The 57,294-nt window shown below is 71.0% G+C and carries 50 protein-coding genes (2 of these 50 cut by a window edge); 35 read left to right on the forward strand and 15 right to left on the reverse strand.

Annotation, left to right across the window (positions count from 1 at the left end; genetic code table 11):
* The 9 genes in view from ABZS61_RS12155 to ABZS61_RS12195 are tightly spaced (at most 41 nt apart) and all read left to right on the forward strand, a layout consistent with a single transcriptional unit that may run on beyond the window.
* Positions 1-79, forward strand: the end of a protein-coding gene (locus ABZS61_RS12155; RefSeq protein ID WP_356418260.1) for an MCE family protein. Its footprint begins 938 nt before the window's first position; only the last 79 of its 1,017 coding nucleotides appear in the window; its start codon lies off the left edge, out of view; its stop codon occupies positions 77-79.
* A 1-nt stretch (position 80) separates the two neighbouring features.
* Complete coding sequence (locus ABZS61_RS12160) at positions 81-1,202, forward strand: MCE family protein (protein WP_356418262.1); 1,122 nt, start codon at positions 81-83, stop codon at positions 1,200-1,202.
* Complete coding sequence (locus ABZS61_RS12165; protein WP_356418264.1) at positions 1,199-2,338, forward strand: MCE family protein; 1,140 nt, start codon at positions 1,199-1,201, stop codon at positions 2,336-2,338. Before ABZS61_RS12160 ends, ABZS61_RS12165 begins: the two co-directional genes overlap by 4 nt.
* Entirely contained in the window at positions 2,335-3,594 is a 1,260-nt protein-coding gene (locus ABZS61_RS12170; protein WP_356418266.1) for an MlaD family protein, read from the forward strand. Before ABZS61_RS12165 ends, ABZS61_RS12170 begins: the two co-directional genes overlap by 4 nt.
* A complete protein-coding gene (locus tag ABZS61_RS12175; RefSeq protein WP_356418268.1) occupies positions 3,591-4,112 on the forward strand; it encodes a hypothetical protein in 522 nt (173 codons plus the stop codon). The genes ABZS61_RS12170 and ABZS61_RS12175 overlap by 4 nt, the downstream gene beginning before the upstream one ends.
* On the forward strand, positions 4,109-4,711 hold the full coding sequence (locus ABZS61_RS12180) for a hypothetical protein (RefSeq protein WP_356418270.1): 603 nt from the start codon (positions 4,109-4,111) through the stop codon (positions 4,709-4,711). Before ABZS61_RS12175 ends, ABZS61_RS12180 begins: the two co-directional genes overlap by 4 nt.
* Before the next feature lie 14 nt (positions 4,712-4,725).
* On the forward strand, positions 4,726-5,256 hold the full coding sequence (locus ABZS61_RS12185) for a hypothetical protein (protein WP_356418272.1): 531 nt from the start codon (positions 4,726-4,728) through the stop codon (positions 5,254-5,256).
* Between the two features lie 41 nt (positions 5,257-5,297).
* The gene (locus ABZS61_RS12190; RefSeq protein ID WP_356418274.1) at positions 5,298-6,059 is read left to right on the forward strand and encodes a hypothetical protein; all 762 of its coding nucleotides are present in this window, start codon (positions 5,298-5,300) and stop codon (positions 6,057-6,059) included.
* 23 nt (positions 6,060-6,082) lie between these two features.
* Positions 6,083-7,294, forward strand: coding sequence for a lytic murein transglycosylase (locus tag ABZS61_RS12195; protein WP_356418276.1), 1,212 nt, complete (start codon positions 6,083-6,085; stop codon positions 7,292-7,294).
* A gap of 3 nt (positions 7,295-7,297) precedes the next feature.
* Here the strand turns inward: ABZS61_RS12195 and ABZS61_RS12200 are convergent, their stop codons facing one another.
* Complete coding sequence (locus ABZS61_RS12200; protein WP_356418278.1) at positions 7,298-8,359, reverse strand: ATP-dependent DNA ligase; 1,062 nt, start codon at positions 8,357-8,359, stop codon at positions 7,298-7,300.
* An 88-nt stretch (positions 8,360-8,447) separates the two neighbouring features.
* Here ABZS61_RS12200 and ligD point away from each other — a divergent pair, with 88 nt between their 5' ends.
* The 3 genes from ligD to ABZS61_RS12215 all read left to right on the forward strand — a co-directional run bounded on the left by ligD (position 8,448) and on the right by ABZS61_RS12215 (position 12,034).
* Positions 8,448-9,458 carry a non-homologous end-joining DNA ligase gene (gene ligD / locus ABZS61_RS12205; protein ID WP_356418463.1) on the forward strand — a complete coding sequence of 337 codons (1,011 nt, stop codon included), beginning with the start codon at positions 8,448-8,450 and terminating at the stop codon, positions 9,456-9,458.
* Positions 9,455-10,525 (forward strand): ABC transporter permease, encoded by a 1,071-nt coding sequence (locus ABZS61_RS12210; protein WP_356418280.1) that lies wholly within the window; start codon positions 9,455-9,457, stop codon positions 10,523-10,525. Before ligD ends, ABZS61_RS12210 begins: the two co-directional genes overlap by 4 nt.
* A gap of 192 nt (positions 10,526-10,717) precedes the next feature.
* Positions 10,718-12,034, forward strand: coding sequence for an RNA-guided endonuclease TnpB family protein (locus tag ABZS61_RS12215; RefSeq protein WP_356418282.1), 1,317 nt, complete (start codon positions 10,718-10,720; stop codon positions 12,032-12,034).
* On the opposite strand, the gene ABZS61_RS12220 is transcribed toward ABZS61_RS12215, so the two are convergent.
* Both ABZS61_RS12220 and ABZS61_RS12225 read right to left on the reverse strand, forming a co-directional pair.
* Positions 12,004-14,241, reverse strand: coding sequence for a family 16 glycoside hydrolase (locus tag ABZS61_RS12220; protein WP_356418284.1), 2,238 nt, complete (start codon positions 14,239-14,241; stop codon positions 12,004-12,006). The two genes, ABZS61_RS12215 and ABZS61_RS12220, sit on opposite strands and share 31 nt — an antisense overlap.
* Complete coding sequence (locus tag ABZS61_RS12225; RefSeq protein ID WP_356418286.1) at positions 14,238-16,736, reverse strand: ThuA domain-containing protein; 2,499 nt, start codon at positions 16,734-16,736, stop codon at positions 14,238-14,240. Before ABZS61_RS12225 ends, ABZS61_RS12220 begins: the two co-directional genes overlap by 4 nt.
* A 221-nt stretch (positions 16,737-16,957) precedes the next feature.
* Between ABZS61_RS12225 and ABZS61_RS12230 the strand changes: the two genes are divergently transcribed.
* Positions 16,958-17,947: a multicopper oxidase domain-containing protein gene (locus tag ABZS61_RS12230; protein WP_356418288.1), complete on the forward strand. Its 990-nt coding sequence runs from the start codon at positions 16,958-16,960 to the stop codon at positions 17,945-17,947.
* 4 nt (positions 17,948-17,951) lie between these two features.
* On the opposite strand, the gene ABZS61_RS12235 is transcribed toward ABZS61_RS12230, so the two are convergent.
* Both ABZS61_RS12235 and ABZS61_RS12240 read right to left on the reverse strand, forming a co-directional pair.
* The gene (locus ABZS61_RS12235) at positions 17,952-20,129 is read right to left on the reverse strand and encodes a DEAD/DEAH box helicase (protein WP_356418290.1); all 2,178 of its coding nucleotides are present in this window, start codon (positions 20,127-20,129) and stop codon (positions 17,952-17,954) included.
* A gap of 97 nt (positions 20,130-20,226) precedes the next feature.
* The gene (locus tag ABZS61_RS12240) at positions 20,227-21,009 is read right to left on the reverse strand and encodes an IclR family transcriptional regulator (protein ID WP_356418292.1); all 783 of its coding nucleotides are present in this window, start codon (positions 21,007-21,009) and stop codon (positions 20,227-20,229) included.
* A 493-nt stretch (positions 21,010-21,502) separates the two neighbouring features.
* Between ABZS61_RS12240 and ABZS61_RS12245 the strand changes: the two genes are divergently transcribed.
* The 8 genes from ABZS61_RS12245 to ABZS61_RS12280 all read left to right on the forward strand — a co-directional run bounded on the left by ABZS61_RS12245 (position 21,503) and on the right by ABZS61_RS12280 (position 28,531).
* Positions 21,503-22,546, forward strand: coding sequence for an ABC transporter substrate-binding protein (locus tag ABZS61_RS12245; RefSeq protein WP_356418294.1), 1,044 nt, complete (start codon positions 21,503-21,505; stop codon positions 22,544-22,546).
* Positions 22,543-23,556 carry an NrtA/SsuA/CpmA family ABC transporter substrate-binding protein gene (locus ABZS61_RS12250; protein WP_356418296.1) on the forward strand — a complete coding sequence of 338 codons (1,014 nt, stop codon included), beginning with the start codon at positions 22,543-22,545 and terminating at the stop codon, positions 23,554-23,556. Before ABZS61_RS12245 ends, ABZS61_RS12250 begins: the two co-directional genes overlap by 4 nt.
* Positions 23,553-24,392 carry an ABC transporter permease gene (locus ABZS61_RS12255; protein ID WP_356418298.1) on the forward strand — a complete coding sequence of 280 codons (840 nt, stop codon included), beginning with the start codon at positions 23,553-23,555 and terminating at the stop codon, positions 24,390-24,392. The genes ABZS61_RS12250 and ABZS61_RS12255 overlap by 4 nt, the downstream gene beginning before the upstream one ends.
* Positions 24,389-25,159, forward strand: a complete 771-nt coding sequence (locus ABZS61_RS12260) for an ABC transporter ATP-binding protein (RefSeq protein WP_356418300.1) — start codon at positions 24,389-24,391, stop codon at positions 25,157-25,159. Before ABZS61_RS12255 ends, ABZS61_RS12260 begins: the two co-directional genes overlap by 4 nt.
* A complete protein-coding gene (locus ABZS61_RS12265; RefSeq protein WP_356418302.1) occupies positions 25,160-26,077 on the forward strand; it encodes an ABC transporter substrate-binding protein in 918 nt (305 codons plus the stop codon).
* Between the two features lie 5 nt (positions 26,078-26,082).
* Positions 26,083-27,156: an LLM class flavin-dependent oxidoreductase gene (locus ABZS61_RS12270; RefSeq protein WP_356418304.1), complete on the forward strand. Its 1,074-nt coding sequence runs from the start codon at positions 26,083-26,085 to the stop codon at positions 27,154-27,156.
* A gap of 207 nt (positions 27,157-27,363) precedes the next feature.
* Entirely contained in the window at positions 27,364-28,161 is a 798-nt protein-coding gene (locus tag ABZS61_RS12275; protein WP_356418306.1) for a VOC family protein, read from the forward strand.
* Between the two features lie 112 nt (positions 28,162-28,273).
* Positions 28,274-28,531, forward strand: coding sequence for a WhiB family transcriptional regulator (locus tag ABZS61_RS12280; RefSeq protein WP_356418308.1), 258 nt, complete (start codon positions 28,274-28,276; stop codon positions 28,529-28,531).
* A gap of 76 nt (positions 28,532-28,607) precedes the next feature.
* Here ABZS61_RS12280 and ABZS61_RS12285 read toward each other — a convergent pair whose 3' ends face one another.
* Complete coding sequence (locus tag ABZS61_RS12285; protein ID WP_356418466.1) at positions 28,608-29,495, reverse strand: chitosanase; 888 nt, start codon at positions 29,493-29,495, stop codon at positions 28,608-28,610.
* 73 nt (positions 29,496-29,568) lie between these two features.
* Here ABZS61_RS12285 and ABZS61_RS12290 point away from each other — a divergent pair, with 73 nt between their 5' ends.
* Positions 29,569-32,958 (forward strand): hypothetical protein, encoded by a 3,390-nt coding sequence (locus ABZS61_RS12290; RefSeq protein WP_356418310.1) that lies wholly within the window; start codon positions 29,569-29,571, stop codon positions 32,956-32,958.
* Positions 32,959-32,982: 24 nt separating this feature from the next.
* On the opposite strand, the gene ABZS61_RS12295 is transcribed toward ABZS61_RS12290, so the two are convergent.
* The 3 genes from ABZS61_RS12295 to ABZS61_RS12305 all read right to left on the reverse strand — a co-directional run bounded on the left by ABZS61_RS12295 (position 32,983) and on the right by ABZS61_RS12305 (position 36,418).
* Positions 32,983-33,957 carry an acyl-ACP desaturase gene (locus ABZS61_RS12295; protein ID WP_356418312.1) on the reverse strand — a complete coding sequence of 325 codons (975 nt, stop codon included), beginning with the start codon at positions 33,955-33,957 and terminating at the stop codon, positions 32,983-32,985.
* Between the two features lie 154 nt (positions 33,958-34,111).
* Entirely contained in the window at positions 34,112-35,758 is a 1,647-nt protein-coding gene (locus tag ABZS61_RS12300; RefSeq protein WP_356418315.1) for an ATP-binding cassette domain-containing protein, read from the reverse strand.
* A 246-nt stretch (positions 35,759-36,004) separates the two neighbouring features.
* Positions 36,005-36,418, reverse strand: coding sequence for an SsgA family sporulation/cell division regulator (locus tag ABZS61_RS12305; RefSeq protein WP_356418317.1), 414 nt, complete (start codon positions 36,416-36,418; stop codon positions 36,005-36,007).
* A gap of 182 nt (positions 36,419-36,600) precedes the next feature.
* Between ABZS61_RS12305 and ABZS61_RS12310 the strand changes: the two genes are divergently transcribed.
* Positions 36,601-37,692 (forward strand): oxidoreductase, encoded by a 1,092-nt coding sequence (locus ABZS61_RS12310; RefSeq protein WP_356418319.1) that lies wholly within the window; start codon positions 36,601-36,603, stop codon positions 37,690-37,692.
* 87 nt (positions 37,693-37,779) lie between these two features.
* On the opposite strand, the gene ABZS61_RS12315 is transcribed toward ABZS61_RS12310, so the two are convergent.
* On the reverse strand, positions 37,780-38,079 hold the full coding sequence (locus tag ABZS61_RS12315; protein ID WP_356418321.1) for a YciI family protein: 300 nt from the start codon (positions 38,077-38,079) through the stop codon (positions 37,780-37,782).
* Between the two features lie 72 nt (positions 38,080-38,151).
* Here ABZS61_RS12315 and ABZS61_RS12320 point away from each other — a divergent pair, with 72 nt between their 5' ends.
* Together ABZS61_RS12320 and ABZS61_RS12325 are read left to right on the forward strand one after the other, a co-directional pair.
* Positions 38,152-38,814, forward strand: a complete 663-nt coding sequence (locus ABZS61_RS12320) for an endonuclease V (protein WP_356418469.1) — start codon at positions 38,152-38,154, stop codon at positions 38,812-38,814.
* Positions 38,815-38,943: 129 nt separating this feature from the next.
* Positions 38,944-39,090, forward strand: coding sequence for a hypothetical protein (locus ABZS61_RS12325; protein WP_356418323.1), 147 nt, complete (start codon positions 38,944-38,946; stop codon positions 39,088-39,090).
* Between the two features lie 44 nt (positions 39,091-39,134).
* Here the strand turns inward: ABZS61_RS12325 and ABZS61_RS12330 are convergent, their stop codons facing one another.
* On the reverse strand, positions 39,135-40,325 hold the full coding sequence (locus tag ABZS61_RS12330) for a saccharopine dehydrogenase NADP-binding domain-containing protein (protein ID WP_356418325.1): 1,191 nt from the start codon (positions 40,323-40,325) through the stop codon (positions 39,135-39,137).
* Positions 40,326-40,530: 205 nt separating this feature from the next.
* On the opposite strand from ABZS61_RS12330, the gene ABZS61_RS12335 reads away from it, so the two are divergent.
* From ABZS61_RS12335 to ABZS61_RS12355, 5 genes are read left to right on the forward strand one after another with little or no spacing between them, the layout of a single operon-like run.
* On the forward strand, positions 40,531-41,676 hold the full coding sequence (locus ABZS61_RS12335; protein ID WP_356418327.1) for a CaiB/BaiF CoA-transferase family protein: 1,146 nt from the start codon (positions 40,531-40,533) through the stop codon (positions 41,674-41,676).
* Complete coding sequence (locus tag ABZS61_RS12340) at positions 41,676-42,710, forward strand: LLM class F420-dependent oxidoreductase (RefSeq protein ID WP_356418329.1); 1,035 nt, start codon at positions 41,676-41,678, stop codon at positions 42,708-42,710. Before ABZS61_RS12335 ends, ABZS61_RS12340 begins: the two co-directional genes overlap by 1 nt.
* A gap of 1 nt (position 42,711) precedes the next feature.
* Positions 42,712-43,854, forward strand: coding sequence for an acyl-CoA dehydrogenase family protein (locus tag ABZS61_RS12345; protein ID WP_356418331.1), 1,143 nt, complete (start codon positions 42,712-42,714; stop codon positions 43,852-43,854).
* Between the two features lie 50 nt (positions 43,855-43,904).
* Positions 43,905-45,119 (forward strand): acetyl-CoA C-acetyltransferase, encoded by a 1,215-nt coding sequence (locus tag ABZS61_RS12350; RefSeq protein WP_351169796.1) that lies wholly within the window; start codon positions 43,905-43,907, stop codon positions 45,117-45,119.
* A gap of 39 nt (positions 45,120-45,158) precedes the next feature.
* On the forward strand, positions 45,159-47,330 hold the full coding sequence (locus ABZS61_RS12355; protein WP_356418334.1) for a 3-hydroxyacyl-CoA dehydrogenase NAD-binding domain-containing protein: 2,172 nt from the start codon (positions 45,159-45,161) through the stop codon (positions 47,328-47,330).
* 19 nt (positions 47,331-47,349) lie between these two features.
* Here ABZS61_RS12355 and ABZS61_RS12360 read toward each other — a convergent pair whose 3' ends face one another.
* Positions 47,350-48,084: a MerR family transcriptional regulator gene (locus ABZS61_RS12360; RefSeq protein ID WP_356418336.1), complete on the reverse strand. Its 735-nt coding sequence runs from the start codon at positions 48,082-48,084 to the stop codon at positions 47,350-47,352.
* Between the two features lie 165 nt (positions 48,085-48,249).
* On the opposite strand from ABZS61_RS12360, the gene ABZS61_RS12365 reads away from it, so the two are divergent.
* Entirely contained in the window at positions 48,250-50,082 is a 1,833-nt protein-coding gene (locus ABZS61_RS12365; RefSeq protein ID WP_356418338.1) for a long-chain fatty acid--CoA ligase, read from the forward strand.
* A gap of 135 nt (positions 50,083-50,217) precedes the next feature.
* Entirely contained in the window at positions 50,218-50,850 is a 633-nt protein-coding gene (locus tag ABZS61_RS12370; protein ID WP_356418340.1) for a TetR family transcriptional regulator, read from the forward strand.
* A gap of 6 nt (positions 50,851-50,856) precedes the next feature.
* Here ABZS61_RS12370 and ABZS61_RS12375 read toward each other — a convergent pair whose 3' ends face one another.
* Complete coding sequence (locus ABZS61_RS12375) at positions 50,857-52,296, reverse strand: aldehyde dehydrogenase family protein (protein ID WP_356418343.1); 1,440 nt, start codon at positions 52,294-52,296, stop codon at positions 50,857-50,859.
* The gene (locus ABZS61_RS12380) at positions 52,293-53,171 is read right to left on the reverse strand and encodes an oxygenase MpaB family protein (protein ID WP_356418345.1); all 879 of its coding nucleotides are present in this window, start codon (positions 53,169-53,171) and stop codon (positions 52,293-52,295) included. Before ABZS61_RS12380 ends, ABZS61_RS12375 begins: the two co-directional genes overlap by 4 nt.
* Positions 53,172-53,657: 486 nt before the next feature.
* Between ABZS61_RS12380 and ABZS61_RS12385 the strand changes: the two genes are divergently transcribed.
* Entirely contained in the window at positions 53,658-54,560 is a 903-nt protein-coding gene (locus tag ABZS61_RS12385; protein WP_356418347.1) for an oxygenase MpaB family protein, read from the forward strand.
* Here ABZS61_RS12385 and ABZS61_RS12390 read toward each other — a convergent pair.
* Entirely contained in the window at positions 54,523-55,578 is a 1,056-nt protein-coding gene (locus ABZS61_RS12390; RefSeq protein ID WP_356418349.1) for a LacI family DNA-binding transcriptional regulator, read from the reverse strand. The two genes, ABZS61_RS12385 and ABZS61_RS12390, sit on opposite strands and share 38 nt — an antisense overlap.
* Before the next feature lie 265 nt (positions 55,579-55,843).
* On the opposite strand from ABZS61_RS12390, the gene ABZS61_RS12395 reads away from it, so the two are divergent.
* Both ABZS61_RS12395 and ABZS61_RS12400 read left to right on the forward strand, forming a co-directional pair.
* A complete protein-coding gene (locus ABZS61_RS12395; protein ID WP_356418351.1) occupies positions 55,844-57,121 on the forward strand; it encodes a M14 family metallocarboxypeptidase in 1,278 nt (425 codons plus the stop codon).
* Positions 57,122-57,195: 74 nt separating this feature from the next.
* On the forward strand, positions 57,196-57,294 hold the beginning of the coding sequence (locus ABZS61_RS12400; RefSeq protein WP_356418353.1) for a BCCT family transporter. The gene runs 1,638 nt beyond the window's last position; only the first 99 of its 1,737 coding nucleotides appear in the window; its start codon is at positions 57,196-57,198; its stop codon lies off the right edge, out of view.

Here is a 57,294-nt window from a genome sequence, read left to right on the forward strand (position 1 = left end):
AGTCGTCCCGAAGGACTACCTGCCCGTCGGAACCCTTCCCGAGGACGACTGCATGCCGCCGAAGCAGGGGGGCCGCTGACATGAGACCCGCACGCATCATCGGCATCGGCGCCGGACTCGCCGTCGTCGCCGTGGCCGCCACCTCCGGTGTGATGGCCATGGACGACGCCGGTAGGACGACGGTCACCGCCTACTTCGACCAGGCCACCGGGGTGTACGCCGGCTCGGACCTGCGGATCCTGGGCGTGAAGGTCGGCACCGTCGAATCCGTGGAACCGAGGGGCAAGGAGGTCGCGGTCACCCTGCGGCTCGACGAGGGCGTCAAGGTCCCCGAGGAGGCCCACGCCGTCGTCGTCGCCCCCAGCCTGGTCGCCGACCGCTACGTCCAGCTCGCGCCCGCGTACAGCGGAGGGGCGCAGATCGAGGACCACGCCGTACTGCCCGCCGCGAACAACGCGACGCCGATCGAGGTCGACCAGCTGTACGAGTCGATCACGGAGCTCTCCACGGCGCTCGGCCCGGACGGAGCCAACGCGGACGGAGCCCTGGCCGGACTGCTGGAGACCGGCGCGAAGAACCTCGACGGCAACGGAAAGGCCATCGGGGACTCCATCGAGCAGTTCGGCAAAGCGACGAAGACGCTCGACAGGAGCAGCGGGAACCTCTTCGACACCCTCACCTACCTGCAGACCTTCACCACGATGCTGAAGGAGAACGACGGCAACGTGCGTGCCGCCGAGCAGCAGCTCAACTCCGTCACCGGATTCCTCGCCGACGACAAGAAGAACCTGAGCGCGGCCCTGAAGGAGCTCGGTAAGGCGCTCGGCCAGGTCAAGGGCTTCATCCAGAAGCACCGCGGTGCCCTCAAGGAGAACGTCGACCTCCTGGTGCCGCTCACCCAGACCCTGGTCGACCAGCGCGCCTCGCTCGCGGAGTCCCTCGACACGCTGCCGCTCGCGGCAACCAACGTCCTGAACGCCTACGACCCGGCGAACCGCACCCTCAACGGCCGCACGAACCTCAACGAGCTGTCCATGGGCGGACCGCTCACCGAGGCAGAGGCAGCGGGTCTGGAAGGTCTGGCCCCGGTGGACGCCACCCGGCAGAAGGCGCTGCCCGTGCTGCCTCTGCCCGCGATCGGCACCGTCTACGGCACCCCGGGGAAGACCCGGACTCAGGAGAAGAAGGAGGCGAACCGATGAGCCGTGCCCTGCGCAGACCCGGAGCCCGCACGACCACGGGCCTCGCCGCCCTGCTCGCCGCCGGTGTCGGCCTCGCCCTCGTCGTCACCAGCGTCGACATGCCTTCCTTCACCGGCATCGACCAGGTGCCGCTGCCCGGCGGCGCCGACCTCGGAGACCACCCGTACGAGATCACCGCCGAGTTCGGGGACGTCCTCAGCCTCGCGCCGCAGTCCTCGGTCAAGGTCAACGACGTGGCGGTCGGCAGGGTCACCAAGATCTCGCTCACCCCCGGCGGCTGGACCGCGAAGGTCACCATGCGGGTCAACGGGAAGATCAAGATGCCCGCCAACGCGTACGCCCACCTCGAACAGTCCAGCCTCCTCGGCGAGAAGTACATCCAGCTCTCACCGCCCGCCGCCGGCACGGCCGAGGGCGCCCTCGCGGACGGCGACCGGATCCCGCTCACGCGCACCAACCGCAACCCCGAGGTCGAAGAGGTCTTCGGCGCCCTGTCGATGCTCCTCAACGGCGGGGGCATCAACCAGCTCAAGACCATCACCACCGAACTCAACAAGGCACTGGCCGGGCAGGAACCCCAGATCCGTTCGATGCTCAGCCGCGTCGACACGCTCGTCACCAACCTGGACGACCACAAGGAAGACATCACCGAGGCGCTCGACGGCGTCAACCGCCTCGCCGCCACCCTCGCCACCCGCAAACAGGACGTCGGCACCGTCCTCACCGGGCTGAGCCCCGGAATGAAGGTCCTGGAGAAGCAACGCGGTTCGCTCCTGACCATGTTGCGCTCGCTCGACACGCTCTCCACCGTCGCCGTCGAGACGATCAACCGGAGCAAGGCCGACACGATCGCGGACCTCAAGGCGATCGCCCCCACCCTCCGGGCCCTCGCCGACTCGGGCCAGGACCTGCCCGACTCCCTCCAGGTGCTGCTCACCTACCCGTTCACCGACGAGGTGCTGCGCGGAGTGAAGGGCGACTACCTCAACGTCTACCTGGATGTGACGGCCATACCCGGAACCCAGATCATCCCGGCACTCACCCCGGCCACCACGCCACCTGCCCGGCAGAAGGCGGCACTGCCCCTGCCCCTTCCCTCGATCACGACACCGGGAACGGAGGGCACCAGCCGATGATCACGCTCGCCATCCGGCTCAAGAACATCGCCTTTCTCGTCATCGCGGTGCTCGTACTGGGCTACCTCGGTGTGCGGTACGCCGACCTCGGCCACTACGTAGGCCTGCGCAGCTACTACACGGTGACGGTGCAACTGCCGCAGACCGGCGGCCTGTACACCCACTCCAACGTCTCCTACCGGGGCGTGTCCGTCGGCAGGGTCGGCCCGATCGAACTCACCGACGACGGTGTCGAGGCCGAACTGCGCATCGAGAACGACGCACCGCGCATCCCGGACAGCCTGGAGGCAGTCGTCGCCAACCTCTCCGCCGTCGGCGAGCAGTACATCGACCTGCGGCCCACCCGTGCGGACGGTCCCTTCCTGGAGAACGGCTCGGTCATCGACCAGGCCGACACCACGATCCCCGCCCCCGTCACCAACGTCCTCACCAGCGTCAACGACCTGACGGCGTCCGTCGACGCGGAAGCGCTGCGCACCGTCGTCGAGGAATTCGGTGCGGCTTTCGACGGGCGCGGTGACGACCTCCAGGTCCTGCTGGACACCGGCAGCGAGTTCGTCGAAGCGGCGGACGAGGCACTGCCGACCACCACGAAGCTCATGGCCGACGGCGAGACCGTGCTGCGTACCCAGGTCGAACAGGGCGACGCCCTCAAGGGCTTCGCGTCCGGTGCCGAGGAACTCGCCGCCGAACTCAAGGGATCGGACAGCGACCTGCGCCGGCTGATCGCCACCGCGCCCGACGCGACCGCGCAGATCAGCGGGCTGCTGCGTGACGTGGAACCCGGCTTCGGCGTCGTCGTCGCCAACCTCCTCACCACCTCCGAGGTCGCCGTCACCCGGCAGCGCGGACTGGAGGAACTCCTGGTGAGAGTCCCCGCGGTCGCCGCAGCGGGAGCGAGCGCGGTCGACGAGGACGGGGCCCGCTTCGGTATGTCCGTCACCTTCTTCGAGCCACTGCCCTGCACCGCCGGATACGGTTCCACGACCTACCGCAGGGGCACCGACCTCTCACCCGCCCCCGCCGTCAACACCAAGGCCCGCTGCGCCTCATCGCCCGGCACCGGGATCAACGTCCGCGGCAGCGCGAACGCCCCCAGGGGCGGGCCCGTGCCCGAACCGGCCGTGCCCGGCCCGCTCCTCACCGGCACCGGCACCGACGGGGACCGGCTCCCGGGTGCGTTCGGCACCACCGGCGGTACATCGTCGGCGCCCCAGGGCATGGCCGGCCTGCTGGGCCTCGGAGGTGGGCTGTGAACGCCCGGACGAAGAGCCTGAGCGGCTGGGCCGTGCTCATCGCCGCCGTACTGATCTGCGCGCTCGGCGGCTGGTCGTACGCGCAGGCGCGGGGCGACGACACCCTGTCGTACGCGAAGAGCCGTGACGCCGCCCTCGACGACGGGAAGCGGCACCTCGCCCGGCTGAACACCATGGACGGCAAGGACGGTACGTCCGTCGCGTCGGGGCTCGACGCATGGCTCGCCTCATCGACGGGACCGTTGCACGACGGGCTGAGGAACAGCCGCAGGAAGGACGCGAGCGAGCTCACCGAGGCCGGTGCCACGGCACGCGGGAAGGTCACCGACGCCGCGCTCACCGCGCTCGACGAACGCGCCGGGACCGCCGCGATGATCGCGACCGTCGACGTCGAGGTCACTCCGCGCACCGGAAAGGGCGGCACGGAGCGCAAGCGCTTCGAGGCGAGCCTCGCCCGGACCGGTGACGGCTGGAAGGTCAAGGTACTTGAGGCCATACCCGTCGGGAGCGGCACATGAAGCAGACCGGAGGGACCACGGTGACGATCACCGCCCCCGACACCACCCCGGATCTGGAGACGGGAGAGACCGGTGCCGACGAGGGGGCCGCACCGGGCCGCGGACGGCTGGCCCGAACCCTCGCCGCGGTCCTGGTCGTCGTCCTGCTCGCGGCCGCCGGCGCGTTCTTTGTCGCGGGGCAGCAACTCCGCGACACCCCCGCCACATCCAACCGCGCGCTGACCGACACGGCGGCGACCACCAGGGTCGCGGGCGATGTCAGCAACGCACTGGGCAAGGTCTTCTCGTACAGCCCGCAGGCCACCGCCGTGACCAAGGAGTCGGCGAAGCAACTGCTGGCGGGCAAGGCGCTCCAGCAGTACGCGGCGCTGTTCGGCCAGGTCGAGAAGCAGGCCGCCGACCAGAAGCTGACGCTCACCACCCACGTCGTACGCGCGGGAGTGACCCGGCTCAGTGGCAGCAGCGCCCATCTGCTCGTCTTTCTCGACCAGGTCTACGAGCGCGAGGGGAAGGCCGCCACCACCGCGGCGGCCCAGCTGTCCGTCACCGCCGAACTGCGGGACGGACGCTGGCAGATCGTCGAGATCACCTCCAGGTAAGGGGAGAGGCACCGATGGCACGGGTACGGACGACGAGGAATCCACTGCTGGCGGCAGCGATCGCGCTGACCGCCGTGGCGGCGGTCGCGGCGGGCTGGGGCGGCTGGTCCCGGTACGACGCCGCTCACGACGACTCGGCGGCCTACGCGCAGGCCCGCGACGACGCGCTGGCCGCAGGGGAACAGGCCGTGCAGAACATGAACACGCTCGACCACGCGAAGCTCGACCAGGGCCTCGACAGCTGGGAGGACTCGACGACGGGCGACCTCCACAAGCAACTCGTGGACGGACGCGACGGGTTCGCCGAGCAGATCGAGGCGGCCGGGACCGTCAGCACGGCCGAGGTGCTGTCGGGAGCGGTGACGGAACTGGACGAACGGGCCGGTAGGGCCGGCGTGATGGTCGCGGTGCGGGTCACCGTGACCGCGCCGGAAGGCAAGCCCGCGGTGAAGGAGAGCCGGATGCTCGGGCAGCTCACCCGTACCTCCGAGGGGTGGAAGCTCAGCGCCCTCGGCCAGGCGCCCGTCGGTAACTCCGCCGGCTGACACCGCCGCCCCCGGCCCCCGCCTTCGAGAGGACCCCACAGATGTCGACGACCCGTCACCTCGTGAACCGCCAGCGACGGTTGGCCTCCGCCGCAACCGCGACCGCCCCGCCCCGGGGGCGCGCCACCCCCGACCGGCCGCCCGTGGAGAACGGGCCGGCCGCGGACGATTCCGCGGACGACGCAGCCGCAGGTGCAACAGCGCCGGTGGACACGGACGTTGAGGATCCCGGCGCGGATCAGGGGTCCGTGGAGGAGGAGCCCGGGACCCTGCGCAAGCGCCCGCCCCGGCTCCGCATCCGGCTCCCCGCCGTCCTCTGCGCCGCCACCGTGCTCCTCGGCGCCTTCGCCGCATGGGCGTTCGCCTCCGCCGGCACACTGCGAGACGACCCGAGCCGGCAGAACAGCGCCCTCACCGACATCAGCCGGACCAGCGAGGTGAAGGGTCAGATCACCGAGGCGGTCGGCGCCGTGTTCTCGTACAACTACGCCTCGCCCGCGAAGTCCGACCGGGCGGCACGAGCCCATCTGGTCGGCCGGGCGGTGCAGCAACACAAGGACATGCTCGCCGAGGTACGCGCGCAGGCGCCGAAGCAGAAGCTCGTGCTCACCACGACCGTCACCCAGAGCGGCGTCGAACGGCTCGACGGCGACCGGGCCCGGCTCCTCGTCTTCGCCGACCAGAGCAACACCCGTACGGGCAAGGCGGAAGAGACGACCTACGCGGCGGCGATGTTCGCCGTGGACGCCGTGCGCCGCGGCGACACCTGGCGGATCTCCGCCATCGACACGTTCACCCAGTGACCCCGGGAGGGGAGGGAGCACGCATGAGGTTCAACGGAACAATGCGCCGCGGACTCACCGGCACGGCCACGGCCGTTGCCGCCATGGCCGCGCTCACCGCGTCCCAGGCACCCGGGCTCGTCGGCGGGTCCGACGACAGGCTGGCCGCGGCGGCGGACGACGTGGTCTGGACACAGGTGCCCAACGACGACAGCTACCACACGGAACTGCCGCCACTGGACACACCCGAGCCGCCGACGTCCGGCACGAGGCCGAACCCGGTCGTCGCACCGGCCTGGGCCGAAGCGGGCATTCCGGCGACGGTCTTCTCCGCGTACCGCAAGGCCGAGAACGCGCTGGGCCGTACCGACCCCGGATGCCGGCTCCCCTGGCAGTTGCTCGCGGCGATCGGCAAGGTCGAGTCGGGGCAGGCGCGCGGGGGACAGGTCGACGCCGGGGGCACCACGCTCTCCCCGATCCTCGGCCCCGTCCTCAACGGTGCGGGTTTCGCCAACATTCCGGACACGGACGGCGGTGTGTACGACGGTGACACCCGCTACGACCGGGCGGTCGGACCGATGCAGTTCATCCCCTCCACGTGGGCGCACTGGGGGAGGGACGGCAATGGTGACGGGCGCAAGGACCCCGACAACATCTTCGACGCCGCACTCGCCGCCGGGCACTACCTCTGTGCGGGGACGCGCAACCTGACGGTGCGGGGCGACCTCGACCGGGCGATCCTCAGCTACAACCACTCGGACACCTATCTGCGCACGGTGCTGTCCTGGCTGGAGTTCTACCGCAAGGGCACCCACCCCGTCGCCGACGGCAGCGGTGTGATCCCCAGGAGCCCCGGAGCGGGCGGCACCACCCCACCCAAGGCACCGGTCGGCGGCCCCGGCCGCCCGGACGACGACGGCGGCATCATCGTCGGCCCGCAGCCCACCCGGACCCCCGGACCCTCGACCTCACCCGGTCCCTCACCCTCGGACTCCGCCACCCCGGAACCCAGCGGTTCCCCGACGGACCCGGGCCCCAGCCCCGACCCGACCGCCACCGGGCCCACGGACCCGACCACCGATCCGGATCCCACGACGTCGCCCGACCCGACCACGGACCCCGGCACGTCACCGGACCCGGACCCCAGCACCTCCCAGCCGGGCTGCCCGACGGAGTCCGCGGAGCCCGGCCCGTCACCCACCACGACGCCCTCCGACGCACCCACGGACGATCCCTGCGCGACCCCCGCCGTGTGAGCGTCAGCCGGTCGGAAGCACCTCGGACAGGTCGTACCGCACCACTTCCTCCAGTTGCCCGTAGGTGCAGCCGGCGGGGGTGCGGTCCGGCCGCCACCGCCGGAACTGGGTGGTGTGGCGGAAACGGTCGCCCTCCATGTGGTCGTAGGCCACCTCGCAGACCCGCTCGGGGCCGAGTGCCACCCAGGACAGGTCCTTCTTGCCCGACCAGCGGCTCGGTGCCCCGGGCAGCCGTGACCCCTCGTGGGCGGCCGCGTCCGCCCAGGCCGCCCAGGGGTGCTCGGCGGGATCGATCCGCAGGGGTTCCAGCTCCTCGATGAGCTCGGCGCGCCGCTTCATCGGGAAGGCCGCACAGACCCCCACGTGCTGGAGCGCGCCGTCGGAGTCGTACAGCCCCAGCAGCAGGGATCCCACCACGGGGCCGCTCTTGTGGAAGCGGTAACCGGCCACCACGCAGTCGGCGGTCCGCGCGTGCTTGATCTTGTACATCGCGCGGACGTCGGGCCGGTAGGGCAGGTCGAGCGGCTTGGCGACCACGCCGTCGAGCCCCGCACCCTCGTACCGTTCGAACCATTCCTGGGCGACGACGGGATCCGTCGTGGCCGGAGCGAGGTGGACGGGGGCGGACGCACCGGAGAGCGCCGTCTCCAGCAGGGCCCGCCGTTCGGTCTGCACCGCGCTCAGCAGAGACCGGTCCTCCAGCGCGAGGATGTCGAAGGCCACCAGGCTGGACGGCGTCTGCTCGGCCAGCATCCGCACCCGCGAATCGGCCGGATGAATGCGTTCGCTCAGCCGGTCGAAGTCCAGCCGCCCCCCGTGCGCCACCACGATCTCCCCGTCGATCACACAGCGGGGCGGGAGGTTCTCCCGCAACGCCGTGACCAGCTCGGGGAAGTAGCGGGTGAGCGGCTTCCCGGTCCGGCTGCCGATCACCACCTCGTCGCCGTCCCGGTGCACGATCGCCCGGAAGCCGTCCCACTTCGCCTCGTACTGCATGCCCGGGGGAATGGCGGAGACGGACTTGGCGAGCATCGGTTTCACGGGAGGCATCACGGGCAGGTCCATGAACCGATTCTGGACCGTTCCGCGGAACGCGTCTCCCGATATGCGGCATATGTGAGCCGGGCCTACGGTGGCCGACATGGGAGCAGCGGTGGAGCTGGAAGCAGACGGACGGGCCGTACGGCTGTCCAACCCGGACAAGGTCTACTTCCCAGAAAAGGGCTATACCAAGAGGGACGTGGCCGAGTACTTCCTGGCCGTGGGGCCCGGTATCCTCCGCGCCCTGCGCGAGCGGCCGACCACCCTCCAGCGCTTCGTCGACGGTGTGGAGGGCGACTTCTTCTACCAGAAGCGTGCGCCGAAGAACATCCCCGACTGGACCCCCACCGCCCGCATCGAGTTCCCGAGCGGCCGTCACGCCGACGAGATGTGCCCCACCGAGCTCGGCGCCGTCCTGTGGGCGGCCAACCTGGGCACGCTGACCTTCCACCCCTGGCCGGTGCGCAGGGCCGACACCGACCACCCCGACGAGCTGCGCATCGACCTCGACCCGCAACCCGGCACCGACTACGCCGATGCGGTGAGGGCGGCCCACGAACTGCGGTCCGTCCTCGACGACCACGGGCTGCGCGGCTGGCCCAAGACCTCGGGCGGGCGGGGCATCCACGTATTCGTACCCATCGTGCCCGAGTGGACCTTCACCCAGGTCCGGCGTGCCGCGATCGCCGTGGGACGGGAACTCGAACGCCGTATGCCGGACCGGGTCACCACCGCCTGGTGGAAGGAGGAGCGCGGCGAGCGGATCTTCGTCGACTACAACCAGACCGCCCGCGACCGGACCATCGCCTCGGCCTACTCCGTACGCCCCCGCCCGCACGCCCCGGTCTCCGCTCCGCTGCGCTGGGAGGAGGTCGACGACGCCGAGCCGCGCGACTTCGACATCCGGACCATGCCCGTGCGGTACGCCGAGGTGGGCGACCTGCACGCCGACATGGACGACCACGCCTTCCGGCTCGACAAGCTGCTGGAGCTGGCCACGCGCGACGAGCACGAGCACAAACTCGGAGACCTGCCGTATCCGCCGGAGTACCCGAAGATGCCCGGCGAACCGAAGCGGGTGCAGCCCAGCCGCGCCCGGCACGACGACGGCAACGAGGCATGAACGCCGGACAGACGGCTGAGCACGGAGCGCACGGCAGACCCCCGACACGGCGCGAGAAGTGGGAGGCGTACAAGCAGTCGCCGTACTTCCCGGCACTGGTCCTGCTCTTCATCCTGGCCGCCGCGGCCGGACTCTTCGCCGGCTCCTACACCTATGCGATGGCCAACCCGACCCCGCACCGGATTCCGGCCGCCGTGCTCAGCGGCGCCGACGTGGCGCGCGGCAGGGCGTTCGTCGACGGCATGGAGAAGGCGCTCGACACCTCCCTGGAACTGCACAGGTACGGGACCCGGGCCGAGGCACGCCGGGCACTGGACGAACAGAAGGTCTTCGTGATCCTGCGTACGGTCGGCGACGGGGTGGCGATGGACGTCGCTGCGGCGTCCGGCGCCACCGTCGCGGACCTGCTCGCCGAGACCGGTGTGAAGGTCGCGGACACCCTCGGCATCCCCCTCACGGTCAAGGACGTCAAACCCCTGCAGAGGGGTGACCCGCGCGGTCTGGCTCTCTTCTACATCTCCCTCGCCGCCGTCATCATCGGCTTCGTGGGAGCGATCCAGCTCAGCGTGCACGCCCGCGAGCTGCTCCCGCTGGAGCGGATCGCGTTCACGGTGGGGTACGCGCTCCTCGGCGGCTTCGCCATCGCGGCCGTCGTGGACTGGGGACTCGGCGCGGTGGACCTGCCGTTCGTCCAGTCCTGGCTGATCCTGTCGCTCACGATGTTCACCTCGGGCATGGTCTTCACCATGTTCAACACCCTCATGGGGCGCTGGGCGATGATCCCCACCTGGGGCGTCATGGTGCTGATCGGCAACCCCTCGTCGGGCGGCGCGGTGTCCTGGCCGCTGCTGCCTTCCCTGCTGGGGCACATCGGCCGCTGGCTGCCTCCGGGTGCCTCGGTCAATGCCCAGCACACGGCGGTCTACTACCAGGGCCACCAGTTCGTCTTCCCGTACCTGGTGCTCGCCGCCTGGTCGTTGGTGTCCTGCACGGTGTTCTGGGTGTGGCGCCACCGGCACCCCGGAGGCCGCGGTCACGTGCCTGAGCACGCGGCCGCGGCCTCCTGAGTGTTCTCCGGTGCTACCGAGATTCATTCGCAGTGCATCGGGCTTCAGCCCGGTGATGAAGTGAATCTCGTGATTACGGCGCGGAGCGTCGCGGTGTCGTTCCGGCGGAGCCGGACACTGCGGGCATAGGGGTGAGGCGGGGAACGGGTGTTCCCGACGACATCGAGTGGTGTGTGTTCGTACGATCACCGAATGCAGCTTCGGTACGCCTTCCGCCTGTACCCGGAGCCCGGTCAACGCGCGGCGTTGGCCAGGGCGTTCGGGTGTGCACGGGTGGTGTTCAACGACGCGGTACGGGCCCGGGAGGACGCCCGCACCGCGGGCCTGCCGGTGCCGAACGCGGCCGAGCTGTCGAAACGGCTGATCACCCAGGCCCGGCACACGGTCGAGCGCTGCTGGCTGGGTGAGGTCTCCTCGGTGGTGCTGCAGCAGGCTCTTCGGGATGTGGAGGCCGCGTACAAGAACTTCTTCGCCTCCCTCAAAGGGGAGCGCAAGGGGAAGCGGGTGGGTGCGCCGCGTTTCAAGTCGCGTAAGGACACCCGGCAGTCGATCCGGTTCACCGCCAACGCCCGCTGGAAGATCACTGAGACGGGGCGGCTGTCCCTGCCGAAGATCGGTGACGTGAGGGTCAAGTGGTCGCGGGTCCTGCCCGCCGCGCCCTCCAGTGTGACGGTGATCCTGGACTCGGCGGGGCGGTATTTTGCCTCGTTCGTCATCGACACGGACTCCGAAACGGACCGGGCGCGCTGGGATGAGCCGGAGCCGGGCAGCGCCGTCGGCATCGACCTGGGGCTCACCCACTTCGCGGTCCTCTCCGACGGAACCAAGATCTGTTCCCCGCGGTTTCTGCGCCGGGCGGAGAAGAAGCTGAAGAAAGCCCAGCGGGAGCTGTCCCGCAAACAGAAGGGATCGAAGAACCGGGCTAAGGCCCGCTCGAAGGTCGCCCGCGCTCACGCGGCTGTGGCTGACGCGCGCAAGGAGTTCCACCATCAGCTCTCCACTCAGTTGATTCGCGAGAACCAAGCGGTCGCGGTGGAGAATCTGGCGGTCTCGGGACTGGCGCGCACCCGGCTGGCGAAGAGTGTGCATGACGCGGGCTGGTCACAGTTCGTGGCCATGTTGGAGTACAAGGCGCAGCGGTACGGGCGGACCTTCATCAAGATCGGCCGGTTCGAGCCCACCAGTCAGGTGTGCTCCACCTGCGGGCATCGGGACGGGCCCAAACCCCTGCACGTACGGGAGTGGACCTGCCCCATGTGTGGCACCGTCCACGACCGGGACACCAACGCCGCGATCAACGTCAAACAGGCCGCCGGACTGGCGGCATCGGCCTGCGGAGCGCCGGTAAGACCAGAACCAGTTCTGGCACAGCGCGAAGAAGCAGGAAGCCATGGAACCCCACCCGAACCTGTGCCGCGTAGCGGCACAGGTTCGGGTGGGGACGGCCAGAATCCTCGGGCTTCAGCCCGAGGAGCATGTCAAAGCTCCTGGATGCGGATGTCGCGGTAGGAGATCACGTCCGTGGTGCTGTGGACCTGGAGCCCGATGTAACCGGAGCTGAACCGCCGGCCGTCGGTACCCGGGTCGTCGCCCCGCGGCGGTTCGAAGAGCTGACCGCCGGTGTTGTCGAACTCGTTCAGCAGGACACCGTTGCGGTAGACCGAGTAGTGCTGGTCCACCACCCGGATCTCGTAGTCGTTCCAGGTGCCCTTGGGTGTGACCCCGGCCCCGCCGAGGCCCACGCGGTCGAAGCCGTAGACCGACCCGGTCTTGTACATGTCGCCGTCGGGCCGGTCGTTGACCTGGATCTCATGGCCGTACTTGATGGCGACCCACTCCGGGCGCGACTCCTCCGGGTGGTCGTGCACGTTCGGGAAGCGGACGAACACGCCGCCGTTGGCGTTGCCTGTCCCGGGAGCGTCATCACGCCACTGGAGCTTCAGCGAGAAGTCGCCGTACTGACGGGCCGGGAACCACAGCATGCCCATCCCGTCGACCGAGGTGGAGCTGGTGATCGATCCCTCCTCCGCGTTGAGCCCGAACTTCCCGCCGCCGACGTGCTGCCACGTGGAGAGGGACTCCGCGGTGCCGTCGAACAGCTTGCGATAGCCCTCGGCCTGGCCCGGCCTGCCGATGCCGGACTGCTTGGCCGCCCGGTAGATCTTCTTGTGCTCACGGGCGTCGATCGCCCCGTCGGCGAGCAGCTTGTCCAGGACCTTGTCGACGTGCTTGAGGAACAGCGCGTGCGAGGACCAGTCCTTCTCGTCCTCGATCAACTCGTTGATCGTGCAGCGGTTTCCGGTGACCCGGTTGGGGACACCCGTGTCGACCGTGCCGACGATGACGGTGAGCCGCTCGTCGAACTCGGGGCAGTTGGGCGCCGGCACTCCGCCGCTCTCGGCGATCGTGAACGACGCCTGCTTCGCCCCGGAGGTGTTGCCCGCCTTGTCCGTCGCCCGGTGCGCGAAGGTGTGGTAGCCGACCCGGTCCACGATGACGGGCGCGGTGTACGCGAGGTACGGGCCCCCGTCCAGGGAGTACTCGGTCTTCTCCACGCCCGAGTCGGCGTCGGTGGCGGTCACCGTGGCCTCGGCGCTGGTGATGAACGCGCCGTCCGAGTTCTTGTCGCCCTGTACCGACACGGACGTCTCCGGCGGTGTCTGATCCTGCGACGGCGGCTCGACGACCGTGAAGTCGACGGACTTCTCGGCGGCCGCGTTGCCGGACTTGTCGGTGGCGCGGTAGCGGATGGTGTGCGTCCCCACCTCGTGCACCATCACGGGGGCGGTGTACGGCTGCCAGGCGCCGTCCGCCCCGATCGCGTACTCGATGGTGTTGACGCCGGACCCGGTGTCGGACGCGGTCACGGTGACCGTGGCCATGCCCAGGTAGGCGCCCGCGTCGTCCTTCTCGCCGGAGACGGTCGCCGAGGTCTCCGGCGGTGTCTCGTCGTCCGTGGGCGGTGCCGCGACCGCGAAGTCGACGGACTTCTCGGCGGCCGCGTTGCCGGACTTGTCGGTGGCGCGGTAGCGGATGGTGTGCGTCCCCACCTCGTTCACCACGACGGGCGCCGTGTACGGCTGCCAGGCGCCGTCGGCCCCCACCGCGTACTCGACGGTGTCCACGCCCGAGTCGGCGTCGGTCGCCGCCACGGTGACGGTGGCCTGACCGATGTACGCGCCGTCGGCGTTCTTGTCGCCGTCCACCGTCGCGGAGGTCTCGGGTGCGGTGGTGTCCTCACCGCCGCCGCCCTCGGTCACGGTGAGAATGCCCTGCATCGAGCCGTGGCCGGGAATGGTGCAGTGATAGAAGTACCGGCCGGGCGTGAGGGTCACCTCGACGCTGTGCTTGCCGCCCGCGCTGTCACTCGGGTTGGCCAGGATGTTCAACGGGACGTCGTCGTTGAACTCCACGTCCGACACGCTGAAGGTCAGGGTGTGCGGCATGCCCGTCGTGTTGCCCGTGGCCGTGCTGTTCTCGAAGACGATGGTCGCCGGGCCGGCCACCGCGGTCTTGGGCGCCGACAGGTAGTGGTCGATGGGGTCGCCCGCGGTCCAGTTGAGGACCTGGTCGGCCGCGGCCGCCGGACGGTCGTCCTCCCGCCCGTACGCGGCCGTCGACGTCAGCCCGAGAACCATGAGGAACGAGCCGAGCAGGGCGAGCCACACCCGTGCGGGTCCGTACCGTTGTCGCGCGAAGAGCGAACGGTGTCTCACTGAACTGCCGCCTTCCTGGCCAGGTCGGAGGCGGCCGGGGTCGGGCCGCCGCCCTTGTACGTCACGCGCCACAGCGCGGACTTGGAGTCGGAGGTGAAGAAGCCGCGCCCGTAGTCCAGGACGTACAGCGAACCGTCCGGGGCGAACTTCCAGTCCATCAGGTTGCGGATGCCGTCCGCGCCGACCGGAATGATCTTCTTCAGGGACTCGGCGTGCGTGGGGGTGCCGCCCTTGCCGACCGTCTTCGGGTCGGTGAGCACGGCGTGCCGCGGCTGTGTGTCGTCGTAGAAGTCACCGACGAACCACTTGCCGTCCCAGTACGAGGGCCACTTGGCCTCGCTGGTGCTCGCCGGGTCGTAGCGGTACACCGGGCCGTTCATCGTGGCCTGGCCGCCGCCCTTGAGCCAGGGCAGGAGCTGCTTCTGGTCCGCCACCTTGTAGCTCGGGATGCCGTTGGCGTCGCGCGGGTAGTCCACGCCGCCGCCCTGCGGCGAGTACCAGATGGTGTTGGACGTGATGGGCGGCAGCTTCACCAGGCCGTCGTTGTTCGGCGACTCGTTCCTGGGGGCGTCGCAGTCGTACCAGCCCAGCGGCTTGGTGGGATCCGGCAGATTGCGGTCCCGGTAGGGCTGCTTGTTCCCCATGCAGTACGGCCAGCCGTGGTTGCCGGCCTTGGTGATGGCGGCGAACGTGTCGTACTTGGCGGGGCCCCAGGTGGTGCTGGGGGAGCCTGCGTCCGGGCCGACCCAGCCCGCGTACAGGGTGTCGGTGGCCTTGTCGACGGAGATCCTGGCCGGGTTGCGTACACCCATCACGTAGATCTCGCCGCGGGTCTTGCCGCCGCCCTCGTCCGGCTCCTTGCCGGTGAAGAGGTTCCCTTCCGGCAGGGTGTAGGTGCCGTCGTCCTCGGGATGGATCCGCAGGATCTTCCCGTTGAGGTTGTTGGTGTTGCCCGCGGTGCGGCGGGCATCGGCGAACGACACGCCCTTGTAGTTCGGCTGGGGGTTGTTACCGGAGTAACCGTCGCTGAATCCGGAGGAGTTGTTGTCCCCGGTGGCGATGTAGAGGTTCTCCTTCGAGTCCCAGGCCAGCCCGCCGCCCGCGTGGCAGCAGCTGTGGATCTGGACCGGCCAGTGCAGCAGTACCTTCTCGGACGCCAGGTCCAGCTTGTTCGTGGCCGGGTCGAAGGTGAAGCGCGAGACCTGACGCACCGCCATCTGCTTGTCGCGGTCGATCTTGGCGTGCGGTGTGTAGTGCAGGTACACCCGGCCGTTGGTGGCGAAGTCCGGGTCCAGCTCGATGCCGAGCAGGCCCTCCTCCACCTTGACCAGCTCGTCGCCGCCGCCCTTGTTGCCGAAGACGGTCAGCTTGCCCGCGAGGGTGACCTTCTTGGTCGCCGGGTCGTAGACGTGGATCTCGCCCTGCCCCTTGCCGATGTCCGGCTTGCTCCAGTCCGTGACGACCGGCTGGTCCCCGTCGGCGCCGCCGCGCCCGATGTAGAAGACCCGCCCGTCCTTGGCGGTGACGAGGCCGTGCGGCTCGCCGATCTGGTCGTTCTGGCCGGGCTGGTTGGGCTGGGTGAGGCGCTCGGCCGTGTAGTTGGTGTCGATGGTGGCCTTGCAGTCCGCCTGGGACATGCGGCTCGTCCAGGCCAGCGCGCCCCGCAGGTGGTCGCGGAAGTCCGTCTCCGCGAAGCTGCTGACCGTACCGCCCATGCCCGTGTAGAAGGACCGGCCGCCGTCGTAGTCACGGCACCAGGAGACCGGGTGGTCCCAGCCGTTGGCGCTCGCGCCGGGCGTGTACGTGATCTCGCGGACGCGCGCCACGGTGTGCACGTCTCCGGACGGGTTGTCCTTCCAGTTCAGCCACTTGTCGGGGCGCTTCCACTCCAGCGGGAGGTTCTTCGTCGCCGGGTGCCGGCGGTCCCCGATCTCGACCGTGGCCCGCTGGACGTTCGCCGGGCTGTCCGCCGAGGGGCGGGCGCCCACCAGGCCGGTGAACCAGTCGGAGTACGGCTCGGTGCGCGCCGCGTCATGGATGCCGAGGAAACCGCCGCCCGCCTCCATGTACGCCTCGAGGCCCGCTTCCTGCTCCGGGTCGAGGACATCGCCGCCACCCGTCAGGAAGACGATCGCGTTGTACGTGCCGAGCTGCTTGCCCTTGGTGAAGACCCCGGCGTCGTCGGTGGCCACGGTCTTGAAGCGCCCGGCCTCCGGGCCGCTGAGACCGATCTTCTCGATGGCCGCGATCCCCGCGTCCACGGTCGGCGACTCCTCGCCCGCCGAGGCGTGGAAGACCAGCACCTTGACGTCGGCCCCGCCCGGCGGCGAGGGGAGGGACAACGTTGTCGCCACCCGTTCCTCGGGCCCGGGGTCCGGATAGGGTCTGGCACTGGCCGCGTTGCCGCCCAGCAGGGACGCGGTCAGTGCGCCCGCCGCCACCGCTGCCGCGAGGCCCCGCCGCGATCTGGACCTGTGATGTGGTGTGCGCTGCATGTGGTCACCCACCCCTCTCTGGTCACTGCTCTGGTCGCTGCAACTCTGTGGTCACTGCAACAGCGCATGAAGCTAGACCTCTTTTCGCGAGTCGCCAATAGGTATGGCAGCATTCAAACGAACTTTGTCCTGAGTGTGGATAAACATGGTTCCCGCCGCTACGGTGTGGGCCGTCCCGGGGAACAGCACGTCAGTTTCCGTATCGCAGTGGGGAGTTCGACATGGACCGAAGGACCTTCAACCGGCGGATGCTGGTGAGCGGCGGTGTGGCGGCGGCGACCGGGGTGACATCGATGTCGCTCGGCGCGGTGCAGGCGAGCTCGGCGGAGAACCCGCCGAGGACCGCCCCGGCGGGAGGAGCCGTCCGCCACCTCAAGCTGTACGCCGAGAAGCTGGCGGACGGCTCGATGGGCTACGGCTTCGAGAAGGGCAAGGCCTCGATTCCGGGCCCGCTCATCGAGATCACCGAGGGCGACACCCTGCACATCGAGTTCGAGAACACCACGGACGTCGACGCCAGCCTGCATGTCCACGGAGTCGACTACGACATCGCGAGCGACGGCACCCGCATGAATCGGAGCCACGTCGAACCCGGCGGCACCCGTACCTACACCTGGCGCACCCACGCCCCGGGCCGCCGCAAGGACGGCACCTGGCAGGCGGGCAGCGCGGGCTACTGGCACTACCACGACCATGTCGTCGGTACGGACCACGGCACGGGCGGCATCCGGAAGGGGCTCTACGGGCCCCTCGTCGTCCGGCGCAAGGGAGACATCCTGCCGGACAAGACGATCACGATCGTCTTCAACGACATGAAGATCAACAACAAGGCGGGCCACGAGAGCCCGAACTTCGAGGCCACGGTGGGCGACCGGGTCGAGGTCGTGATGATCACGCACGGCGAGTACTACCACACGTTCCACATCCACGGGCATCGCTGGGCGGACAACAGGACCGGGCTGCTCACCGGCCCCGACGACCCAAGCCGCGTCGTCGACACGAAGATCTGCGGGCCCGCCGACTCGTTCGGCTTCCAGGTCATCGCGGGTGAACACGTCGGAGCCGGCGCCTGGATGTACCACTGCCACGTCCAGAGCCACTCCGACATGGGCATGGCCGGACTGTTCCTGGTCGCCAAGGCCGACGGCACGGTCCCCGGATACGACCCGCCGCACCACGCGGCTGCCACGGCGGACACCCACAAGCACTGAGCCCTCAGACGGTCAGCCGCCGCTGCTCCTCCTCGACGACGAGCCGGGCGAGCGCCCCGTCCGACACGTCCACGGCATCGGGCGTCGACTCGGCGACATCGCTGCGCCGTGCGTACGCGTCGAAGAGACGGTCCTTGCGCGCGAGGATCTCCAGCATGCGCTGGTCGACGCTGTCGGCGGCGAGCAGCCGGTGCACCTGGACCGTCCGTATCTGCCCCATGCGATGGGCCCGGGCCACGGCCTGGTGCTCCATCGTGGGCTTGATCTGCGGTTCGCACAGGATGACCACCGAGGCCGCCTGCATGTTCAGCCCGACTCCGCCGGCCTGGATCTGGCTCAGCAGGACGGAGTGCCCGTCCGCCGCGCCGAACGCGTCGACCAGTTCCTGCCGGCGTGCGGCCGGGAGGCTCCCGGAGACGGGACCGAACACGCCGTCGCCCAGAGCCTCCCCGACGGTCCGGAGCACGTCGCGGAAGTACGAGAACACGACGACCTTGAGTCCGTTCTCCTCGGCCTCCGTGACCAGCTCGCACAGCCTGTTCAGCTTCGCCGACGTCTCGGGACGTGCGTACGCGGCACGGCGCATCCGCATGAAGTGCCCGGCGGCGACCGCTTCGCGGTAGGCCTCGAGATCGCCTGCCGAGAACTCCTCCCACTCGTCGGCCTGGACCACCGCGGGAAGTTCACTCAGGACGTCCTCCTGGTTCCGTCGCAGGTACGCGGGAGCGACGGCCCTGCGGAAGGCGTGCGAACCGGCGACACCGTGCGTGGTGGTGACGGACGGCGCCAGTTCGGGCCGCAGTTGGCGCACGAGGCTCCGGAACTCCTCCACCCGGTTCTCCATCGGCGTACCGGTGAGGAAGAGGACCCGTTCGGTGTGCCCCGTCCAGCCGGTCACGGCACGGGAGCGCCGGGTGGCGGGGTTCTTCACGAAGTGCGCCTCGTCGACCACCACCATGCCGGGGCGGATCCCGCAGGCCGGCCCTTCGGGCAGGGTGTACAGCGCGTCGAACGTGGTCAGGGCGACGCCGCCCTTCTCGCGCCACTCCGCGAACGCGTCCTGCCGCTCCGGGCCGTGCATCGGCACGGCCCGCAGAGTGGAGCGGGCACGGATCTCCCGGCTCCAGTTGATCAGTACGCTCGCCGGGCACACCACCAGGAAGTGGGTCTCGTCCCCTGCCGCGAGGTGGGCCAGCGCCGCGATGGCCTGGACGGTCTTGCCGAGCCCCATCTCGTCCCCGAGGATCACCCGCTTCTGGGCGAGGGCGAAGCGTGCGCCGAAGGACTGGTAGCCGCGCAGCGACACCCGGAGGTGGGTGTCGTCGAGTCGCAGCCCGCGTACCCGGTCCGCGATGCCGGCGGGCAGGAAGCCCTCGGCGGCGTCCCGGTCGGGCCCGGCGGCGGACAGCTCGGCGAGCAGGCTGTAGTACTCGGCCGACCGCAGCTCGAAATCGACCCACGCCTCGGCCTCGGACGCGGGTCCCCGCAGCAGATCGACGGACACCTGTCCGAACAGCAGCCGCAGTTCGCGCGCGACCGCCGCTTCCGTGGCGGACCGTACGGAGGCGACGGCGGCCTGCACCTGTGCACGGGCCGCCCGTCCCGCGAACAGCATGCGCAGCCGGCTGCGGGCGGGTGCGGCAGCGGCGAGCGGCGGTTCCAGCTCCGTGACGAGCCGCCGGGCGATGGTCGTGGCCCGGCGCGTGTCGGGACCCGCCTCGACGAGCCGGTGCAGGGCGATGAGCAGTGCGGTCGTGCCGGCGTCGGAGGCGTCCACGTCTATCCGTACGGCGACGGTGTCCCGGACCGCGTGCGCGATCTGCCGGGTGGCGGCCAGCGCACGGTCCGCCGTCTGCGCCCCGACACCGGGGATCTGGCGGAGCTCGTAGCGCCCGGTGGCGTGGACCTGGCCCACCGTCAGATAACCGGCCTGTTCCAGCGCGCCGAGCCGTAGCCGGCCCTCGGTGACGTCCCCGAGCCGGGCGAGGGGGATGGCCTCCAGCTCCCGGCCGACGAGGGATTCGAGGAGGGGGGCCAGTGCGGTGCGTGCGCCGTCGACGGCCCGGGCGTGGTCGTCCAGGACGGCGCGGGCCGTCGTGACGAGCCGGTCCGCTTCCTCGAGCAGCTCACGGGCGGCTCTTCCCGTGGGCGCGTCCGCGCCCGTGGGTCCGGCCTGTGTCATGTACGTCCTTCTGTCCCGCGGCCCTCTCGGTGACCGAGTGCCCGTCACCTCCCCGGGCGGGGTCCATCGTCGCACGAGCACGGGTCGGTGCCGTCCATCACGGGGCGGGCGGCCTGCGTTCGGCCGGCGTCAGCAGCAGCACCTCCAGGGCGCGCGCACAGGACCGGGCCTGTTCGAGGAACCAGCCCGTCCGTTCGTCCGTGATCACGGACGGGGTGGCGCGCACGGCGAGCGCGAAGCGCGCGTAGCCGGAGCCGTCCAGCACGGGGACGGCCAGGGTGCGCACCCCGGGCGCCGACTCTCCGTCGTTGAGCGCGTACGCCTCGGTCCGCACCCGCGTCAACTCCGCCTGGAGCAGCGCAGGTTCCACGATCGTGCGGTCGGTGAAGGCGCGCAGGGGCGGGAGCGCGGTCGGTCCGCCCTCACCCGGCCGGGCCCAGGCCAGCAGGACCTTGCCCAGCGCCGTCGAGTGCAGCGGCCTGCGCAGCCCCGTGTGCGGGGTGACCGAGCCGCCGGCGACGATCACCGCGTGCGGGCCGCTGCGCAGCGCCAGGTCGGCCGTCGCACCCGTGCGCTCCGCCAGGTCGGTCAGCTCGGGGGCGGCCAGATGGAGCCCCCGCTGGTGGTAGGAGAGCCGGCCCAGTTCGGTCACCGCAGGGCCGAGCCGGTAACGCGAGGTGCGCGCGTCCTGCTCCAGGAAGCCCCCACCGAGGAGGGTGCGGGCCAGCCGGTGGGCCGTGGAGACGGAGAGCTCCAGGCGCCGGGCGAGGTCGGAGGCGCTCAGGTCGGGGCCGTTGTCGTGGAAGCAGTGCAGGACGTCCAGCGCACGCAGCACTGCCTGGGCTCCGCCGGGTGCGGGCACCGCCGCGGCCTCGGTCATGTCGTTCCACTCTCCGCTCGCGTGGGGAAGGGGCCCACGAGGCCCCCCATGGTTGCCACATTACGGGAGGGAAGTGAGGTCCGTACGGGACTGCGAAACACTCCGTTCACAGTCAATCCCACATGATGGGAAGCCAGTTGTGAGCAGGGCGCCGCCCGTGGCAGTCTTCAGCCCTCACCACCGGCGAACGGAAAGGAGCAGTGCCATGGCAGGCCCCCGCGCCACGACCCCGGGCACCACAGCTCCGGTCCGGCTCGCCCTCACGCTGCGCAGGCACATCGACCTGGCACGCGTTTCCAGCGCCTCCTGTCGCTGAACACCCGCAGCCCCTTCACTTCTTCGCCGACGCTCCCGCCGACCCGGCCGGCCGCGCCCCCGCCCCGCCGCACCCGGTGATCCTTCCGGAGCGTCCCCGTGGCGCCGCGGCCCGTTCCGCTGCCGGACGCCGCGCCCGTGCGCCCCTCCTGCTTCGCCGACCCTTCGGGAAGACTCCATGACGCGTTCCGCCGTCCTGCCCAGGACCCTCTGGTTCACCCGCTGTCCCGTACCCACCGCGACCGGCATCGCCGCCGACCGGCAGTGGCTCAGCGACGAGTTCGCCTCCGACGGCATCGCCGTGCGCTCCCTCCAGGACGCCGACCCCGACGCCGACCGTGGCGCCCACTTCACCCACGCTCTGCCGGGACTGTTCCGAGAGGGCGGCAACGTGCCCGCCCTGTGGGCCCGTTCACGTGGTGAGCGGACCCGGCTGATCGGTCTGACCTGGATCGAGGAACGCCAGGTGGTACTGGTCGCCCCCGGATCCGGGATCCGGGGAGCCGACGCCCTGCGCGGACGGCGGCTCGCGGCGCCCTCCCACGCCCTCGCCATCGACTTCTGGCGGGCCATGGCGCTGCGCGGATTCGAGGGCGCTCTCGGGTCCGCCGGTCTGACCCTGGACGACGCCGCACTCGTCGACGTGCCCGCCGACGCGCACCACGGCCAGTGGGCCGCCGAACTCGACGCGCTGCGGCGCGGCGACGTCGACGCGGTGTACGTCAAGGGTGCCCTCGCCGTCGAAGCGGCCCGCAGGACAGGGGCGGAGGTCGCCGTGGAACTGGACGAGCTGCCCGACCGCCGGTTCCGCGTCAACAACGGAACGCCCCGGCCCATCACGGTCCACCAGCAGTTGCTGGACGACCACCCCGGGCTCGTCGACCGCTTCCTCGCCGTCCTGCTCCGAGCCGCCGACTGGGCCACCGGACAGCCCGCCGAGGTCGACCGCATCCTCGGTGCCGAGACCGGAGCGGGCGCCGACGGAGTCGCGGGCGCCTACCGCCCCGGCACCCATCTCACCCTGCACCCCGACCTGTCGGCCGAGCGGCTCGGCCTGCTCGCCGAGCAGGAGTCCGCGCTGCGCGCCCACGGTTTCCTCCCGGAGCCCGTGGACGTCGCGGCGTGGGCCGACCCCGCACCGCTGCGCAGGGCAGCCGCCCTCGCCCTGCTCCACCCCGTCCCCGCGTCCATCCCCGAACCCCGAGGACCCCTGTCACCATGAACCCGCACCGACCGGGCCGTACGGCCCTCGCCCCCGCACTCCTCACGGCTGCCGCGCTCCTTGCCCTCAGCGCCTGCGGTTCGTCCGAGGCCGACAGCGGATCCGGCGCCGCGAGCACCGTCACCGTGCGCATTCCCGACCCCGGCAACTCCGGAGTCCTCGCCGTCGGCAAGAAGGACGGCAGCCTCGACAAGGCCCTCGGCAAGGCCGGTGCCAAGGTGGAGTGGACCGGCAGCGCAGGCCCCTTCGCGCCGGCCGCCCAGGCCATGAACGCCGGCCAGCTCGACTTCGCCACCGGCTCCATCACCTCGGGTGTCACCTCCCTCGCCCAGCGCCCCGGCTTCAAGTTCTTCACCGCGGTCGACCCCGACGCGACGGGCGAGGGAATCCTGGTCCGCGACGGTTCGGGCATCGACTCCGTCGCCGGTCTCGTGGGAAAGAAGGTCGCCGTCAACCAGGGCGGCACCGGGGAGTACCTGCTGCTCAAGGCGCTCGCCAAGGCCGGCATCCCGGCGGACAAGGTCGAGCGGGTCTACCTGCGCCCCGACCAGACCGCCGCCGTGTTCAACGCGGGCAAGGTCGACGCCTGGGCCGTCTGGGCCACCTACGCCGTGGCCGAGATCGGCAGCGGCAAAGCCCACTTCGTCGCCGACGGCGCAGCCATCGGTTCCGACAACTACAGCCTGAACGCGGTACGTACGGACTTCGCCGAGAAACACCCCGAGATCGTCAAGGCGCTGTACCGGTACCTCCACGATGCCAGCGCCCGGCAGAAGAAGGATCCCGCCGCCTATCTGAACGTCTTCACCGACGTCGGCCCCACCGCCGTCACCGGCAAGGCCCAGGAGGTGCAGACCGCGATCACCGCCAAGGGCGGCACGGTCGACCCGATCGGCCCCGAGGACATAGAACGCTTCGAGGCCGTCGCCGCCTTCTACGCGGAGCAGAAGGTCACCAAGGGACAGGTCGACGTCGCGGCCCACCTCCTCGACGTCGAGAAGCTGACATGAGCGCGGTCTCCGAAGGGGCCGCAACCGAGGGTCTGGTCACCCCCCGGCCCCAGCTCCGCACCCCGCGCGGCCGTCCGTTCGCCCTGACCGTACGCGCGCTGGGACCGGTGGCCCTGCTCGTCCTGTGGTGGGCGGCCTCGGCCACCGGGGTACTGACCCCCGACGTGCTGGCGTCGCCCGCGGAGGTCCTGCGGGCCGTGGGGGAGCTGTGGGGGAACGGGCAGCTGCCCGACGCGCTCACCACCTCCCTGACCCGGTCCGGGATCGGCCTGCTCCTCGGGCTCGCCGCCGGGCTGGTCCTCGGCATCACCACCGGATTCACCCGGATCGGCGACGAACTCCTCGACTCCTCGCTCCAGACCCTGCGCACCATCCCCTTCCTCGCGCTGGTCCCCCTGTTCATGGTCTGGTTCGGGATCAACGAGACGGCCAAGATCCTGCTCATCGCCGTCGCCACCACCTTCCCCATGTACGTGTCCACGTCGAGCGGCGTGCGCAACACCGACCCCAAGCTCGTCGAGGCCATGCGCAGCTTCGGGATGAGCAGGCTCGCCATCGTGCGGGAGGTCGTCCTGCCCGGAGCCCTGCCGTCCCTCCTGGCCGGACTGCGGCTGTCCATGACGCTCAGCGTGATCGCCCTCATCGCAGCCGAGGAGATCAACGCCACCGCGGGCATCGGCTATCTGATGTCCCAGGCGCAGAGCTACGCACGCACCGACATCCTCGCCGTCTGCATCCTGATCTACGGCCTCCTGGGCCTGGCCGCCGACATCCTCGTACGGCTGCTGGAACGCGTCCTGATGCCCTGGCGGTCCCCGCAAGGAGGGACACGATGACCGACCGAACACAGCGGTCCGCCGTACGGGTACGCGGACTGCGCCGGGTCTTCGGCACCCGGGCCGTGCTCGACGGTCTCCGGCTCGACATCGCCCGGGGCGAGTTCGTCGCCCTGCTGGGTGCCAGCGGCAGCGGCAAGACCACCCTGCTCCGCATCCTGGGAGCACTGGACGGCGCCGACGGGGGAGAGGTGCTGGTCCCCGAGGCACGCACCATCGTCTTCCAGGAACCCCGCCTCGTACCGTCCAAGAAGGTCCTCGCCAATGTGACCGTCGCCCTGCCGCGCAGCCGCTCCGCCCACGGGCTCCGGGCCCTCGCCGAAGTGGGCCTGGAACGGCACGCCGACGCCTGGCCCGCCACGCTCTCCGGCGGCGAGGCCCAGCGCGTCGCACTCGCCCGGGCGCTGGTGCGTGAACCCGAACTGCTCCTGCTGGACGAGCCGTTCGCCGCGCTGGACGCCCTGACCCGGCTGAAGATGCAGGACCTGGTGGGGGAGCTGTGCCGCAAGCACCGCCCGGCCGTCCTGCTGGTCACCCACGATGTCGACGAGGCGGTGCGGCTCGCGGACCGCGTCGCCGTGCTGCGCGACGGGGAGCTCGTCACCGACGAGACCGTCGCCGTCGACCGGCCGCGGGACCCCGGCGATCCCGCGTTCGCGGCACTGCGCCGCCGGCTGCTGAACGACCTGGGCGTCGCTGCCGTCCCCGCCCCCTCGCCGTCCCCTGCCCCCGCCCCTGTCGAAACTGCCGAAGTCGGAGTGATCTGAATGACCATCACCATCGGTGTCCACAGCAGCAACCCGTCCCTCTTCCACCTGTACCACCTCTCCCGCCTCGGCATCGCCCAGGAGGAGCTGGCCGCTCTCGGCGAGACGGTCGCCTTCCACCCGTACACCAACGGGGTCCGCACCGGTGAGCTCCTCACCCAGGGCGTCATCGACTTCGGCGGCACCGGATCCACCCCGCCGGTCACCGCCCAGGCGGCGGGCCACGACCTCGTCTACACCGCCGTGTCCGCCCCGCGCCCCGAGCACGGCGCGCTCCTGGTCCCGCAGGACAGCCCCGTCCGCACGGTCGCCGACCTCAGGGGCACCACCGTCCACCTCGCCATCGGGTCCTGGCAGACCCATCTGATCGCCAAGGCCCTGGACGACGCCGGACTCTCGTACGCCGACGACATCACCGCGGTCCGCAGTACCGACGACAGCGAACAGCTGCTGCGCTCCGGGGACATCGCCGCATGGGTCGCCCAGGGACCGCAGCTGGCGGCCGCACGCAGGACCGGCGGGCTGCGCACCCTCGTCGCCACCGGCGACGTGATCACCGACCGGTCCGTCTTCTTCACCCGGCGCGAACTCGCCGAAAGCCGGCCGGAGATCATCGACGCACTCACCCGCGCCCTCCAGCGCGCCGACGACTGGGCGGCCGCCAACCCCCGTGCCGCCGCCGAGATCGCCGCCGCCGACCTGGGCGGGAACGCCGACGACTGGGAGACCGCCCTGCGCGCCCTGCCGTGGAAGATCGAGGCCGTCAGCGACGCGTTCATCGCCGAGCAGCAGGAGGCCGCGGACATCTTCCACCGCACCGGATTCATCGAGCGGCCCGTCAAGGTCGCCACCGCACGGGCGCACACGGACACCGCCTCCGGCACCTCCGCTGCCGCCTCCGGCCCGAAGGCGGCCTGAGCGGCATGGCGACCGAAGTCCTCTGGTACATCATCCCGCGCGAAGGCGCCTACCCCTGGGAGCCGGCAGGCCGGCGGACCGCCGACCTCGGCTACCTCAGCCGGCTCGCCGGGACCGTGGAACAGCTCGGTTACAGCGGCGCCCTCCTCGCCACCGACCTGTACGACGTCTGGCCGTTGGGCAGCGCCCTCGCCGCCTCCACCAGCACCCGCTTCAAACCGCTGCTCGCCGTCCACCCCGGACTCATCTCGCCCACGCTGCTGGCCAAGATGGCGCTCAGCTTCGACCAGCTCTTCGGCGGTCGGCTGCGCTTCAACGTCGTCAACGGCTCCACGAAATCGCTCCAGGAGTACGGACTCCACGTGGAGCACGACGAACGGTACGAACTCAGTGCCGAGTACTGGTCGATCGTCAAGCGGCTGACGGCCGGAGAGGTCTTCGACCACAAGGGCCGTTTCTACGACCTGAAGAACGCGGGTGCCTCGTTCCGTGAGCTGAAGCCCGTCCAGGACCCGCACATCCCGCTCTGGTTCGGCGGCTCGTCCGCCCCCGGCATCGAGATGGCGGCCGAGCACGTCGACGTCTTCCTCACCTGGGGCGAACCGCCGCACCTGCTGAAGGAGAAGCTCGAGCGGGTACGGGCGCGGGCTGCCGCGTACGGCCGCACCCTCCGCATCGGGCTGCGTCTCCACCTGATCGTCCGCGATACGGAGGACGAGGCATGGGCGGCGGCCGACCGGCTGCTGGACGTCACGAGCGAGGCGACGTACGCCCGTCAGCTCGGCGACCGGGCGGGTGAGGACGGGGTGGGCTGGCAGCGTCAGTTCCGCCAGCACGGCGGCAAGGTCCCGGCCAGGGCGCGGGAACTGGAGACGCACCCCAACATGTGGCCGGGCATGAGCCTGTTCCGGCCGGGCCCCGGCACCGCAGTCGTCGGTTCGACGGCCCAGGTCGTCGAACGCCTCAAGGAGTTCGAGGACCTCGGCGTCGACACCTTCATCCTGTCCGGGAACCCGCTGCTCGAGGAGGCCTACCGGGTGGCGGAAACGGTGCTCCCGGCGCTCTGCATCACACGGTGACTCCCGACGCGCCCGGCCGGACCGCACGGCGCGGACGGCCGGACCGGCCGGGCTCGTAGGGGGCAGGGGCAGGAGGGAGCACAGGGGCGGGTACCCGGACGCCCTGCGCGGGCTGCGGTTGCCGGAGCTCGGTGCAAGACTCGGTGGGTCAGGGAAATGCCCGCACGATCGGCGAGCGAGAGTCACGACCCGCCCGAGGAGCACATCATGCTCGACCCCAGTTTCGTCACCGGCGCCCCCAACTGGACCGACCTCGGCACACCCGACATCGAGGCGGCCACGGCCTTCTACCAGGGCCTCTTCGGCTGGGAGCTGGTGCCCGGTGGCCCCGAGACCGGTGGGTACGGGACGTACCAGCTGCGGGGCAAGACGGTCGCGGGCGTCATGACGGTGCCCGAGGACCAGGGGAAGCCCTCCTGGTCCGTCTACTTCCAGACTTCCGACGCGGATGCCACCGCCCGGACGGTGGAGAAGGCCGGCGGGTCCGCGGCGTTCCCTCCGATGGATGTGCTCGACTACGGCCGCATGGGCGGCTTCAAGGACAACGCCGACGCGTACTTCGGCGTGTGGCAGCCGGGCACGAACACCGGCCTGGGCATGATCATGGAGCCGGGTTCGCTGATCTGGTCCGAGCTCTACACCCCGGATGTGCCCGCGGCCGCCGCGTTCTTCCGGACCGTCTTCGGATGGGAGACCGAATCCATGACGTACCCCGGGGGGACCTACACGATGGTCCGTCCCGCGGGAAGTGCGGGCGCCGACTCCTCCTTCGGCGGGCTCGTACAGATGGACGAGGTGCCCAGCGAGGCGGCCGCCGGGCCGCACTGGCTTCCGTACTTCGCGGTGGAGGACGTCGACGCCACGCTCGCCGACGCGAAACGACTGGGCGGCCGCGTGACCCTTGCCCCCATGGACGTGGAGAACGTCGGCAGGATCGCCAACGTCGCCGATCCCGCGGGCGCGGCGTTCGCGGTGATCAAGCCCGCGCCGATGCCGCCGAACTGACCGGAACCGACCGGAACCGACCGGCGCGCCGAGCCGGCCGGAACCGACCGGCGCGGAGTGCGTTGATGGCTCGTTGATCACTTGTTTATCGGCATGGGGCACCGTGAGCCCCATGCCGACCAACACCATGATGACCGACGACGCACTCGCCTGGCAGGAGACAGCCCTGTGCGCCCAGGCCGGACCCGAGTTCTTCTTTCCGGCTCCCGGCAGCTCGACCCGCGAGGCCAAGCAGTTGTGCAACGCCTGCGAGGGACGGCTGGCGTGTCTGGAGTACGCCCTCGCCCATGACGAGCGTTTCGGCGTGTGGGGCGGGCTCTCGGAGAAGGAGCGGGACCGGCTCCGCAGGGGCCGCCGCGCCGAGGGCTGACAGCTCGGCGTGAAGCTGCGGCTGACGGCACCGGCCGGACAGCCGGCGCGTGCGGTTGTCCGCCGAGCCCGTGCGCCTACGGGATGCGGAACGTCTCGCCGTACACCTGCCACTCGAGCGGCGTCTTCAGCTCGAGGTTGCCTTCCCGCAGGAACACCCGCTGCGCGGTGTCGATCCGGGTGGTGTCGCGCTGGACCTTCCGCGCCCGGATCGCGGTCCGGCTCTCGTCGAGGAGAGCGCCGAGGTACTGCGCCTCGTCGCCGCCCTCCGCGGCCGTGTCCGCCGAAGCCATCGCGGCGTCCCGGATGCCGTAGAAGCCGTCCGCCTCGACGCCGGGCCCGTGGAGCACCATCGCGTCGTAGTAGATGAACTGCCCCAGGGTGCCGAGACCGTCCAGCTTCGCCAGTCGCACCGCGGGTTCGAAGTAGAGCGTGTCCCGCATCGTGTTCTGGGCCGTGCGGAACGCCGGGTCCTCGGCGGCCGTCTTCCACGCGCCGGTGAAGCCGGGGTCCAGGCCCTCGTGCGAGTCCGTGCCGTCCACCTCGCGCAGCGCCGCCAGGAACGGGGCGAGCGGATTGTCCGGATGATCCTTGGTGTACGCCTCGACCAGCTGCAGCATGTCGTTCGTACCGGAGCAGAAACCGATGATCCCCGCGGTGTACCCGGTTCCGTCACCGACGTCCTCGATCGCCCCGTACTGGCTGCGCCAGTCCAGGGTCGAGGCCTCCGCGCTGCCCACCAGCTGGGAGGCGATCTCCTTCATGGCAGGAGCGGCCAGCCCGGGCGGCAGTCCGGCTATCTTCTCGTCGTTCTCGGCGCTCAGGCCGGGGCTCTCCGACTGCGCGGCGGTCCCAGCGGCCTCGGCCGGCTGCGGGGAGCTCGGGGGCAGCTCGGAGTCACCGCTGCTGAAAAGAATCGAAACGGCGATGGCGAGAGGTGCACCGAAAAGAACAAGACGCGTCACTGGCTTCACCCGGCACAGAGTACGTTCCGTAAACCTGTGGGGTCAGCCCGGCCTCGCACGGCAGAATCACCGCATGACCGACGCCCGGCCCGTTGCCCTCGTCTGCGCACTCCTCGACACCGTGGATTCCCTCGCCCATCCACAGCGCATGAGAGAAGTGGCGGCACATGCCCGGCGGTTCACCGCGGACGGGGTGCTGCGTCCCGTCCTGGAGGAGCTGGAGACCGGAGGGCCCTACGAACGAGGGCTCGCTGTCATCGCCGCGTCCGTGGGCGGCGACCGCGACTGGCTGGCCGCCCGAATCGGCGACGAGGACTCCTTCGTGCGGGGACACGCGCTGCGCGCGGCACTCTCCGCGGGCGTACCGGACACGGCGTACGGGACGGCGCTGGCCGACGCCCCGGCTGTCGTACGCCGCGGGCTCCTGCAGGCCGTCGTCACCGACCGCCGCACCGAACTCGCCGACCGGCTGATCGAGCCGCTGCGCGAGAGGTGGGGCGACGCCGAGGCGGCCCGGCTGCTCCCGGGCTGCTCCGCCGCGACCGTGAACCGGCTCCTGCCCGGCCTGTTCCCCTCGGTGACCGGCTGGGCCGCGCTCGGACGCCACCATCCCGGCCCGTTCCTCGACGCGGCGGAACGGGACCTCGCCGGCCGGCCCGAGTCGACGCGCGATGCCTGGTGGCAGGGCTGCGGGCACGAACGTGCGGTCGCCACGGCCGCGGAGCAGCTGCCCCACCGCGTACTCGACCTGCTCGAACGCCACGGCCCGACGAACCTCCCGACGCCGCTGCGCGGGAAGCTGGGCGTCCTCGCCTCGGCCGATCCGGTCCGGACGATCCAACTGCTCCGCGGACCGGACAGTTTCGCGATCGCCCGCAGCGGTGCGCTCAGCGGGACGCTGCTGCGGCGCCTGGCCGGCACGGCTCCCGAAGCGCTTCTCATCGAGTACGGCCGACACGTGCTGGGGTACGGCAGCGTCCTCGACCGCCTCCTTCGAGCCCTCCCGCCGGCCCGTCGCGGCGCGTTCCACGACGCGGTCGACGCCGGGCAGGGAGAGGGGTCCGTGATCACGGTGGACGCGGTACTCCTCGGCGTGCTGCCCCGCAGCCATGTGGCGGGTCCGGCCCGGCGCATGGCCGACCGGGCGCGGACGCGAGGCGGGCACTGGAGCACCGTCCTGCTGGCGGAGTCGTTCCTGCCGGTCGCGGAAGTGCGGGAGCGCCTGCTGGCGGCGACACACCGGCCCGCCGCCGAGGACCGCGCCGAAGGCTGGTCGCTGCTCATACGCAACGCAGGCCGTTCCGGCGACCCCGCAGCCGTCGCCACCGTCCTGGAGGACATGCTGCGGCTGCGGTCGGAACAGGATCCGGTCAGGGACGCAGCACTGTTCGCACTCCTCGGTACTCCGCCCGCCCTCTTCACCGACGAGGCGGAACCGCTGCTGGACCGGATCGCCACCGACGCGGTCGAGGCCCGCGACTCCTCCGAGAACACCCGGGGCAACCTGAGCAGTCTCGCCCTGGGCGTCCTGCGCGAGCACGCCACCACCGGCCGACGCGCCCTGCTCAACTGGGCGCTGCGCACCCTCGTCCGGCTGTACGGGAACGCCGGTGACGCCGGCCTGGGAAGACTCGACCGCACGTTGCGGCGGGGACAGGAACACACGGTGTTCGAGGCCCTGCGGCCCTGGCTGGAAGCGGGCGCGGAGAAGGCGGACTACGCACTCGTCTTCGCGCTGACCCGGGCCGTGGGACGCCGCGCGGCGGGTATGCCGGAACTCCAGGAGCTGCTGTGGCAGGCAGTCCGCTACGGGAACGCAGGTGCCGCACGCACCGCGATCGGCCTGTGGCTGGAGCCGGCCGCCCACCGTGACGAGCGCGTCGAACGGATCCTGGCACGCGAACCCTCGGCCGCCGCGCTGCCCGCGGTGATGGGCGTACTCACCCGGCGGCGCACGGACCTCCTGGACCGGGTGCTCGGCGAGAGCCCGCCGTACGGAAGGTTCCTCACCCCGGGGGCGCCGTGGCACGTGCCTGTGGGCGCGGACGTCGTTCGCTGGACGCCCGAGCAGCAGAGTGCCGCGGCGCGCACGCTGGAGCGGACCGCACAGGACGAGAAGCTGCCTCTGTACGCCCGGCAGGCGGCGATCGAGCAACTGGCCCGCATCCCGCAGACGGGGGCCGACGCGGTACGCCGGTGGGCGGCGGCGTCGGACGTCGTGCTCGCCGAAGCGGCGCTCGCGGCACTGGCCCGCACGGACCGCCCCGCTGCCGTACTGCCCGATCTGCTCGCACGCCTGGGTGACGACGAGGCGAGGGTCGCCGTCTTCGCGGCGAGCCGCGCCTCCCGGCACGTACGGCCCTCGCGCCTCGCCGTACTGCTGCGGGAGCGAACGGGGCCCGGCACCGGCAAGGTGACCAGCCGCAAGGAGATGGTCCGGCTCGCCGCGGCCAGGCTGCCCTCCGCCCAGGCCGCACAGGTCCTCGCCGAGGCCTACGCGATGCCGGACCAGCACCCCGACGTGAGGGCCGTCTGCGTGGCGTTCGGCACGGATCTGCTCGGCGACGAGGCGATGTGGGGGGTGATGGCCGACGCGGCGCGCGGCGAGCGGCGCCTGCGTACCGCTGTGCTGCGGGCCCACCCGGTCCATCTGCCCGAGCGGCACAGGCCGCGCTACGCCCGGCTGGTGCAGGAGGTGTGCGCGACCGACGACGAGGAGCTGGCCGTCCTCGCCCACCGGGCGCTGGCCCAGTGGGTGCCCTGGGCGCCCGGGGCGTGCGACGTGCTGGTGGACGCGGTGAGCGACCTGGGCCGACGCGGCACCTGGCAGTCGGCCACCGACGCGCTCGTCGGCGCGGCCATGGCAGGAGGGGAGGCCGCCGCCGCGCTGAACTGTGCGCTTCTGGCCCTGTCCACCAACGACACCGCGGACGACGCGGGAGCCGAGCGGGACCGCCCCGCACGGCAGCGGATCGTCCGCGCCGTGGACGCTCTCACGGCGCCGGCAGTGACCCGGCGTGCCTCGGAGCGTCCTCTTCTCGCGGCGGCCGGCAACACGCTCGCGCACCAACGGGACTTCGTACCGCAGGCGGCCCGGCTGCTGGTCTGCGCCGTCGATCTCGACACCGGCCCCGACACCCTGCACGCAGAACTCGTCCGGCTGGCGGGGCTGCTCGAAGGGCGGCCGGTCCAGGCCGCCGGGATCGCTCGGACGCTCGGCAGCCGGATCGGCGACATGAACCGTTCAGGGGCGGGCGACACGGACGTCCTGCTCGCGGTCGCCGGCCGGCTCACGGGGAGCGGCGGGCCGGCCGAGGGGCTGTTCGCCACCGCGATCACCGCGGCGGCGGGACGGCGCACCGACTGGACCGGACCCTGGCGGACCCAGCTGCGCGCCCTGCGCCAGCACCCGGTGGCCGATGTGCGCGACGCCGCGTACGCGGAGGTGACGGCGCCCGAGTGAGCGCGCCGCCACCGTCCGGTGGGATCAGGCGTTGGCGCGGGCCGCCATCCGAGCCTTGCGCAGGGCCAGCTTCTCGTCGAACTTCGACGCCTCGCTGTCCAGCCCGCTCATGTACAGGCCCAGCTCCTCCTGCGCCTTGAGGCCCTCCGGGCCGAGTCCGTCGATGTCGAGGACCTTGAGGTAGCGCAGCACGGGCTGGATCACGTCGTCGTGGTGGATGCGCATGTTGTAGATCTCGCCGATGGCCATCTGCGCGGCGGCGCGCTCGAAGCCGGGCATGCCGTGACCGGGCATCCGGAAGTTGACGACCACATCGCGCACGGACTGCATCGTGAGGTCCGGGGCGAGCTCGAAAGCGGCGCCCAGCAGGTTGCGGTAGAAGACCATGTGCAGGTTCTCGTCGGTCGCGATCCGGGCCAGCATCCGGTCGCAGACGGGGTCGCCCGACTGGTGGCCGGTGTTGCGGTGCGAGACGCGGGTCGCCAGCTCCTGGAAGGCCACGTAGGCCACGGAGTGCAGCATGGAGTGGCGGTTGTCCGACTCGAAGCCCTCCGCCATGTGCATCATGCGGAACTCCTCGAGCTTGTCCGGGTCGACGGCGCGCGAGGTGAGGAGGTAGTCGCGCATCACGATGCCGTGGCGGCCCTCCTCCGCGGTCCAGCGGTGCACCCAGGTGCCCCAGGCGCCGTCACGGCCGAAGAGGGAGGCGATCTCGTGGTGGTAGCTGGGCAGGTTGTCCTCGGTCAGCAGGTTCACGACGAGCGCGATCCTGCCGATGTCGGTGACCTTGGACTGGCTGGTCTCCCACGCTTCGCCGTCCTCGAAGATGCCGGTGAAGTTCCGGCCGTCGGAGAACGGTACGTACTCGTGGGGCATCCAGTCCTTGGCGACCTTGAGATGGCGGTTGAGTTCCTTCTCCACCACCTCCTCCAGCGCGTACAGCAGCTGGGCGTCGGTCCACGCCTTCGAACTGCCGAGTTGGGGAGAGGTGATCGTCACGGGGGCTCCTGGGGACGGGAGAATTACCTACGGCTTCGTAGGTTACGTGACCGTAGGTTAAGGCGGCAGTAAGGCCGCAGCCAAGCCCGGTCCTCGCGGTGCCCGTTTACGTACCGTTATATCCGCAGGTCGCGGCCGGATTCCGAAGGGTAAGTCATACCTCACGGCCCTGGATCCGCGATAGGTCTCCGCGGGAGATTCCGTGCAGCTCGCCGTCGTCCAGCAGCAGCCACCGGGTGATCCCCAGCGACTCCAGGAACGGCAGGTCGTGGCTCGCCACGACCAGCGCCCCCTCGTAGCCCGCCAGCGCGGCGGTGAGACGGTGCACGCCGGACAGGTCGAGGCTGTTCGTCGGTTCGTCCAGCATCAGCAGCCGCGGTGCCGGGTCGGCGAGCAGCAGCGCGGCCAGGGTCGCCCGGAGCCTCTCCCCGCCCGACAGCGTCGCCGCGGGCAGGTCCGCCCGGGCCCCCTTGAACAGGAAGTGCGCAAGCCTCGCCCGGATCCGGTTGGCCGAAGCGCCCGGCGCGTACCGCGCCACGTTGTCCACGAGGGACAGCCCGTCGTCGAGCACGTCCAGACGCTGGCGCAGAAAGCCCACCGGCACATGGACGACCGCCTCGCCGGACAGCGGCGCCAGCTCGCCCGCGATCGTGCGCAGCAACGTCGTCTTTCCCGCGCCGTTGCGGCCCACCAACGCGATCCGCTCCGGGCCGCGCAGGTCGAACTCCCCGTGCACCCGGGCGCCGTGGGCCAGTTCGAGGTCGCGCAGGACCAGCACGCCGCCACCCGGATGCACCCGGGTGTGCGGGAGTTCGATCCGGATGACGTCGTCGTCCCGCACGGCCTCGACGGCTTCCCCGAGCCGCTCCTCCGCGTCCGCCAGCCGTTCCGCATGCAGGATGCGGTGTCTGCCGGCCGACTCCTGCGCCGTCTGCTTGCGCTGGCCCATGACGGCCTTCGGCTCGCGCTTGGTGTCCCACATCTTCTGCCCGTACCGTCTGCGCCGGGCCAACTTGATATGTGCGTCGCACAGTTCACGCTTCTGCCGCCGCACGTCGGCCTCCGCGGCCCGCACCATCCGCTCCGCGGCCTCCTGCTCCACGGCGAGCGCCTCCTCGTACGCCGTCAGACTGCCGCCGTACCAGGTGACCGTGCCCTCCCTCAGATCGGCGATCCGGTCCACCCGCTCCAGCAGCTCCCGGTCGTGACTGACGACGACCAGGACACCGGTCCAGGCGTCGACGGCGTCGTACAGCCGACCGCGCGCGTGCAGGTCGAGATTGTTCGTCGGCTCGTCCAGCAGCAGGACCGGCGGACGTGCCAGCAGCAGTGCGGCCAGCCGCAGCAGCACGCACTCGCCGCCCGACATCTCGCCGATGGTCCGGTCCAGCCCGACACCTGCGAGCCCCAGTTGGCCGAGCGTGGCGCGGGCGCGTTCCTCCACGTCCCAGTCGTCACCGACCACGGTGAAGTGCTCCTCGCGGACATCGCCCGACTCGATGGCCTTCAGGGCACTCCGTCTCCCGGCGATTCCCAGCACCGCATCGACCCGCAGAGCGGTGTCCAGGGCGAGGTTCTGCGGGAGGTATCCGATGTCACCGGTCGTGGTGATGTGGCCGCCCGTAGGGGTGAGTTCACCGGCGATCAGACGCAACAGGGTCGATTTGCCACAGCCGTTCAGGCCGATGAGCCCGGTCCGTCCGGGACCGACGGCCAGATGGAAGTCCTCGAAGACGTCGCCGCCGTCGGGCCAGGCGAAGGACAGGGACGAACAGGTGATGTGTGTCGTGGGTGCAGGCACGAATGTCTCCCGGCTGCGTCGGAGAATCTCGGAGAACGGCTCGGACAAAAGAGGTCGCACTCGGCCCGCGCACGGAACAGCACGCGCGCGACACGGTGTACGGACACCTCAGATGTGGAGCAACGTCCTTCTCCGATCCGACGACAACAGGGCAGCACTCACGCTACGAGCGGGTCCTGCGGCTCTGCAACCGCATTTCCCGGTGCTCCGCGCCCGGTGGGTCGGGACCCGCCGCTGCCCGGCGTGTCAGGACCCGTCGAGGAGATCCGTCAGATCGCGGTCGAGGTCGAGGAAGCGGTACTCGTCGCCCACCGGGACCAGCACCTGGGCCCGCTTCAGGAAGCGGCGCAGTTCCGCCGTACGGACGTGCACCATGGCGATGCCCTCCACGGCGTGGAACTCCAGGACCGTGCGGTCGTAGCCGAAGGGCCGCACCCTGACGTCACCGACGCCGGCCGGTCCGTCCATCCCGGCCGTGAGCAGTTCACGGGAGAACTCCCAGGACACCTCGGTGCCCTCGAGGGTCGCCGGGGCCGGGAAGGCCATGCGGACGGCGAAGGGGTCCCTGCGGTCGTAACTCAGGGTGGCGGGCAGGGTTTCCATCCGCGGAGCGGATGCGACCATGCGGGCCTGCACGGACTGCTCGATAACGCTGGACAAGACCTGCTCCCTCTCGCGTCGGATGAACGGTTCCCGGCAATGGAGTAGACGACGGAACTCCTCGATCCGTGCACTGGCAGGCGGCGTGAGCTGCGTCACCGCCGGTCGGCTTCCGTCATCCTGCCCCGTTTCGTCCGATGCGCCCTGGACGGCGATCCACCCGTGGACTAGCTTCCAGCGCCATGATGGCCAAGGCGAAGACGAGACGACTGATGTCACTGGGCCTGTGCGGTGCGGCTGTGACCGCCGCTCTGGCCGTACCGTCGGCGCAGGCCGCACCCGGGGAGCAGCGCGAACGGGGCCACCGGCCGGCCTGGGAGCTCACCGACACGGGCACGGACGCGCGCTTCCGCGGCCTCGCCGCGGTCAGCCGCGACGACGCCTGGGTCGCGGGGTCCGGGGGCACGGTTCTGCGTACCGCCGACGGGGGCCGGCACTGGCGCGATGTCTCGCCGCCCGGGGCCGCGGACCTGGAGTTCCGCGACGTCGAGGCTTTCGACCGGCGGCGGGCGGTGGTCCTGGCCATCGGTGAGGGCGAGGCGTCCAGGGTTTTGCGCACCGATGACGGCGGCGCGACCTGGAGCGAGTCCTTCCGCAACACCGACTCCCGTGCCTTCTACGACTGCCTGACCTTCTTCGACAGCCGCAACGGGCTGGCGATGAGCGACCCGGTGGACGGGAAGTTCCGCATCCTGTCGACCTCCGACGGCGGAAGGAACTGGAAGGTGCTGCCCGACGCGGGCATGCCCGCCGCACGCCCCGGCGAGGCCGGTTTCGCGGCGAGCGGCCAGTGCCTCGTCAGTTCGGGCACCAAGGACGTGTGGCTCGCCACCGGCGGTGCGGACACCGCCCGAGTGCTGCACTCGGGTGACCGCGGCCTGACCTGGTCCGCGACCGCGTCGACCGTCCCGGCGGGGGACCCCGCGCGCGGAGTCTTCGGCCTCGCCTTCCGTGACCGCACCCACGGCATCGCGGTCGGCGGCGACTACCGCGCGGACCAGGCGTCGCCGGACGCCGCAGCCGTCACCGGCAACGGCGGACGCACCTGGCGGACCGCCACCACCCCGCCACCGGCCTACCGTTCGGGCGTCGCATGGCTCCCGCACAGCAGGTCGGCGGCGCTGGCGGTCGGCCCGACCGGAACGGACCTGACCCTGGACGGCGGCCGCACCTGGAGGACCGTCGACACCGGTTCGTACGACACGGTGAACTGCGTGGCCGACGGGGGCTGCTGGGCCGCGGGCGAGAAGGGACGCGTCGCCCGGCTCGGGTAGCCGCGCCCAGGGTCTTTCGTCTGGATCATGCTGGACCAGGGTGCGGTGCCAGGGCACGCGAGCCCAGCAGGATCCGAACGAGAGCCCCTAACCGTGCAGTTGCTGCCGGTAGGGGGCCAGCGCCTGCGACGTCTTCGTCGCGAGGAACTCGGTGATCCGGTAGGCACACACCCCGTGCGTTGCGAAGGGGTCGGTCGCCGCGATCTCCTCGATCCGCGCGCGATCGTCCCCCACAGCGAGAATCACGCCGCCGTCACGCGGGTTCTTGCGTCCGGAGGCGATGAACACCCCTGCCGCGTACTGCGCGTCGAGCCAGGCGACGTGTTCCTGCATGAATACATCGACGCGCTCGACCGGTGCGCTGTAGGTCAACTCGAGTACGAACATGATCTCCAGGCTACGGGACCGCCGGGAGCCCCGGGGGTCCCTAGACTCGTCCGCACCATGACGACTTTCACCATGCCCGCCGACGAGGCCGAAGCACGCGCCGTCCAGGACACGCTGCGCACCCGAGTGGTGCTCGACGAGCCAGGGCCGCGGCCCGGCACCGGCCGGGTGACCGGCGTCGATGTCGCCTACGACGACGAGCGGGACGTCGTCGTGGCGGCGGCCGTCGTCCTCGACGCGGCGACACTGGAGGTGGTGGCCGAGTCGACCGCGCGGGGCCGGGTGACCTTCCCGTACGTCCCCGGGCTCCTGGCCTTCCGGGAGATACCGACCGTGCTCGCCGCGCTGGAGGCGCTGCCCGTCGACCCGGGGCTCGTCGTCTGCGACGGCTACGGGCAGGCGCACCCGCGCAGGTTCGGACTCGCCAGCCATCTGGGCGTCCTCACCGGCCTCGCGGTCATCGGCGTCGCCAAGAATCCCTTTACCTTCCGCTACGAGCAACCGGGGCCCCGGCGCGGAGACTCCACCCCGCTCATGGACGGGGACGAGGTGGTCGGCCGGGCGTTGCGCACCCAGGACGCCACCAAGCCCGTCTTCGTCTCCGTCGGCCACCGCACCGGCCTGGACAACGCCTGTGCCCACACGCTGCTGCTGGCGCGCGACTTCCGCCAGCCGGAGACCACGCGCAGGGCCGACGCCCTGTGCCGGGCGGCGCTGCGGGAGGCCGTCGCCTGAACCGCAGTCAGTTGCCTGCCCGGGCGCGGCGGTCATGGCCCGGACTTTCCGGCCGGACCGGTGCGATTGTTTCCATCTGAGTACATGAACGGATGTTGTTCGTCGAACATCGGGGGCAGGCTGGTACACATGATCGACAACCACGCACCCCCCATGACCACCGGAACCGTACGTCTGTCCCAGCGCGGCGTCGCCGTGGGTATGACCCTGGGCGTTGTCGCGGGAGCGGCCTGGACCGTTTCCATGGTCTGCACCCTCGCCTCCTGGATGCTCTGACCCGGCCGGCGCCCTCCCGTACGCCCAGGGAACCGCGCCCCGCCTCAGAGCAACGCCGCGACGCGGAAGCCCAGCCCCGCGCTCGTCAGCCGTTCCAGGAGCGCGTCGCCCATCGCCACGGCGGTCGTGACCTGCCCCGATGTCTTCGGCAGCTCGTCGAGGGCGAGACAGAGGGCGGCCTCGGCGAGCATCTTCGCGGTCTCGTCGTAGCCCGGGTCGCCGCCCGACACCTCGGTGAAGACCCGGCGGCCACCGCCCTCCCCGACGAAACGCACCGTGAACCAGCTGCGGTCCCTGCGCTCCTTGCCGGGGCCCGTGCCGGGTTCGTAGCGGTCCATGAGCCAGCCGCGCACGGCGGGGATCTGGGCGGCCGCCGTCAGCACACCCAGGGCCGCGGTGCCGCCGAGAGCCACCGGCAGGTGCTTCACGGAGGCGAAGTGCCGGTAGCGGAAGTCGGGGCCGTAGCGTTCCAGCGCCCGCGCCGACCGCTCCACGACACGGGGGTCCAGGGTCGGCAGCGGCAGCGCCCACGTTCCGGTCGCCGGACTGAAGTGGGGTGAGCCCTGCGGGGCGCGGGCCCGGCGGCCTACCAGGCGCGGTTCGTGCAGACGGCGTTCCTTCGCGGCCCGGATCATCTGCGGTCCGCGGCCGATCGCGGTGAGTGCCGAGGCGAACGTGCCCCCCGAGAAGACGGCGTTGCTCCGGACGAAGCCGTCGACGGTCAGCGGTACGTCCTCGGGGAGCTGCTGGACGGTGAAGTAGACGCCGAGGTCGTGCGGTACGGAGTCGAAGCCGCAGGCGTGCACGATCCGGGCCCCCGTCTCGCGGGCCCGTGTGTCGTGCTCCAGGAACATCCGGTCGACGAACTCCGCCTCGCCGGTGAGGTCGGCGTAGTCGGTCCCGGCCTCGGCGCAGGCCGCCACCAGCCCTTCGCCGTACCAGACGTACGGGCCCACCGTCGATGCCACCACGTGGGCGGACTCGGCGAGTTCGCGCAGCGTGCCGGGGTCGCCGGCATCGGCTGTCAGCAGGGGCACCTCCGCGCAGCGCGGGTTGATCGCGGCGAGGTTCTCGCGCAGCTTCTCGAGCTTGGCCCGGCTGCGGCCCGCCGCGGCCCAGCGGAAGCCGTCCGGTGCGTGCGCGGCCAGATATTCGGCGGTGAGTCTCCCCACGAAGCCGGTGGCGCCGAAAAGGATGACGTCATAGGGGCGTTCTGCCCCGTTCTGCCTGTTCATGAGTGCCTCCGCAGGGGCCGGCGCCGATGTAGCAGGCAGAGGGTAGCGGAGCGGTTCGTGGCGCTGTGCAGCCGGGAGGGCCTCGGTGCGAGAGGATCCCCGATAAGGAACTAAGCGCTTGCTCGGCCAAAAGGGTTGTGCGGAGCGTCGAGCATTCTTAACATCATCGATGTTACATCAGTTGTGTCATACCGCTGGGGGCTTGATGGCAACGACAGGGCAGGGTCCACTGGCCGGGGTGCGTGTCGTCGAACTGGCGGGCATCGGCCCGGGACCGTTCGCCGCGATGCTCCTGGCCGACCTCGGCGCCGATGTGGTGCGCGTCGACCGGCCCGGCGGCGCCGCGCTCGGGATCGATCCCACGTACGACCTCACCAACCGCAACAAGCGCTCGGTCCTCGTCGACCTCAAGGCCGAGGGCGGCGCGGCGCAGGTCCTGGACCTCGTCGAGCGCGCCGACATCCTGATCGAGGGCTATCGCCCGGGCGTCGCCGAACGCCTCGGCGTGGGGCCGGCCGAATGTCTGGACCGCAATCCGCAGCTCGTCTACGGGCGGATGACCGGCTGGGGCCAGGACGGGCCGCTCGCCGAACGGGCCGGCCACGACATCGCCTACATCGCCCTCAGCGGCACCCTCTCCATGATCGGCAGACCCGGAGAGCCACCGACGGTGCCCGCCAACCTGGTCGGCGACTACGCGGGCGGTTCGCTCTACCTCGTCGTCGGTGTGCTCGCCGCCCTCCAGCACGCCCGCACGCCCGGCGGCACGGGCCAGGTGGTGGACGCCGCCATCGTCGACGGTGCCGCCCACCTCGCCACGATGATCCACGGGATGCTGGCGGCCGGCAGCTGGCAGGACCGGCGCGGCTCCAACCTCCTCGACGGCGGCTGCCCCTTCTACGGCTGCTACGAGACCTCCGACGGCGAGTACATGGCGGTCGGACCACTGGAGCCGCAGTTCTACGAGCAGTTCGGCAGGCTGCTCGGGATCGCCGACGAGGCCCCCGACCGCAACGACTTCAGCCGCTGGGCGGATCTGCGCACCCTCGTCGCCGACCGCTTCAGGGCCCGTACCCGCGCCGAGTGGACGGAGACCTTCGAAGGCACGGACGCCTGCGTCGCCCCCGTCCTCTCGCTGGGCGAGGCGCCTCACCACCCGCACCTCGCCGCCCGCTCCACCTACGTCGAGCACGGCGGCCTCATCCAGCCCGCGCCCGCTCCCCGGTTCTCCGCCACCCCCTCCCGCGTCCGCAGCGGGCCCGCCCGGCCCGGCGCGGACACCGAGGACGTGGCCCGCGACTGGGACGTGACGAGCCTGCGGGCCCTGTCGAAGAAGGACGGCACCGACTGATGGAACTCTCCCTCCCGCTGAACTACGCGGGCGACCCGCGAGCCGCCTGCGACCAGGTCGCCGCACTGGAATCCGCCGGACTCGACGCCGTCTGGGTCGCCGAGGCGTACGGCTTCGACTCGCCCACGATCATGGGATATCTGGCCGCCCGCACCGAGCGCATGAAGATCGGCGCGGCGATCCTCAACGTCTACTCCCGCACCCCCGCCCTCATCGCCCAGACCGGAGCCGGACTCGACGCGGTCTCCGGCGGCCGGGCCCTGCTCGGGCTCGGCGCCTCAGGCCCGCAGGTTGTGGAGGGCTGGCACGGAAAGCCCTACGACAAGCCGCTCGGCCGGACCCGCGAGACCGTCGAGCTCTGCCGACGGATCTGGCGCCGCGAGGTCATCGACCACCACGGCATCACCGACATGCCACTGCCCAAGGAGAAGGGCGGCAGGCTCGGCAAACCGCTGAAGATCCTCACCCGGCCGGTCCGCGAGAACATCCCGCTCTACATCGCCTCCCTCGGCCCCGCCAACGTGGCGCTGACCGCCGAGATCGCCGACGGCTGGCTGCCCACCCTCTACATCCCGGAGAAGGCCCAGCAGGTCTGGGGCACCGCCCTGGCCGACGGTGCGGCGAAGCGTGACCCGGCACTCGGCCCGCTGAAGACCGTCGCCGGTGGCCTGCTCGCCATCGGCGACGACGCCGCGGCCCTCAGGGACCTCGCCCGCCCGCAGATCGCGCTGTACGTCGGAGGCATGGGCGCACCCGGCAAGAACTTCTACAACGACCTCGCCGTCGCCTACGGGTACGAGAAGGAGGCCGCCACCATCCAGGAGCTCTACCTCTCCGGGAAGAAGAAGGAGGCCGAGGCCGCCGTCCCGGACGAATTCTGCGAGCTCATGTCGCTCTGCGGGCCCGAGGGGTACGTACGCGACCGCATCGAGGCCTTCCGCGAGGCCGGCGTCACCATGCTCAACGTCACGCCCGTCGGCCCCGAGCCGACCCGCCTGATCTCCACCGTCAAGAACTGGCTCCAGGGGGCTTGAAGTGCAGCGGCAGATCTTCACCGAAGAGCACGACGCGTTCCGCGGAGTCGTCCGCACCTTCCTGACGAAGGAGGCACTCCCGCACTACGAACAGTGGGAGAAGGACGGCATCGTCTCGCGCGAGGCATGGCTCGCGGCCGGCCGCCAGGGGCTCCTCGGCCTCGCCGTGCCCGAGGAGTACGGAGGCGGCGGCAACGCCGACTTCCGCTACAGCGCCGTCCTCGCCGAGGAGTTCACCCGGGCCGGAGTCGCAGGGCTCGCGCTCGGCCTGCACAACGACATCATCGGCCCCTACCTCACCGGACTCGGCACCGAGGAGCAGAAGCGGCGCTGGCTGCCCGGCTTCTGCTCCGGCGAGATCATCACGGCCATCGCCATGACCGAACCCGGTGCGGGCTCCGACCTCCAGGGCATCCGCACCACCGCCGAGGACAAGGGCGACCACTGGCTGCTCAACGGCTCCAAGACCTTCATCTCCAACGGCATCCTCGCCGACCTGGTGATCGTCGTCGCCAAGACCTCACCGGAGGGCGGCGCGAAGGGCCTCTCGCTGCTCGTCGTCGAACGCGGGGCGGAAGGCTTCGAACGCGGCCGCAACCTCGACAAGATCGGCCAGAAGTCCCAGGACACCGCCGAGTTGTTCTTCAACGACGTGCGCGTCCCCAAGGAGAACCTCCTCGGCGAACTCGACGGCGCCTTCATCCACCTCATGACCAACCTTGCCCAGGAACGGATGGGCATAGCGGTCGCCGGAATCGCCGCGGCCGAGTACCTCCTGGAGATCACCACCCAGTACGTCAAGGAGCGCGAAGCCTTCGGACGCCCGCTCTCCAAGCTCCAGCACATCAGGTTCGAGATCGCCGAGATGGCCACCGAGTGCGCCGTCACCAGGGCCTTCCTCGACCGGTGCATCGTCGACCACTCGGCCGGGACGCTCGACGCCGTACACGCCTCCATGGCCAAGTGGTGGGCCACCGAACTGCAGAAGCGCGTCGCCGACCGCTGTCTCCAACTCCACGGCGGATACGGCTACATGACCGAGTACCGGGTCGCGAAGGCGTTCACCGACGGCCGCATCCAGACCATCTACGGCGGTACGACCGAGATCATGAAGGAGATCATCGGCCGCTCGCTGCTCGGCTGACCCGGCCCCCGCCGACCCTGTTGCGCAACCACCCTCGAAAGGCTGCTGTCTTGAGTACCGAAGCGTTCGTCTACGACGCGATCCGCACCCCGCGCGGTCGCGGCAAGGCCAATGGCGCCCTGCACGGAACCAAGCCGATCGACCTCGTCGTCGGCCTCATCCACGAGATCCGGGCCCGCTTCCCGGACCTCGACCCCGCGGCCATCGACGACATCGTCCTCGGCGTCGTCAGCCCGCTCGGCGACCAGGGCTCCGACATCGCCCGTATCGCCGCGATCGCGGCCGGGCTCCCGGACTCCGTCGCGGGCGTCCAGGAGAACCGCTTCTGCGCCTCGGGCCTGGAAGCCGTCAACCTTGCCGCCGCGAAGGTCCGTTCGGGCTGGGAGGACCTCGTCCTGGCCGGTGGCGTCGAGTCGATGTCCCGCGTGCCGATGGGATCCGACGGCGGTGCCTGGGCCATGGACCCCATGACCAGCTTCGAGACCGGCTTCGCCCCGCAGGGCATCGGCGCCGACCTCATCGCCACCATCGAGGGCTTCTCCCGCCGGGACGTCGACGAGTACGCCGCACTGTCCCAGGAGCGCGCCGCCGCGGCCTGGAAGGACGAGCGCTTCGCCCGCTCCGTCGTCCCCGTCAGGGACCGCAACGGCCTCCTCGTCCTCGACCACGACGAGCACATGCGGCCCGGCACCACCGCCGACTCGCTCGCCTCCCTGAAGCCGTCCTTCGCCGCGATCGGCGAGATGGGCGGCTTCGACGCCGTCGCCCTCCAGAAGTACCACTGGGTCGAGAAGATCGACCACGTCCACCACGCGGGCAACTCCTCCGGCATCGTGGACGGCGCCGCCCTCGTCGCCATCGGCTCGAAGGAGGTCGGTGAACGCTACGGCCTCACCCCGCGTGCCCGGATCGTCTCCGCGGCCGTCTCCGGATCCGAGCCCACCATCATGCTGACCGGACCCGCACCGGCCACCCGCAAGGCACTGGCCAAGGCCGGGCTCACCATCGACGACATCGACCTCGTCGAGATCAACGAGGCGTTCGCCGGCGTCGTCCTGCGCTTCGTGCGGGACATGGGCCTCTCCCTCGACAAGGTCAACGTCAACGGTGGCGCCATCGCACTCGGCCACCCGCTCGGCGCGACCGGCGCGATGATCCTGGGCACGCTCATCGACGAACTGGAGCGGCGTGACAAGCGCTACGGCCTCGTCACCCTCTGCGTCGGCGGCGGCATGGGTGTCGCCACCGTCATCGAGCGTCTCTGACCGTCCCCCGGCCACCCCTGCTTACGGAGAAGAACACACATGACCGAGAGCACGACCATCCGCTGGGAACAGGACGAGACCGGCGTCGTCACCCTCGTACTCGACGACCCCAACCAGTCGGCCAACACGATGAACCGGGCCTTCAGGGACTCCATCGAGGCCATCGCCGACCGGGCCGAGGCCGAGAAGGACTCCATCCGCGGCATCATCTACGCCTCCGCCAAGAAGACCTTCTTCGCGGGCGGCGACCTCAAGGACATGATCAGGATCGGACCTGAGAACGCGCAGGACGCGTTCGACGCGGGCACCGCGATCAAGAGGGCGCTGCGCCGCATCGAGACCCTCGGCAAGCCGGTCGTCGCCGCGATCAACGGTGCGGCGCTCGGAGGCGGTTACGAGATCGCACTCTCCGCCCACCACCGCATCGCCCTGGACGCCCCCGGCTCCCGGATCGGCCTGCCCGAGGTCACCCTCGGCCTGCTGCCCGCGGGCGGCGGTGTCACCCGCACCGTACGCCTGATGGGCATCGCCGACGCGCTGCTCAAGGTCCTCCTCCAGGGCACCCAGTACACCCCGCAGCGGGCCCTGGAGAACGGCCTGATCCACGAGGTCGCCGCCACACCCGAGGAGATGCTCGACAAGGCCCGCGCCTTCCTCGACGCCCACCCCGAGTCGCAGCAGCCCTGGGACGTCAAGGGCTACCGGATCCCTGGCGGCACTCCGTCCAACCCGAAGTTCGCGGCCAACCTGCCCGCGTTCCCGGCCAACCTGAAGAAGCAGCTCGCGGGCGCCCCCATGCCCGCACCCCGCAACATCCTGGCCGCGGCGGTCGAGGGTTCGCAGGTCGACTTCGAGACCGCGCTGACCATCGAGGCCCGCTACTTCACCGAACTGGTCACCGGCCAGGTCTCGAAGAACATGATCCAGGCGTTCTTCTTCGACCTCCAGGCCGTCAACTCCGGTGCCAGCCGCCCCAAGGGCATCGAGGAGCGCCCGGTCCGCAAGGTCGCCGTCCTCGGCGCAGGGATGATGGGCGCGGGCATCGCGTACTCCTGCGCCCGCGCGGGCATCGACGTCGTCCTCAAGGACGTCTCCACCGAGGCCGCCGCCAAGGGCAAGGCGTACAGCGAGAAGCTGCTCGCCAAGGCGCTCTCCCGGGGCCGTACGACCGAGGCGAAGCGCGACGAGCTGCTGGCCCGCATCACCCCGACCGGTGACCCCGCCGACCTCGCGGGCTGCGACGCCGTGATCGAGGCCGTCTTCGAGGACACCGCGCTCAAGCACAAGGTGTTCCAGGAGATCCAGGAGATCGTCGAGCCCGACGCGCTCCTCTGCTCCAACACATCGACCCTGCCCATCACCGTGCTCGCCGAAGGCGTCAGCCGGCCGGTCGACTTCATCGGTCTGCACTTCTTCTCACCCGTCGACAAGATGCCGCTCGTCGAGATCATCAAGGGCGAGAGGACCGGGGACGAGGCACTGGCCCGTGCCTTCGACCTGGTGCGCCGGATCAAGAAGACACCGATCGTCGTCAACGACTCGCGCGGCTTCTTCACCTCGCGCGTCATCGGCCACTTCATCAACGAGGGCGTCGCGATGGTCGGCGAGGGCGTCGAGCCCGCGTCCGTCGAGCAGGCGGCGGCCCAGGCCGGCTACCCGGCCAAGGTCCTCTCGCTGATGGACGAGCTGACGCTCACGCTGCCCCGCAAGATCCGCAACGAGACCCGGCGTGCGGTCGAGGAGGCGGGCGGCACCTGGGCCCCGCATCCGGCGGACGCGGTCATCGACCGGATGGTCGACGAGTTCGAGCGCCCGGGACGCAGCGGCGGCGCGGGCTTCTACGAGTACGACGAGGAGGGCAGGCGCGCGCGCCTGTGGCCCGGTCTGCGCGAGCACTTCGTGAAGCCGGACACGGACGTCCCGTTCGCCGACATGCAGGAGCGGATGCTGTTCTCCGAGGCTCTGGACAGTGTCCGCTGCCTGGAGGAGAACGTCCTGATCACCGTCGCCGACGCCAACATCGGCTCCATCATGGGCATCGGCTTCCCGGCCTGGACCGGCGGCGTGCTCCAGTACGTCAACGGGTACGAGGGCGGCCTGCCCGGCTTCGTGGCGCGCGCCCGGCAGCTTGCCGAGCGCTACGGCGACCGCTTCCTGCCGCCCGCGCTGCTCCTGGAGAAGGCGGAGCAGGGCGAGACCTTCCACGACTGACTCCCGGCACGGGCCGTGTTCACTCCGTGGTGAACGCGGCCCGCAGCTCCTCCTTCAACGACCGCTGGAACGCCGTCACCAGTGCCTGCAGCACCATCGGCTGCATGTGGGCGGACAGCGACTTCATCGCCTTCAGGTGTTCCGGGTCCTGCTCCCGCTCCCGGTACGGATTCCACACCTCGTCCCGGAACAGCCGCGTCAGCTCATGGGCGGCCGACCGGGTGTGCTCCAGCAGGACCGTGCGTGCGGCCAGGATCGTCTCGTGCGCGATCGGCACGTCCAGCAGCTCCACCCCGAGCCGCAGCAGCCCGACATCCACCCGGCAGGTGTCGTCGTCGGGACCGCCGGGGCGCTCGAGCACCCCCATCGCCGACAGCCGGTCCACGTCGGAGCCGCTGAGAGCCCGGCCGGCGCGCCGCTCCAGCTCCGCCCTCGGCATGTCCTCCGCGGAGTCCGGGGCCCAGGAGGCCACCAGGGCCCGGTGGATGGCCAGGTCGTGCGCGCTCAGATCCGGCGGCAACTGCTCCAGGTACCGCTCGATCGCGGCGAGTGTCATGCCCTGGTGCTGGAGTTCCTCGATCAGGGCGAGCCGCGAGAGATGGCCGGGCCCGTAGTGACCGACCCGCCGCGGCCCGATCTCCGGGGGCGGCAGCAGCCCCCGGGTGCTGTAGAAGCGCACGGTGCGCACGGTGACTCCCGCGCGTGCAGCCAGTTCGTCGACGGTGAGCGTCGGCTCGTCGGTCCCGGTCGCCATGTCTGCTCCTCGTCGCCGGCCGCTGGGCTGCGGTGCCTGCGCACCAATCAGGTGCAACAGTATTGCTGTCTCACCACTGTTGTGAAAGTGTCCGGCACCATCGAAGCACAGTCCCACCCTCCGGTACGGACCGTGCGGTCCGGCCGATGGCGACAGGAGGCGGCCGTGACCACGATCCTGCGACTTCCCACCGAAGCCGATCAACTCACCCTCCCGGCCCTGCTGCTGCGCAACGCCGAGGACCACGGCGGGCTCCCCGCCCTGTCCTGGCGCGCCGCGGGCGACGACGCCGGATGGACCACCCTCACCTGGCAGGAAGTGCGCCGGGAGACCGCGGTGCTCGCCGCCGGTTACGCCGCCCTCGGAGTGGAGCGCGGCGAGCAGGTCCTCATGATGATGGGCAACCGGCCCGAACACTGGCTGAGCGACCTGGCCCTCACCCACCTCGGAGCCGTCCCCGTGACGGTGTACGGCACCGCCGCACCCGAACAGATCGCGCACATCGCCCGGCACAGCCGGGCCCGGTTCGCGGTCATCGAGGGCGCACGGGAACGGGAGCGCTGGGAGCCCCTGCTGGCGGACCCGGCGGCGCCGCTGGAGGAGCTGGTCGTGGTGGAGCCGGACGGGGCCGGGACGCACCTGGCGTACACGTCCCTGCGCACCACCGGAGCGCGGCTCCACACGGCCGACGCCTTCGAGAAGGCCTGGCGGGAGTCCCGCGCGGACGATGCCCTGACGGTCGTCTACACCTCGGGCACCACCGGCGACCCCAAGGCCGTCCCGATCACGCATCGCAGCGTCGTGGCCAACGCGCTGGCCCTGGAGCGGGTGGTGGAGCTCCCCGACCATGTCGAGCACATCTGCTACCTCCCGTTCGCCCATATCGCCGAGCGGATGCTCGGCATCTACCTGCCGGTCTTCCGGGCCTCCCACGTCCATCTGTGCGCGGACGCGGCAGCGGTGGCCGCCACCGCCGGCACCCTGCGTCCGGCCCAGTTCTTCGGCGTCCCGAGGGTGTGGGAGAAGCTTGCCGCGAGCGTACGGGCCGCCCTGGCCGGACTGCCCGCGGAACGGCGGGCGGTGATCGAGGAAGCGGGGGCGACGGCGCGTGAACACGTCTCGTACCGGGAACGGGGCGAGGAGCCGCCCGCCGGGCTTGACGCCGCGTACCGGCTGGCCAAGACGGAGGTCCTGGACCCGATCCTCGCCCTCGCGGGCTTCGACCGGCTGGTCTGGACGGCCAGCGCCTCCGCGCCGATGCCGCTGGAGGTGGTCCGGTTCTGGGCGGGCTTCGGCATCGTCGTCATGGACGCCTGGGGGCTCACCGAGACCGTCGGGGTGTTCACCACCAACAGCCCGTCGGCTTTCCGGCTCGGGTCGGTGGGCCGGCCGCTGGAGGGGCTCGAACTCCGGATCGCGGACGACGGCGAAATCCTGGTCCGGGGCGGGACCGTCTTCGCGGGCTATCTGCGCGAGGACGGCACGGTGGACGGGGTGCTGGACGCCGACGGATGGTTCCCCACCGGGGACATCGGCCGGATCGACGACGACGGCTACCTGTGGCTCACCGACCGCAAGAAGGAGATGATCATCACCTCGACGGGTAAGAACGTCTCCCCGGCACTCGTCGAGAACATGCTCAAGGAACACCCGCTGATCGGACAGGCCCTCGTCCACGGCGACGGACGCTCCTACCTGGTGGCCCTGCTCGTCCTCGACCCGGAGATGGCACCGGCCTGGGCGGCGGCCCGCGGTATCGACGTGAGTCCGGCCGCGTACGTCGACCACCCCGCCGTGCGCGAGGAGGTCGCGCGGGCCGTCGAGGCCGCCAACGCACGGTTGAACCGCACCGAACAGGTCAAGCGCTACCGGCTGCTGTCGCAGGAGTGGAGCCCGGAGACCGGCGAGCTGACCCCCTCGCTGAAGCTGCGCCGCCGGGTGATCCGCGAGCAGTACGGCGACATGCTCGACGCACTGTACGAGGAGGGCGGGAACTGAGTGCCGCGGGTGGACTGTCAGGGGCGATGGACACGGAGTACCTCCTGAAGGGGAGAAAGTTACAGAGTGACGTTCTGGGTATCTGTGTTCCGTCGCCGTTGTGGTTGAGTGGTCACGGCGGAACGGGGAGGGCCCATGACGGCACGGAGTACCAACGAGGCACTGCTGGCCCGCGCGCTGATCGAGTCGCCGCCGTCGGACGCGCTGAGCGAACAGATCCTCGACGCGGCACGCGAGCAGTTCATGACCTTCGGGCTGCGCCGCTCGACCGTCGACGACGTGGCCAAGCGGGCCAAGGTCTCGCGGGTGACGGTGTACCGCAGGATCGGCAACAAGGACAGCCTGGTCTCGGCCTGCCTGCTGCGCGAGTACCGACGCTTCGTCATGGACGTCGACGACGCCGTGGCCGCCCTGCCCACCATGGAGGACCGGCTGGTCGCCGGCTTCGCCGCCGTCCTCCAGCACATTCGTGAACACCCGCTGGTCGGCGGGCTGCTGAAGCTGGAGCCGGAGATCATGCTGCCCTTCCTCACCCTGGAGAGCGGGCCGGCCTTCCTCGCGATGCGCGAATATCTCGCCGACCGGCTGCGCCATGCCCAGCGCGCGGAAGGACGGCCGGAGACGGACCCCACACCGGTCGCCGAACTCATGGTGCGGGTCACCGTCTCCTTCCTCCTCAATCCGGTCAGCTGCTTCGAGCTCGACGACGACGAACAGGTGCGTGCCTTCGCCCGCCGCTATCTGGTGCCGCTGCTCAGCACCGCGTGACCGGCCTCAGAACCGTGCGTGCAGCCTCCTGCCGAGCTCGACCGCCCGGGCGGCCTTCGCCCGGGGCGTCGCGAACGACGTGAGGTCCACCGCCGGTGCGAATCGCCGTACGGTGACCGAGTGCGGCGCCGCGAAGGCCCGCAGCCCCTCCTCGCCATGGATCCGTCCGTAGCCCGACTCACCCGCACCGCCGAACGGCAGTGCGGGGATCGCGGCGAAGCCCAGCACCGAGTTGACCGACACCGCACCGGAGTCGAGGCGTCCGGCCACCGCGAGCCCCGCCGCCCGGGAGCGGGTGAAGACGGCGGCGCCCAGCGAGTACGCCGATGCGTTGGCCCGCTCGACGGCCTCGTCCATGTCGCGCACCGGATTCACCACGACGACCGGGCCGAAGGTCTCCTCGGTCACGGCCGGGGAATCCTCCGGTACGCCGGTCAGCACCACCGGGCCCACGGTCCGCGTCGACGGAGTGCCGGGGCCGCCGAGCACGGCCCGGCCCCCGTCCACCAGCGCCTGCTTCACATGGCGTTCCACCACGCCGAGCTGGGAGGGCAGGGTGAGCGGGCCGTACGCCTCGCCGGGAGCCAGCGCCCGCGCCCGGCGTACGATGCGCGCGCACAGTTCCTCGTGCACGGACGCCACCGCGTACACCCGCTCCACGCCCGCGCAGGTCTGGCCGGCGTTGCCCATCGCGCCCCAGACGATCGCGTCGGCTGCCGCGTCCAGATCGGCGTCCGCCGCGACCAGGACCGCGTCCTTGCCCCCGCACTCGGCAAGCAGCGGTGTGAGCGTGGCCGCGCAGGCCGCCGCGACCTTGCGGGCGGTGCCGGGCGAACCCGTGAAGGCGATCTTGTCCACACCGGCCGGGCCGTCCGCGCCGGCCAGGGCGGCCCCGGTGGAAGCCGGCCCGGTGACGGTCCGCAGCAGGTCCGCGTGGTCCGGGACGGCCTCCCCGAAACTCCGGGCCAGCAGAATCCCTGTCCCGGGCGTCAGTTCGGACGGTTTGAAGACCACGGCGTTGGCCGCCGCGAGGGCGTAGCCGATCGAACCCATCGGCGTGTAGAGCGGGTAGTTCCACGGCCCGATCACCCCGATCACCCCGAGCGGGCGGTAGGCCAGAAGTGCCCGCTGATGGACCGACAGCACACCGGACGGCACCCGGCGCCGGCCCAGCACCCGGTGGGCGTTGCGCGCCGCCCAGTTCAGGTGGACCAGTGTCAGGAGCACCTCGGCGCGGGCGTCGTGCAGCGGCTTGCCGGTCTCGGAGGTGATCAGTCCGGCGAACTCGTCGGTGCGCCGGGCGAGTGCCCGCTTCCAGTGCAGCAGCGCCGCGCGCCGCCCCCGGGGTCCGAGCGCGGACCAGCTCCGGCCGGCGCTCCTGGCCTGTGCCACCGTGGCGCGGATGTCCTCGATGCCGTGGGCGTGAGGGTCCGTCGGGGTCGTCATGTCTTCTCCATGGGCAGGGGTTCCAGCGGGCGGCTCTGTGCCCAGTGCGGGCCGAGGTCGTCGAGCTGGTATCCGAATGGGTAACTGCGTGGTCTGGGCCGGGAAGGAAGCCGGCGCGGCCGGGCGGGCAGCAGCCGTACCCCGCGCGACCGGATACGCACCATTCGCGTGGCCGTCGCCCGTAACCACCGGGGCTGGACCGGGAATCCGAGCGCCCGCAGCAGAGGCTCGTCCAGCAGGGCGAGCGAGAGCCTGGCCACCAGGGGGCGCAGCGGGCCCGGGTACCAGGCGGCCATGACCCGGAAGGTGGCGTTGGCGACCCGGCGGTTCGCCGGGTCGTACGCGAACATCCGGTCCTCGTAGGAGTCGAGCAGGTCCTCGAACCCTTCGTACGTGTCGGGAGCGCCCTCGATGCCCATCATGACGGCCATCCGCCGTCCCACTTCCGCCAGCGCCCCCGCCTCCTGTGCGCACAGGGGGCGCCACCCGAAGCGGTCGATCCAGCGTTTGGGACCGACGACGGTCGTGGCCAGTACATAGAGGTAGTCCTCGTTCGGGATGCGGTACCTGCCGTGAATGCGGTTGAGGTGCCGGGCGGCGGCGCGGGCGCGCTCGGAGTCGAAGCCTTCGGCCGCCATCTCGTAGCCGAACAGGACGGTGTCGTCGTAGCGTTTCTGGCCGTTGCGCTCGAACTCCTGGGTGCGGTCGAGCAGGAGGGAGATTCTCGGGACGCCGTAGTCGCGCAGGAAGGCGACGCTGATGCCCTGCCGGTAGTCCCACGGGAATTCGTACTGCGACATCAGCCGGAGTATTTCGGCGCAGTCGCGGGCGGGATCCATCCGGCGGATCTCGCGCAGTCGGCTGTAGCGGCCCATGGCGGGCAACCTCCTCTGTGGGTGGAGCCGGTTCAGGTGCGGGAGCCCGCGGTGAGGCCCCCGCAGTGGACGTCACCTGCATCGACGAGGCTGCTGCGACCCACCTCGACGGACTCGGCTGTGTGCCTCAAATCGCCGACTGGGAGGGTCATTTGATGGGCCTTTCGCTCCGAGAGTCAAAGTTACAAATACTATTGACTTGTTTCATGGGGTGCGTCAACACTGCTGACACGGATTCGAGGAAGGGGCACCGCACGGGCATGCGCAACGGTGCCGAGGGACCTCCGCAGCCGGATCCCCTTCGCGGCGACGCCCCGCGGCGCTCCTTCGGGGACGTCATCGAGGCGGCGCAGCGTGTCCGGCTCGTCACCCCCCGGCACCCCTCCCTGCCGCCCTCCGGCTCGCCGGGGCGCCCGCGATCGCATACTGGAACACACACGGCCCGGGCACCGGTCCGAGCACCCGCCATCCCCAGGGAGACCCCGCATGACCAGCGCAGGAGACCCCGCCCCGCCCCCGCCGGGCGGCGTCCTGTGGAGCCTCGCCGGCGACATCCGCGGGCTGCTGATGCTGCCCGCCGCCCTGACCCTCCAGGTCGCCCACCCCGCGGTCGGGGCGGGGGTCGACGAGCACTCGGTCTTCCGTACGGACCCGTGGGGGCGCGGCGAGCGGTCCCTGCGCTCGCTCCAGCTCTGGGTGTACGGGGGTGAGGAGGCGGCCGAGGAGGGGCGCAGGCTCAGGAAGCTGCACCGCACCATCCAGGGCACCGACACCCGCGGCCGCCGCTACCACGCGCTCGCGCCCGCGAACTACGCATGGGTGCATGCCACCGGCTTCCCCGTCTACCAGCACGCCGCGCGCTATCTGGTCCGCCCGCTCACCGAGGCGCAGGAGCGGGCGCTGTACCGCGAGTGGCTCCAGGTCGGCCGGATCCTCGGCATCCACGACCGGGACATGCCGCAGACGATCGAGGAGTTCTGGCCGTACTACCGCACGATGCTGGCCGACGAGATCGAGGCGACCACCGTCGTGCGGGAGCTGGTCGCCGTCGACAGCCCGGTACCGCCGCCCGACCGCGGTCCGTGGGCCGTGCGGCTGCTGCTGGCGGCGGCGTGGCCGGTCCTGCTCCCGCCGCTCGCCCGGTTCCGCAGCTTCATCACCGTGGGGCTCATGCCGCCGGACGCCCGCGAGGCGATCGGACTCGACTGGACCCCCGCCCAGGAGCGGCACCTCCGGCGGCTGGGCGCCGTGATCCGGCTGGTGGTGCCCCTGCTTCCCGAGCGGCTGCGCTATCTGCCGCGCGCCCGGACCGCGCGGGCCGCCTGGCACGCGGAGCGCGGGGGCAGGGGTCTCAGGCCGAGGCGCGACGGATCAGTTCGGTCGGGGTGATCACGGACGCGGGCCACTCGCCCGTACCGCTGTTCAGCCGTTCCATCAGCAGGCGGACCATCAACCGCCCCATCCCTTCGATGTCCTGACGGATCGTCGTCAGGGCGGGTGCGGTGGTCTCCGCCACCGACTCCATGTCATCGAAGCCGACGAGTGCCACGTCCTCCGGAACCCGGATCCCCCGGTCGCGGAGCACCCGCAGGGCCCCCGAAGCCATCAGGTCGTTGGAGGCGAAGACGGCGTCCAGATCCGGACAGGCCGCCAGCAGTTCCCCCATCGCCCGTGCGCCCCCCTCGGCGGTGAAGTCGCCGTCCGCCACCAGCGCCGGACCGGCGTCGGGCAGGACATCGTGATAGCCGTCGATCCGGTCGAGCGCGGAGGTCTGGTCGCGCGGTCCGGCGATGTGTGCGATCCGTCGCCGGCCGAGCGAGACCAGGTGGCGTACGGCCTCACGGGCGCCACCCCGGTTGTCGCAGTCGACGTACGGCACGGGCGGCGCGGCGGCATCCGTTCCCGGCGACGGGTGCTCGGGGCGGCCACCGTAGACCGTCGGCACGCCGAACCTCCGGATGATCGACGGCAGCTCGTCGTCCGTGTGCAGTGAGAAGGCCAGTGCGCCGTCCACATGGCCACCGGCCAGATAGCGGGTCACGCGGTCGAAGTCCCCGCTGCCTTCCACCAGGAGCAGCACCAGCTGGGCGTCGTGCGCCGTCAGTTCGCGGCTGATCCCACGGATCTGGCGGGAGAAGAACGGGTCGGAGAAGATCCGGACCTCGGGTTCGTCGATGATCACGGCGACCGCACCGTTGCGCCGGGTGACCAGGGTGCGTGCGGCGTGGTTCGGGATGTAGCCGAGCTCGTCCACCGCCTTGCGCACCTGGTCCACCAGCGGCTGCCGCACTCCGGCACCGCCGTTGACGACGCGGGACGCCGTCGCCCGGGACACACCGGCCCGGGCCGCCACGGCCTCCAGGGTGGGCCGGGCGTCACGCTGCGGATCGCGGGTCGGATCGGGCAAGACAAGCTCCTCGTACACGCGTGCCCCGGCGGGGGGAGGGGCCGGAACCGGCGGGCTGAACATGAACGCGGCCACCCTAACCGCACGGCTGTTTCAGCCGGACAGGTGATCGCCCCCTGTTGCGCAGGAGTTGACCGGGGTACCTTCCGCACACACCGCTACGCGGGCGGGTCCGCTGCGGCCCGGCCCTGCCGGACCCGGGAGGCAGTTGCTCGTGATCCCCCGACTCGCTCGTGCACTCCGTCACCGCTCCCGGGACCGCCGCGTGCTGCGGCGCGACCTCGGGTCGGTCGTGGTGGCAGCCGCGCTGGCCGTTCCGTTCGCCACGGCGCCGGCCGAGGCATCGCACCTCGTGCCCCGCACCGGATTCGAGATCAGCAGGGGTGAGCGGTGGACCGGGCAGGCGGAGGAGCAGTCCTTCCTCGCCGAGGTCGACCGGGCGAGCGACCGCGCCTTCGTCGAACGGGTCGGCACGACGAAGCAGGGCCGCTCCCTGCGGCTCGTCCACATCGGAGCGCGCACCCCGGCGTCCGGCACCGTCCTGCTGATCTGCAGCCAGCACGGCGACGAACCGGCCGGCCGTGAGGCCTGTCTGTCGGCCGTCCGTGATCTCGCCCTGGCCGAGGACCGGGCGACCCGAGCACTCCTGTCCCGTACGCGTGTACTGGTGCTGCCCACCGCCAATCCCGACGGACGCGCGGCGGACACCCGCGGCAACTCCGACGGCGTCGACGTCAACCGGGACCACATCGCCCTGCGGACGGCCGAGGGGCGGGCAGTCGCGCGGGTCATCCGTGATCAACGGCCCGATGTCATCTATGACTTGCACGAGTACGGTGCCACCCCGCCGTACTACGACAAGGATCTCTTCGTCCTGTGGCCGCGCAATCTCAACACGGCGGACGGGGTGCACGACGCCGCCCGGAGCCTGGCCGACCGGTACGTCAGGCCCGCCGCCGCGGCAGGGGGCTACAGCAGCGGCCTCTACGGGATCTGGACCGACCCGGTCACGGGAGACCCGATCAAGCAGACCGCGGGCGACGGTCAGGAGCGGATCCTGCGCAACACCGCGGGCATCAAGCATGCGGTCGGCCTGCTCATCGAGTCGCGGACCGACGCGCTCACCGAGGCCGAGCGGTCCGACCAGGCGCTCAACAAGCGGCGCAGGGTCGAGTCCCAGCAGGCGGCACTCGGTGGCCTGTTCTCCTTCGCCGGGGAGCGGCACGGGCGTATCGCCGCGGTCACCTCCGCGGCCCGCCTGGCAGGGCTCGCCGACCGGGGGCCCGTCCTCCTCGGCGGCGCCGACAACGATCCGGCGGAACCGGGGGAGACCCTCCAGGACCCGCCCTGCGGCTACCGGCTCGACCCGGCCCAGTACGCGGACGTCGGGGACGAACTGGCCCTGCACGGCGTGACGTCTCGCCGCGACCGTGACGGAGTGTACGTATCGCTGCGCCAGCCGGCCCGCAAACTGATCCCGCTCCTGCTGGACGAGCGGGCCACATACCACCTCGTAAAGGGACAAGCCGATACGGCTTGTTGACCCCAGAGATGCACGCCGCGTGTGGTACTGCCTACGGAGAGCGAAATGTTCGCACTGCGTGAAAGGTGCCATTTGTGTCACACGACGAGCAGAGAACGGATGGGCGGGGGGAGTACCTGCCGGTCACGGCCGATCTTCCCGCTGAGCAGCACGACGGCCGGCGCCCCACGACC

Source organism: Streptomyces sp. NPDC005566 (genome assembly GCF_040605575.1).
Classification (GTDB): domain Bacteria; phylum Actinomycetota; class Actinomycetes; order Streptomycetales; family Streptomycetaceae; genus Streptomyces.

Bases quoted from the DNA above. Each gene is read 5' to 3' on its own strand.
- ABZS61_RS12160 (WP_356418262.1), top strand. From the start codon at position 81: ATGAGACCCGCACGCATCATCGGCATCGGCGCCGGACTCGCCGTCGTC.
- ABZS61_RS12165 (WP_356418264.1), top strand. From the start codon at position 1,199: ATGAGCCGTGCCCTGCGCAGACCCGGAGCCCGCACGACCACGGGCCTC.
- ABZS61_RS12170 (WP_356418266.1), top strand. From the start codon at position 2,335: ATGATCACGCTCGCCATCCGGCTCAAGAACATCGCCTTTCTCGTCATC.
- ABZS61_RS12180 (WP_356418270.1), top strand. From the start codon at position 4,109: ATGAAGCAGACCGGAGGGACCACGGTGACGATCACCGCCCCCGACACC.
- ABZS61_RS12185 (WP_356418272.1), top strand. From the start codon at position 4,726: ATGGCACGGGTACGGACGACGAGGAATCCACTGCTGGCGGCAGCGATC.
- ABZS61_RS12190 (WP_356418274.1), top strand. From the start codon at position 5,298: ATGTCGACGACCCGTCACCTCGTGAACCGCCAGCGACGGTTGGCCTCC.
- ABZS61_RS12195 (WP_356418276.1), top strand. From the start codon at position 6,083: ATGAGGTTCAACGGAACAATGCGCCGCGGACTCACCGGCACGGCCACG.
- ABZS61_RS12200 (WP_356418278.1), bottom strand. From the start codon at position 8,359: ATGGACCTGCCCGTGATGCCTCCCGTGAAACCGATGCTCGCCAAGTCC.
- ABZS61_RS12210 (WP_356418280.1), top strand. From the start codon at position 9,455: ATGAACGCCGGACAGACGGCTGAGCACGGAGCGCACGGCAGACCCCCG.
- ABZS61_RS12215 (WP_356418282.1), top strand. From the start codon at position 10,718: ATGCAGCTTCGGTACGCCTTCCGCCTGTACCCGGAGCCCGGTCAACGC.
- ABZS61_RS12225 (WP_356418286.1), bottom strand. From the start codon at position 16,736: ATGCAGCGCACACCACATCACAGGTCCAGATCGCGGCGGGGCCTCGCG.
- ABZS61_RS12230 (WP_356418288.1), top strand. From the start codon at position 16,958: ATGGACCGAAGGACCTTCAACCGGCGGATGCTGGTGAGCGGCGGTGTG.
- ABZS61_RS12235 (WP_356418290.1), bottom strand. From the start codon at position 20,129: ATGACACAGGCCGGACCCACGGGCGCGGACGCGCCCACGGGAAGAGCC.
- ABZS61_RS12240 (WP_356418292.1), bottom strand. From the start codon at position 21,009: ATGACCGAGGCCGCGGCGGTGCCCGCACCCGGCGGAGCCCAGGCAGTG.
- ABZS61_RS12245 (WP_356418294.1), top strand. From the start codon at position 21,503: ATGACGCGTTCCGCCGTCCTGCCCAGGACCCTCTGGTTCACCCGCTGT.
- ABZS61_RS12250 (WP_356418296.1), top strand. From the start codon at position 22,543: ATGAACCCGCACCGACCGGGCCGTACGGCCCTCGCCCCCGCACTCCTC.
- ABZS61_RS12255 (WP_356418298.1), top strand. From the start codon at position 23,553: ATGAGCGCGGTCTCCGAAGGGGCCGCAACCGAGGGTCTGGTCACCCCC.
- ABZS61_RS12260 (WP_356418300.1), top strand. From the start codon at position 24,389: ATGACCGACCGAACACAGCGGTCCGCCGTACGGGTACGCGGACTGCGC.
- ABZS61_RS12265 (WP_356418302.1), top strand. From the start codon at position 25,160: ATGACCATCACCATCGGTGTCCACAGCAGCAACCCGTCCCTCTTCCAC.
- ABZS61_RS12270 (WP_356418304.1), top strand. From the start codon at position 26,083: ATGGCGACCGAAGTCCTCTGGTACATCATCCCGCGCGAAGGCGCCTAC.
- ABZS61_RS12275 (WP_356418306.1), top strand. From the start codon at position 27,364: ATGCTCGACCCCAGTTTCGTCACCGGCGCCCCCAACTGGACCGACCTC.
- ABZS61_RS12280 (WP_356418308.1), top strand. From the start codon at position 28,274: ATGCCGACCAACACCATGATGACCGACGACGCACTCGCCTGGCAGGAG.
- ABZS61_RS12290 (WP_356418310.1), top strand. From the start codon at position 29,569: ATGACCGACGCCCGGCCCGTTGCCCTCGTCTGCGCACTCCTCGACACC.
- ABZS61_RS12310 (WP_356418319.1), top strand. From the start codon at position 36,601: ATGATGGCCAAGGCGAAGACGAGACGACTGATGTCACTGGGCCTGTGC.
- ABZS61_RS12315 (WP_356418321.1), bottom strand. From the start codon at position 38,079: ATGTTCGTACTCGAGTTGACCTACAGCGCACCGGTCGAGCGCGTCGAT.
- ABZS61_RS12320 (WP_356418469.1), top strand. From the start codon at position 38,152: ATGCCCGCCGACGAGGCCGAAGCACGCGCCGTCCAGGACACGCTGCGC.
- ABZS61_RS12325 (WP_356418323.1), top strand. From the start codon at position 38,944: ATGATCGACAACCACGCACCCCCCATGACCACCGGAACCGTACGTCTG.
- ABZS61_RS12330 (WP_356418325.1), bottom strand. From the start codon at position 40,325: ATGAACAGGCAGAACGGGGCAGAACGCCCCTATGACGTCATCCTTTTC.
- ABZS61_RS12335 (WP_356418327.1), top strand. From the start codon at position 40,531: ATGGCAACGACAGGGCAGGGTCCACTGGCCGGGGTGCGTGTCGTCGAA.
- ABZS61_RS12340 (WP_356418329.1), top strand. From the start codon at position 41,676: ATGGAACTCTCCCTCCCGCTGAACTACGCGGGCGACCCGCGAGCCGCC.
- ABZS61_RS12355 (WP_356418334.1), top strand. From the start codon at position 45,159: ATGACCGAGAGCACGACCATCCGCTGGGAACAGGACGAGACCGGCGTC.
- ABZS61_RS12360 (WP_356418336.1), bottom strand. From the start codon at position 48,084: ATGGCGACCGGGACCGACGAGCCGACGCTCACCGTCGACGAACTGGCT.
- ABZS61_RS12370 (WP_356418340.1), top strand. From the start codon at position 50,218: ATGACGGCACGGAGTACCAACGAGGCACTGCTGGCCCGCGCGCTGATC.
- ABZS61_RS12375 (WP_356418343.1), bottom strand. From the start codon at position 52,296: ATGACGACCCCGACGGACCCTCACGCCCACGGCATCGAGGACATCCGC.
- ABZS61_RS12380 (WP_356418345.1), bottom strand. From the start codon at position 53,171: ATGGGCCGCTACAGCCGACTGCGCGAGATCCGCCGGATGGATCCCGCC.
- ABZS61_RS12385 (WP_356418347.1), top strand. From the start codon at position 53,658: ATGACCAGCGCAGGAGACCCCGCCCCGCCCCCGCCGGGCGGCGTCCTG.